Genomic DNA, 56,138 nt, shown 5'->3' with positions numbered 1-56,138 from the left:
CGAGGCCGGCGGGGGTCGGTGCAGGCGAGGCAGCAAGACGGCCGCAACGCGATCCTGATCATGGTGTTCCAGCTGATCCAGGGTCAGCCCCGGTAAGCACCGTTCGATCAGGATCGCCCCGCTGACTTGATCATGGTCCAGCAGCCGTACGGCGCCGTGGCCCGCCCAGAGCCGCAGGGCGTCGGCCTCGCCGGCCCGGGCACTCGCCGGAAGCGTGCCGAGGTCGATCGAGGCCGGCATCGGCACCTTCAGCACGACCTCCGCCGACCCGCGCGTCGCCGCGACCACGAGGGCGACATGGCCGTTCTGGAACGGTTCTCCGAGCCGCAGGTCCCACTCGGAACCGAGCCGGCGACACAGGTCGGGCAGCGACGCGAGCCAGGCCCGACGCTCGGCGCTCTGGGACGCCTTCACCCTGAGTCGCTCCGGAACGTCCACCATGGTGATCAGCGGTCCTGGGACCAGACCCGCCACAGCTCGGCGTACCGGCCGCCGGCGGCCAGAAGTTGATCATGGCTGCCCTGCTCGGCGATCCGGCCGTGGTCCAGCACGATCACCCGGTCCGCCGCGGCGGCCTGGCTGAGCCGGTGGGCGACGATGAGGGCGGCGCGGCCGGCGATGGCACGGTCGGTCGCGCGATCCAACAGGCCGGCGCTGGTGCTGCCGGCCTCGGCGGTCGCCTCGTCCAGGATCGCGACCGGCGGGTCGAGCAGGACCAGCCGGGCCAGGCCCAGGTGCTGCACCTCGGCCGCGGTCAACGGATGTCCGTGGGCGCCGACCTCGGTGTCCAGGCCGTCCGACAGCCGGTCGACGAGGTCCTCGGCGCCGACCGTGTGCAATGCCCGGCGGAGCCGGTCGTCGTCAGCTCCGGCGTCGGCCAGGGTGAGATTGTCCCGGACCGTACCGGCGAAGACGTGCACCTCCTGGGTGATCAACACGACCGGGCCGGTACGTCGTTCGATCGTCCCGGCCGCCGGTCGATGGACGCCGGCGATCAAGGCGGCGAGGGTGGACTTGCCGGCGCCCGAGTTGCCCACCAGGGCCACCCGTTCGGTGCGACCAAGATCGAGATCGATGCCGGCGAGGACCGGATGATCATCGTGGTACGCGAAGCCGAGATCCCGGATCCGGACCGCCGGGCCCTCCGGCACCACCCGCGGCTCGGGGAGGTCCGGCGCATCGGAGGCCGACTCGTATCTGATCACGCCGACGATCCGGCCGAGCGAGGCCAGCGCCGACTGCAGGTCGTCCACCACGATCAGCAGCTGGTTGATCGGATCGAAGAGGCGGAGGAAGAACAGCATCGCCGTCGTGGCGGCGCCGATCGTGCCGAGGTCGCTGCGGACCAGGAGGAAGCCGACCACCAGGATCGCCGTCATGCCGAGGAATTCGGCGAAGTTGAGCCGGCCGAAGAACCGGTTCTGCAACACCCGGGCCCGCAGCGCCCAGCCGACCACCTCCCAGGACGCGGCGGCGATCCGGCGGCTGTGCCGCCCGCTCAGCCGGTACGCCAGCACGGTGTCCAGCCCGCGCAGCCCGGCCAGCACGTGGTTCGCCCGCTCGGCCATCGCGGCCCGTTCCGCGGCGTAGACCGGCGGGGCGACGCGGAGGTACCAGCGCACCGCAAGCACGTGCACCGGGATGATCACGAGCAGGGCGAGCGCGTACCGAAGATCGAGGACGGCCATGCCGGCGAAGGTGAGCACGATGGTGAACAGCGATCCGGTCAGGGCCGGCGTCACCCGCGGCACCGCCTCCGCGACCCGGGCCACATCGTCGCTGGCGCGGCTGATCAGGTCGCCGGTGCCGGCCCGTTCGACGACCGGCTGCGGCAGCAGCAGGGCCCGGGTCACCATCCGCTCCCGCAGCGTGGCCAGCACCGACTCGAACAGCCGGGCCGACCACACCACCCCGACCCCGGTCAGGGCAGCACCGACGATCCCGCTGCCGGCCATGATCACGCCGAGCTGCCAGATCCGCTCCGCGCCGCCGCCGGTGTTGATCGTGTCGACGATCGCACCGAGCGCGGCCGGCATCGCCAGTCCCGCCGCGTTCGCCGCGACCAAGATCAGCACCAGCAGGGCCAGCTGGAGCCGCCGGCCGCGCAACGCCAGCCGTACCTCGGCCAGCACCTCCCGCCGGCCGGCGATCGGCAGCCGCTCCGGCCGGTCGGTGGCGGTCCGGCTGACGGTCGCGGTCATGGCTTCGCTCCCAGGTCGATCACGCGGTCGACGACCGAGAGCCAGGCCGGCGCGGTGGTGATCACGATCGTGGTCCGGCCCGGCCGGGCGGCCCGGACCCGCCGGGCGATCTCGGCCTCGGTGACCGAATCGACCGCGGTCGTCGGATCGTGCAGCACCAGTACCGGTGCGTCCCGGGCCAGCGCGCGGGCCAGGGCCACCCGCTGCCGCTGACCGCCGGAGAGCCGGGTGCCGGCCTCGCCGACCGCGGTCCGGACCCCGTCCGGCAGGACGTCGACCAGGTCGGCCGCACCCGCCTGGTCGAGCACCCGGCCGGCCCGTACCTCATGATCATCGTTCGGGCCGGACAGGCCAAGATTGTCCAGAACCGTTCCCTCGAAGAGATCCGCGGCGTGCGGGGCGAGCAGGATCTCGGCCCGGATCGCCTCCGGCGGATAGTCCGTGACGCTGACGTCCTGATAGGTCAGCCGGCCGGCCTCCGGTGCCCGGCGCGCCCCGAGCAGCTCGACTAGCTCGGCCGCCTCGGCGCCGCCGCACCGGATCGCGACGAACTCGCCCGCCTCGATCCGGAGGTCGAGCGGGCCGAGCGTCTCGACGACCGCGCCGGTGAAGCCCACCGAGCCGGGCGTCCCCGCCGCCGCAACGGTACGGGAGCCGTGCGGCACCGGCGGGGCGGTCAGGACGGCCAGCACCCGGGCCGCGGAGGCCTGCGCCGACGCCCAGATCGGCCCGACGTTGGCGGCGAACATCCGCAGCGGCCCGATGATGAACTGGGTCAGCCCGACCACGGTGATCAGGCCGCCGACGCTGAGCCGGCCGCTCAGCGCGAAGAGGCCCGCGGCTACCGCGATCGCGGCGACGAAGATCGTGCTGACACCGGACATGGCCCCCAGGTAGCCGCCGAACGCCCGCCGGGCATGCAGCGTGCCGGCGAGCGCCTCCCGGCTCACCTGCCGGTAGCGTTCCGCGGCGGTCCGCTCGGCCCGCAGCCCGCGCAGCACGCGGTAGCCGGTGACCAGGTCGGCGGCCCGGCCGGAGGCGGCGGCGGCCAGGGCCTGTTCGCTCTCGCTGCGCCGGCGCAGCGGCCCGCCGGCGCGGTCGAGCAGCAGCAGCATCAGCGGGGCGCCGATCAGGACGGCCAGGCCGAGCGGCCAGCAGAGCACCAGCAGCACGATGCCGGCGAAGATCACGGCCGCGAGCTCGCCCACCGGATAGATGGCGAGGAGCACCGCGAGGGACAGCCGGTTGACGTCGGCGGTAGCGACGGACAGTGCCTCGCCGGGGAGGCGGCCGCGAGCGCTTGCGTCGCCGGCAGGGTCGAGCAGCCGGTCGGTGACCCGCCCGCGCAACTGGTGCTGGACCACCTGCAGGCCGAACTCGCCGATCCGGGACCCGAACCGGTAGGAGAACGACAGGACGGCGAAATCGACCGCCAGCAAGGCGATCCAGAACAGCAGCTGACCAAGATCACTGGTCGCCAGCGCACGATCGATGGCCAGCCCCATGATCACCGGCACCAGGCCTTCGCCGAGCTGGTGCAGGACGGCGAGGACGGCCGCGCCGAGGGCGTACCCACGGCCGGCCAGGATCGTCCGCAGCACCAGCCGGCGTGGAGTGGTCGTGGAGTCGACGACGATCGGCCGGCCGGTCCGTTGGCCGCTCCCGACAGTCACCTGATCAAGTTAGCGTACCCTAACTTCGAATGTCGAGGTGATCGTCGACACAAGGGGCCTAGCCGACCAGGCGGATCGCGGCGGCGGGCAGGGTGCGCAGCATCGGGTGGTCCTGGGGCTTGCCGGCCGGGTCCTCGGCCCAGGTGGTGTCGGAGGCCGGGGTCACCATCGAGATCATCAACACCCGGTTGCCGGCGCGGAGCAGCCCGATGCTCTCGGTGGTCGGCTTCGCCTTCCGGAACTGGTACTCCAGGCGCAGGTGCTCGGCCACGATGCCCTCGGGCAGCGGCACCGGCCGGACCGCGACCGGGCTCGGCTGGACGTACCCCTGCTGGCGCAGCAGGGCCGGGCACTCCCGGACGCTGCGGCCCAGTTCGGCGTACGCGGTCTCGGCCTCCGCCTCGGTGGGGTAGTCGACCGCGACCGCGGTGCTGCGGCCGACGCCGGTCAGCGTGTAGTCGCGGCGGAGCAGGGTGGTCGGGTTGGCCAGGACGGTCATCGACGGCAGACAGACCGACGGCGGCCGGTCCCCGGTGGCGTCGCTGGCGGGTTCCTCCTGCCACTCACCCGAGGTGCGCCAGAAGAGGTCTGCCGAGGTGGGCAGGTTCGTCTCTCGGAGCGGCGGCACCTGCTGCTCGGGACGCGGCGGGGTGCTCTGCGACGGCGGCCGCGACTGGGTCGAGACCTGGGGCGTCGGCGAGGGGGAGGGCGCCCGCGACGGCGTCTCCTTCTGCTTCGGCTCGTCGTCGGGCCCGTCGTCGGAGGAGTGCGAGTGCTCGTTCACCATCGGGGTCTGCGCCTTGCTGGCCGGCAGTTCGGCCAGCGAGGTCGCCGGCGGGGCGCTGGCAGGCTGGGCTGCCGTGGTCGCCGGGCTGGGCCGGTTCACCACGACGAAGATCACGCCCAACACGGCCATCGCGATCATCGCGATGCCGACGACGCCGAGAATGCGCCCAGTGCTGGGCGAATTCGGCGTCGATGACCGGCGCTTCCGCACCCGTTCCTCCTACTCGATGCCCCCGAGTACGACTTCGTGTCCGATCCCGGGTTCGGGGCCGTTCCCGATCCGGTCGCAGACTCCGCACAATACCGTCAGCCGAAGCCATTCGCCGCGGTGGGATCGGGTGCCGACGTCGACCGCATCCAGGCGTCGAAGAACGGCCCGAGATCGGTCGACGTCTTGGCCTGCGCGGCCACCATCCACTGCTCGACGCTGCGCGGGCCGGGATTCGCCGCCCACTCCCTGGCCAGAGCGAAGAACGCCTCGTCGCCGAGCAGGGTGCGCAGGGCCTGCAGAGTCATCGGGCCGCGGGCGTACACGGTGCTGAACAGGTGCTCCCGACCCGGGTCGACCATGGAGATCCGCCAGAAATCGGGACGGTCCTTGACCCTGCCGTACATCCCGGCGAACGACTCCGCCGCGGTCGGCCCGCCGGATCGTTCCCGGTACAGCCACTGGGCCCAGGACGCGTACGCCTCGTTGATGAAGATGTCGTCCCACTGGGCCAGGGTGACGTGGTCCCCGTACCACATGTGGGCCAGCTCGTGCATGATCAACTCCGGCGCATAGTCGTCGTCCAGGATCGACTGCCGCTGGTAGATCGGCCGGGTCTGGGTCTCCAGCCCGCCGAACCAGAAGTTGTGCACCGGGACGACGCCGCCGAACTCGCTGAACGGGTACGGCCCGAACGTCTCCTCCATGATCGTGATCATGGACTCCGACTTCGCCAGCTGGGCGAACGCGATCTTGCGTTCCGGCTCCGGGAGTTGCTCCGAAACGGCGTAGAGGTACGGTCGCCCGGCCGCGACGCCTTCCTTGATCTCGTACTGCCCGATCGTGATGAAGTTGAGATAGGTGGCCATCGGCTGCCGGGCGATCCAGCGCCAGGTGTCGTGGTCCGCCTCGTCGGCGGTGTCCCGCGACTCCAGCCGTCCGACCCCGATCACCTCGAAGCCGGCCGGCACCCGGACGCTGGTGTCCATCAGCGCGACATCGGACGGATGATCATTGGACGGGTACCACCAGGCCGCGCTCTCCGGCTCGCCGGCCGCGGTCCACTCCTGGCCGGTCACGTACCAGGGCCTGGTCTCGCCTCGCTGCAGGGCTCCGGGGTCGCCGGCGTAGTGGATCTCGACCGTGAACTCGCTGCCGGCCTGGACCGGTTGCCGTGGCGTGATCTTGACGTCCTGGAAGCCGGACTTGGCGTGCCGGGCCGGCTCGCCGTTCACCAGCACCTCGGCGACCGGCAGGGCAAGATCAACATAGAACGACGGCAGCGTCTGGCCGGCCCGCGCGTTGATCATGGTCTGTCCGGTCAGCCGCTTCGCGGCCGGATCCCAGTCGACCGAGATCGTGTACTTGATCGCGTCGTAGCCGCTGCTGCCGTACTCCGGGAAGTACGGGTCGCCGACGCCCGGCCGCCCGCCCGCCGGATCGGGTGCCACCACCGGCGGCTGCTCGGTCCACCGGGAGACCAGGAACGGGATCCCGATCGGCACGGCGACGGCCAGCAACCCGGCCACGGCCGTGATCACGGCGATCACGTACGCGACGCGGTGCGGACGATGGCGGACCGGAGTCTCGCCGAAGCGGCCCGACGGATCGGGCGGCCCCCAGCCGGGGTCAACGCTCGACATGCGCCAGTGAGCGAAGGTTGCGATCCAGGTGCCAGGCGACGTAGCCGCCGGTGATCGAACTGGCCTCGGCGACGACCGCCTCGGGCTGGTTCCGGGTCGCCTCCCAGCGGCCTTCCAACAGGGCGCTGAGCAGCGTCAGGGTCTCCGGCGACGGCCGGCTCGACCCGGCCGGCCGGCAGGGCTCGCAGACCACACCGCCGGAGGTGGGGGAGAAGGCGCCGTGCGGACCGGCCAGCCCGCACCGGGCGCAGTCCACGAACGACGGCGCATAGCCGGCGATCGCGACCGCGCGGAGCAGGTAGGAATCCAAGATCATCGACGGCGTCCGCGGTCCGTCCCGGGTGCCGGACTGGAGCACCCGCAGCGCGCCGGCCAGCAGCAAGTAGTGCTGCACCGCCGGCTCGCGTTCCTCGGCGACCAGCCGGTCGGCGGTCTCCACCATCGCGTGGCCGGCCGTGTATTTGCGGTAGTCCTGGCCGAGTTCGTCGCTGTTCGGCTCCAGGGTGACCGCCTGGGTGATCACATCCAGCGACCGGCCCACCGCGAACTGCAGATCGACCCGGGAGAACGGCTCCAGCCGGGCCCCGAACTTGGAGGAGGTGCGCCGGATCCCCTTCGCGACCGCGCGCAGCTTGCCGTGCCGACGGCTGAGGACGGTGATGATGCGGTCGGCCTCACCCAGCTTGTGGGTCCGGAGGACGACGGCCTCATCGGAGTAGGTCGGCACCGGGCTATTGTCCCCCACGTGGCAAGGAGAACCCGGAAGAGCGCGCCGCCCAATCCGCACCCCAGTGGCGCCCGGCCGCCCCGGATCCCGGCGGGCCGACTGCCGCGCCACGTCGCGGTGGTGATGGACGGCAACGGTCGCTGGGCGAAGGCGCGCGGGCTGCCTCGTACCGACGGTCATTCGGCGGGGGAGTCGTCCCTGTTCGACGTGATCGAGGGCGCCATCGAGGTCGGCGTGAAGTATCTGTCGGCGTATGCGTTCTCCACCGAGAACTGGCGCCGGTCGCCGGACGAGGTGCGCTGGCTGATGGGCTTCAACCGCGACGTGATCCGGCGCCGCCGCGACGAACTCGACGCGATGGGGGTACGGATCCGCTGGGCCGGCCGGCGGCCCCGGCTCTGGCGCAGCGTGATCTCGGAGCTCGAGGCGGCCGAGGCCCGCACCGTCGACAACGACGTGATCACCCTGCAGTTCTGCGTTAACTACGGCGGCCGGGCCGAGATCGTCGACGCCGCCCGGCGGATCGCCGAGGAGGCCGCGTCCGGCCGCCTCGACCCGTCCCGGCTCACCGAGGACCGGTTCCGCCGCTTCCTGGACGAACCGGACATCCCCGACGTCGACCTCTTCGTCCGCTCCTCCGGCGAGCAGCGCACCTCGAACTTCCTGGTCTGGCAGTCCGCCTACGCCGAAATGGTCTTCCTGGACCGCCTCTGGCCCGACTTCGACCGCCGCGACCTCTGGCGCGCCATCGAGCTGTACGCCGACCGCGAGCGCCGCTACGGCAAAGCCTGACCCCCTCTCCCAACCCGCTGACCGGGCACAAAAGCAGGCGTTCTGACGGCGTGTCGCTGCGCAAGTGCCCTGTCGGTGCGAGTGGAGCGGGAGGAGCGGGGATGGTGGAGCGATTCGGGGCCCGGTCGGGTTGGGCGGCGATTCGGTTCGTCGGACGGGCGGCGAAGCTGGAGCGATTCGGTCGGGTGGTGCAGTGATCCGGCCCGTCGGATCGGACTGTCCGCGAGCGGTCGGCGTATCCGTGGCGACCCGCGGGATCGGGCAGTCGAGCGGGAGGCTTGTCGCAGAAGCTCTTGAACTCGGAGGGTTCGGGCCTCTGAAGCGCTTTATCGGTTGAGTTGAAGAGGTTCTGCGACATGCAGGAGGTGCCGATGGACGAGCGCGACCTGCTGCGGGCGGTCTCGATTCTTGACGGATTTCCGGGATCCTGGTGGGTCACCGGCGGGTGGGCGATCGACCTCGCCTGCCCCGCGCCGGTCCGGGACCACAGCGATGTCGATCTCCTGGTCCGCGACGACGAAGCGGACCTGCTCTGGGACCATCTGCGTGGCCGCGACCCGGTGATCGAGCATCCGCACAGTCGGGTCAGGCGCGATTGGCGGCGCGGTGACGTGCTCACCGCCGGGCCGGACACGATCGTCCTGGACGGGTTTCCCGGACTGCAGATCCTGGTCGGCCGGTTCGAGGGCGACGTCTGGATCTTTCCGCGCGGGTCGGGCCGGATCCGGCGCCCGGTCGGGCTGATGACCCGGTACGGCCGCCACGGGCTCCCGATCCAGGCGCCGGAGGTCGTTCTGCTGTTCAAGGCGAGGGATCGGCTGGCGAAGAACGACCTCGACTTCTCGGCCGTGGCGGATCTGCTCGACGACGAGCAGCGGGCCTGGCTCCGGCCGGTGATCGCCCGCCGGACTCCCGATCACCCCTGGTTGTCCCGGCTCTGAGGTCGCCAGTACTCCACAGGTTCAGACGGTCAGGTCGACCTTCGCGAGTTTCCGGTCCACCAGCGTCCAGGCGGTCATCGAGGAGCCGATGAAGCCGAGTTGCGGGTAGGTGTACCAGGACCGGCCGAGGTCCTGGTTGCGCAACGTGGCGGTGGTGAGCCCGGGGCCCAGCCGGTAGAGGTGCACGTCGGCCGCGGACTCCGCGATCACGGCAGCGAAGACGTGGCCGCCGTGGCGGACCACCTCGCCGTAGCCGGGCAGCATCCGGACCCAGTTCCCGTCGGCGTCCTTGGAGGAGCCGGCCACCCGTTTGCCCTGGGCGAGATCCCAGGCGAACCAGTAGCCGGACGGCACCTTGTAGACGCCGTAGACGAGCCCGTCCAGGTGGGCGATGCTCATCAGGGCGGTGCCCTCGCCCAGCGGGGTGAAGGTCTGCTCGACGGCCAGCGTGGCCAGGTCCAGGACCGTGATCTGCGCGCCGGCGGCGCCCGGCGGCACCGCCTCGTCACCGGCCGAGCGGTCGCCGGCGAGGAAGATCTTGCCGGCGTCTAGGTCGACCGAGACCACAGCCTGCCCGGGCAGCACGCCCCGCAGCACCTGAAGGCTGTTCGCGACCGCCGGCCTGATCACCGCCAGCGCCCCGTCGGCGACGCCCTTGTTGGGTTTCGTCGCGATGAAGACGCGCCCGGTGGCGTCGTCGACCTCGAGATCCATCGGGCGGTACTGGTCGTTCTGGATCCGGGCCAGGGTCCGCTGGGCCCCGGTCGTGCGGTCGATCGCGTGCAGCTCGGTCGAGGGGTAGACGGCGGCGACGAGGTCGTTACCGCAGACGCCGACCGCCTTGGCCTCACCGCGGACCGGATACCGCACGGAGGCTCCGGTGGCGACGTTGTGCATCGTGACCGCGTTGCGCCCGCCGACCCAGGCCACGCTCGCACTCGTCGAGGCGCAGAGCGAGTGGACGAGTTCGCCGCCCGCCGCCTGCGGTGCGATCTCGGTCAGGTTGCGTTCCTGGTAGGCGCCGGTGGCCAGCACGAGGTCCCAGACGATCCCGTCCTCGGTGCACCCGACGAGCAGTCCCGGGTCGGCCAGGCCGATGCCGGCATGGCGCAGCGTGGACGTGGACTGGGCCAGCTTCACGAAGGAGGTCGAGCCGTCGGACAGGCGGTGGATCGCGCGGTCGACGTCGGCGACATAGAGCGCTCCGGTGACCGGGTCGTGGACGAGCCGGTCCAGCGACGCCGGGGCGGTGAGGGTCTCCAGGCCGGTGCCGTCGAGGTTCATCCGGAGTACGGTGCGGCCGGTCAGGGCGAACACCTTCGCGGCGCTCAGCGCGACGCCGTTGTAGCCGGTGACGGTCACTCCGTCCGGCTTCGGGAGCCGGTGCAGTTCGGTCCAGGCGCCGCCGCTGCGGGGCCGGCGGACCAGGACGCCGTCCCTGGTCGTGGCGACGTAGACGTGGCTGGCGTCGACCGCGAGCCAGCGGGCGTAGAGCGAGGTGCCGGCCGGTACGGCCTGCCCGAGCGAGGTCACGGCGCCGGTGCCGGGGTCGTACTCGCGGACCAGGGCACCGAGGCTCGGATCGTAGATCCCGACGTAGACCTTGCCGTCCGGCGCCACGTCCATCGCGTACGGGAGGTTGCCGAGATTCGTGGCCACCCGGGTGAACGCCTGCGTGCTGGTGCTCCAGCGGTACAGGTCGCTGCCGGACCAGGGCGCCGAATACACGACCGAGCCGTCCGGGGAGGGGTGCAGGCAGTAGGCCCCGTCGTTCTGCTTTCCGTTGGCGCCGGTCACCGGCAGGTGGGAGAGGTTCGTGACCTGTCGGGTGGCGAAGTCGTACTGGAGGTGGCGCACCGGCGAGAGACCGCGGCTGGTCAGATAGCCCGTACTGCCGTGGACGCCGAAGCCGGAGAGTTCACAGGACAGCGAGGCCTCGTCGTACACGGTCGGCGTGGCTGCCTGGGCGCTCCAGGGCGTCGAACTTCCGACCGCCGTCGCCGCGAGGGATACGGCGCCGAGTTGCAGGACCCGACGGCGTCGCAGTGGAGAGGAGAAAGACATGGCGGGACCTCCCGAAGCATGAGCCGGCCGCACCGTCTGTTCGACCCGCGAGAGCACCGTTGCCCGCAGTTCGGTACGTTACGGACGACCTTGACGCACAATAGGGCACGTCCGCAAGAGGTGTCTCAGTGCTCAGTGCTCGGCGCAGGTGCCGAAGATCTCCAGGTCGTGGCTGACCTCGCGGAAGCCGTTCTCCTCGGCGACCCGGGTGGCCCATCGCTCGACGGCCGGGCCGGTCACCTCGACGGTACGGCCGCAGACCCGGCAGACCAGGTGATGGTGGTGCCCGGTCGAGCAGCGTCGGTACGCCATCTCGCCGTCACCGGTCCGCAGCGCGTCGACCTCGCCGGCGTCGGCCATCGACTGCAGGGTGCGGTAGACCGTGGTCAGCCCGATCCGGTCGCCGTTGCCGCGCAGCACGTCGTGGATCTGTTGTGCCGTACGGAATTCGTCCAGGTCGGACATGATCGCGTGCACGGCCGCCCGCTGCCGGGTTCGGCGCTGCGGCGATGCGGTCGCGTTGGTCTCGGGCATGGTGGACAGCTCAGTGCTCGTCGTAGTGACCCGCGTGCGGGGCGTGTCGGTGGCCGTCGTGGACGTAGTCGATGTGATCTCCGTGGCGCACCGGTTGGTGGCCGCAGGCGACGCTGTGCTCGTGCGGATGGTCCGGCGCCGGTTCGTGCGGCGTCGGCTGGTCGAGGTCCTCGCTCAGTTCCGGTAGCACGGGGAGCACTTTACGACGACGGGTCGCAAAGATCGAGAAAGGCCAACTGAGCGCGAACACAGCGATCGCCAGGACGACGATCATCGCGCCGGGCGGGGAATCGGCGTAGAAGGAGGCGGTCGCGCCGCCGACCGCGACGACGACGCCGATCGCGATCGCGCCGATCAGACCGGCGCCGAAGCCGCGGGTCAGGTTCTGGGCGGCGGCCACCGGGATCACCATCAGGGCGCTCACCAGCAGCAGCCCGACGGTCCGCATCGCCAGCGCCACGGTGATCGCGGCGACGACGACGATGATCAGGTTGTAGAGCCTGACCTTGAGTCCCTGCACCCGGGCGAAGTCCTCGTCGGAGGTGATGGCGAACAGTTGCGGGGCCAGCCCGATCGTCGGCACCAGCACCACCACCGTGAGTACCCCGACCATGATCAGATCGCCGTCCGTCACGCTGGTCAGCGAGCCGAACAGATACTGCGACAGGGCCCCGGCCCCGGCTCCGGCGATGCCCGACATCAGCACGCCGGCGGCCAGCCCGCCGTAGAACAGGATCGCCAGGCCGACGTCCCCGGTGGCCTTGCCCTGTTGCCGGAGCAGTTCCACGATCACCGCGCCGGCGACACAGACCACGACGGCGACCGGGATCGGCTGCTGCCCGGTGAGCAGGGCCAGGCCGACGCCGGCGATCGCCACGTGGCCGAGGCCGTCGCCGAGCAGGCTGAGTCGCCGCTGCACCACGTAGCTCCCGATCGCGGGCGCCATCAGCCCGGTCAGCAGGGCGGCGATCAAAGCCCTTTGCATGAAGGGATATTGCAGGATCTCGATCATGGTCGGCCGCTCCCCTGACTGCCGTCCGGCCGGACCAGGTCGGTCTGCTGCAGCATCGCGCCGCCGATCGGATCCGGTTCGGTGGGTTCCTCACACTCGTGCCCGCCGCTGTGCAGCCCGGGAATCCCGGCCAGGCTGCCCTGGTACGCGACGCGTCCCTCCCGCAGCACCACGGCCCGGTCGATCTGTTCGGCGAGCGGACCGATCTCGTGCAGGACGACCAGCATCGCGGTGCCGTTGTCGGTGAGCCGGTCCAGGACACCGGCCAGCACCTGCTGGTGTTCCAGGTCCACCCCGGCGGTCGGCTCGTCCAAGATCAACAACTGCGGCTTCCCGACCAGCGCGCGGGCGATCAGCACCCGCTGCTGCTGGCCGCCGGAGAGCCAGGAGATCCGGTCGCCGGCGCGGGCGCTCATCCCGACCACCTCCAGTGCCTCGGCGACGGCGCGCCGATGGGCCTTCCCGGGCGGCAGGAACGGGGGGCGCTGGGCCAGCAGGCCGGCGCCGACCACCTCGCGGACCGTGGCCGCGCTGGTGCCGATCGTGGTGCGCTGCGGCACGTACCCGATCCGGCGCCAGGCCCGGAACAGTCGCTGCGGGCGGCCGAACAGGGCGATCGTGCCGTGCTGGTACGGCAGCAGTCCGACCACCGTACGGACCAGGGTGGACTTGCCGGAGCCGTTGCCGCCGAGCAGGGCGACCGTCTCGCCGACCCCGACGGTCAGGCTGATCCCGCGCAGAATCGGCAGACCACCGAGCTCGACCGAGAGGTCGGTGGTCTCCAGGACGGTCTCGGCCGAGGTCAGGTGCATGAGTTGGCGGACTTCAGCGCGGTGAGGTTGGCACGCATGATCTCAAGGTAGTCCGTGCCGCGCGATTCCTGGGTGATGCCCTCGATCGGGTCGAGCACATCGGTCTTCAGCTTGAGGTCGGCCGCGATCGACTCGGCGACGGCGGGCGAGACCAGGGTCTCGTAGAAGATCGTGGTGATCTTGTGCTCGGTCGCCTCCTCGTGGATCTCGGCGATCCGGGCCGGCGACGGCTCGGCGTCCGGGCTGATCCCGCTGATCCCCAGCTGGGTCAGGCCGTAGCGCTTCGCCAGGTAGCCGAACGCGGCGTGGCTGGTGATGAACTCCGTACGCTCGCACTGCTTCAGGCCGGTGGCGTACTCCTGGTCGAGGCCGGTCAGCTCCTTGGCGAGCGCGTCGGCGTTGGCCGTGTAGTCGGCGGCGTGGTCGGGATCGATCGCGGCGAGCCGCTCGGCGAGCGCCTTCGCGATGGTGACCATGTTGTTCGGGTCGAGCCAGACGTGCGGGTCGAGGCCCTCGTGATCATGCTCGTCCTCGCCCTCCTCGGTGCTCTCGCCCTCATGATCATGTTCCTCGGCGGCCATCGGCTGCAGCGGGACGACGGTCGTCGTCTCCAGGACGTTGTCGCCGGCGTTCTGCTTCACCCCGGCGTCGACCGCGGGCTGCAGGGACTTCTCGTACACGACGAGATCGGCCTTGGCCAGGCTCGCCACCTGCTGCGGGGTCAGTTCGAGGTCATGCGGCTCGGCTCCGGGCTGGGTCAGGTTCTCGACCTTGGCATGAGGCCCCGCGACGCGCTCGGCGACGAACTGGAACGGATAGATCGAGGTGATCACGGACAGCTGACCAGGCTGCGCCGCGGTCCCTCCGGTTCCGGTTGGCGACCCGCACGCCGCAGCAAGGAGGAGGAGTGACGACGTGACGAGTCCGATGAGCGCGCGCGGGGGCCTATGCATGAAAACCATTTTCAATAAGATACTCGGCTCAGTCAAATCCGGCGGGCTCCGGTGTCAAGGCAGGCAGGGAAAAGGGGACGATCCGGTCGCGGTACGCGGACCTGATCGTCCCCTGGCGGGCGGGTTCAGAAGCGGGTGATCACCAGGACGGCGATCAGCGCGAGCATGACGGCGCGGATCGCCTTGCCGCTGGTCGGGATCGCGGGCCAGGACAGGTACGAGATCCAGGCGATGAAGAGGAAGACCAGCGCGAACGCGACCACGGCGACCGGGAGCGGGGCGAAAGCGCCGACGGCGACCAGGGCGAGGGTGGCGATCGGAATGACCAGGCGCGGCAGGGCCGTCAGGCGGACCAGGGCCGGCCGGCTCACCCGCTCCATCGACTGGCGGAACGTGGGCTGCGTCGACTCGGACATTCGCCAAGTCTGACACGGCCGGCCGGCTGCTACCCGCGAGAGTCCCGGCGGTGACTGATCAGCAGGCCGGTCCCGATGGCGCCGAAGACGACGCCGAGCCCGGTCGTGATCAGGGCGCCGAGCCACAGTTCGAGGAACCCGTCGATCGTCGCGTCGCGCGGTCGGTCCGGCGGGTAGCGCACCGGAACCCGGTCCCCGACCCGGTACATCGGCGGCGACGTGCCCGTCGTGGACGTGAACCTGATCTCCTCGCCCTCGGCCGTCGTGAAGACCACGACGGCGTGGTCCTGGGTGGAGCAGGTCTCGGTCCGGTCGCGTGACGATTGGGAACAACTGGTCCGCTCCTTGTTGTCCACGACCGTCCCCGTCGTGACCGTGCTGTTGCCGAGGAAGGAGATCGTGTTGCCGCCCAGGGCAGCGCCGATGACGAGCAGGATCAGGCCGGCCGACCCGAAGATCAGGCCGATCCAGGGAATCGGTCGCCGCGCGCCGCTGTCGGTGGGCATGGCGGTGAGAATAGTGAGGCCGTGGCCCAGGCGGAGGGCGATGCCGGGCAGGTCGTGCCGCACTAGGCTGTCGTGGTGATCGCGATCAGCCGCTTCCGGGTCCCGGTGGCCGAGGCCGCCTCGTTCGCCGACCGGGCGGCCGCGGCGGTGCGGGTGCTGGAGGCAGCGAAGGGTTTCCGCAGCGTCGATTTCGGGCGCAACCTGGACGATCCGGAGCTGTGGACGATCACCACCCGGTGGGCCGACGTCGGCTCCTACCGGCGGGCGTTGCAGGGGTTCGAGGCCAAGTCCGTCGTGGTGCCGCTGCTCTCGGTGGCGATCGACGAGCCGAGCGCGTACGACGACGCGGAGCTGGTCGGCGAAAACCAGGCCCGGGGTTCCGGGGTCGGGCCGTTATCCTGAGGCGTCGGTACGGATCCCGTACCTATAAATCCATCATCACCGTATTGGAGCAAGCACGTGGCCGCCGCAAGTCGTCTGGACAATGTCACCAGCCTCTGCAAGAGGCGCGGATTCGTCTTTCCGGCCGGTGAGATCTACGGCGGTACGCGCTCCGCGTGGGACTACGGCCCGCTCGGTGTTGAGCTCAAGGAGAACATCAAGCGGCAGTGGTGGCGGTCCGTGGTCACCTCCCGTGACGACGTGGTCGGGCTGGACTCCTCGGTGATCCTGCCGACGCCGGTCTGGCAGGCCTCCGGACACCTCGACGTGTTCACTGATCCGCTGGTCGAGTGCCTCAGTTGTCACCGCCGGTTCCGTGCCGATCATCTGCAGGAGGAGTACGCGGAGCGGAAGGGGATCGACAACCCGGACGATGTGCCGCTGACCGACGTCCCCTGCCCGCACTGTGGCACCCGCGGCCAGTACACCGAGCCGCGCAACTTCAACGGGATGCTCAAGACCTATCTCGGCGTGGTCGAGGACGAGTCCGGCCTGCACTACCTGCGGCCGGAGACCGCGCAGGGCATCTTCGTCAACTTCGCCAACGTGGTGCAGACCACCCGGAAGAAGCCGCCGTTCGGCATCGGGCAGGTCGGCAAGTCGTTCCGGAACGAGATCACGCCGGGGAACTTCATCTTCCGTACCCGCGAATTCGAGCAGATGGAGATGGAGTTCTTCGTCGCGCCCGGGACCGACGAGGAATGGCATCAGTACTGGATCGATGCCCGCACCGACTGGTACGTCGATCTCGGCATCGACCGGGACAACCTGCGGCACTTCGAGCATCCCAAGGAGAAACTGTCGCACTACTCGACCCGGACCGTCGACATCGAATACCGGTTCGGCTTCCAGGGCAGCGAATGGGGCGAGCTGGAGGGCATCGCCAACCGGACCGATTTTGATCTTGGTACGCACAGCAAGCACTCCGGCCAGGACCTGTCGTACTTCGACCAGGCCAACAACGAGCGCTACACGCCGTACGTGATCGAGCCGGCCGCCGGCCTGACCCGTTCCCTGATGGCGTTCCTGGTCGACGCGTACGTCGAGGACGAGGCGCCGAACACCAAGGGCGGCGTGGACAAGCGGACCGTGCTGCGGCTTGATCATCGGCTGGCGCCGGTGAAGGCCGCGGTGCTGCCGCTGTCGCGGAACGAGGCCCTGTCGCCGAAGGCCCGGGATCTCGCCGCCGAGCTGCGCAAGAACTGGAACGTCGACTTCGACGACGCGCAGGCGATCGGCCGCCGCTACCGGCGGCAGGACGAGATCGGCACGCCGTACTGCATCACGGTCGACTTCGACACCCTTGATGATCATGCCGTGACCGTTCGCGAGCGCGACTCGATGACGCAGGAACGGGTGTCGCTGGACAAGATCACCGACTACCTGGCCACCAGGCTGATCGGCTGTTGATCATGGGATCCCGGTAGCCCGGTGCGCCTGCAGTTCGGGACGCGCGCATCCGACTCGCCGTGGATCGCTTCCGTGTGGACCTGCCGGAGCGACCAGGTCTCGGAGATGACGTCGGTCGCCTCCGAGACCTGGGGCCTGGTGTTCTGGGAGCAGCAGGGCCGGCCCCAGGCCGCCGTCGCCGGGCCGGAGAGCCGGACCGGGACCGCGCCGGTGCCCGAGGGTGCCACCTTCGTCGGGATCCAGTTCGCCGTCGGTACCTCGCTCCGCGCGGTGCCCGGGACGGACCTGCTCGACGGCGGCTTGGTGCTGCCCGACCCGAACCGCCGGACGTTCCGGCTGGACGGGGCCCGGTGGCCGACGCCGGGTGCCGACGACGCCGAGGCGCTGGTCGACCGGCTGGTCCGGCGGGGTGTCCTCGAGCGTGACCCGCTGGTCGCGGAGGTGCTGCGGGGCGGCCGGCCGCCGGTCACCGAACGCACCATGGAGCGGCGGTTCCGGGCCTCGACCGGGCTTCGGCAGGGCGCCGTCCGGCAGATCGAACGGGCCCGCGCCGCGGCCGTACTGCTCGGTGAGCGGGTGACCGCCGCCGAGGTCGTCGACAAGCTGGGCTACTACGACGAGCCCCACCTGGCCCGGGCGCTGCGCCGCTACGTGGGCCGGACGGCCGGGCAGCTCCGCGACGGTGCCGGCGGTGCGATCGCGCTCGACGTGGGTCAGCGCACGACGTCGTAGACGAGTTTGGCCACGCCGTTGGCGTAGCTGTCCGCCTCGCGCAGCCGGAGCTTCTGCCGGTCCCGGTCCGTCCGCGGGAACACGCTCTTGCCGGCGCCGAGCAGGACCGGGAAGACGAGCAGGTTGTACCGGTCGATCAGGCCGGCCTCGCCCAGCCGCAGGGCCAGCTCGGGGCTGCCGTGGATGAAGATCGCGCCACCCTCGGACTCCTTCAGCGCCGCGACCTCCTCGGTCGACCGCAGGATCGTGATAGGGCCCCAGCCGTCGACCAGGGCGTCGTCGCCGAGGCTGGACGAGACGACGTACTTCGGCAGCTCCTTGTATGCGGCGTGATCCTCGGAGCCGGGCCAGATCGGGGCGAACGCCTCGTAGCTGCGCCGCCCGAACATCAGCGCGGTCGTGTCCTCGAGCTCCTCACCCTTCAGCGAGTACGCCTCCTCCGAGAACTCGACGTCGAAGACCCACCCGCCGCCGCGATGCCCCTCGGCCGCGTCACCCGGCGAATCCATCACGCCGTCGAGCGACATGAACCCCGTATAGACCAACTCTCGTGCCACCGAATCCTCCTCGAACTCTGGACAGGCCTCGACCCTAGTGTCGAACGCGCTCCCGGGTCTTGGACGAAACCGACGAGGATTCCCGACCCCGGCCCGGGCGATCACCGATTCCCGAGAGAGCCGCCGGGCCCGACGCGTGAATTCAGGGGGAACGGCTGAATCTGGGAGAATCCAGGCATGACCACAGTGACCGACGCGCGATCCGGGCTGCGGCTCGGCCCGCACCTGGTCGAGACGCCGGTCGTGCTCGCGCCGATGGCCGGCATCACCAACGCCGCGTTCCGGCAGCTCTGCCGGGAGCAGGGTGCCGGGCTGTACGTCTGCGAGATGATCACCTCGCGCGGCATCGTCGAGCGGGACCGCAAGACGGTGCAGATGCTGCAGTTCGATCCGGGCGAGCGGATCCGCTCGGTCCAGCTGTACGGGGTCGATCCGACGACGATGGCGCAGGCGGCGGAGATCCTCTGCAACGAGTACGGGGTCGGCCACCTGGACCTGAACTTCGGCTGCCCGGTGCCCAAGGTGACCCGCAAGGGCGGGGGAGCGGCGCTGCCGTACAAGCGGGACCGGCTGGCCGCCATCCTGCGGGCCACGGTCGCGGCCGGTGAGCGCTACGGCGTGCCGGTGACCATGAAGACCCGGATGGGCATCGACGAAGATCATCTCACCTACCTGGACGCCGGCCGGATCGCCGAGGATTCGGGCTGTGCCGCGATCGCGCTGCACGGCCGGACCGCCCGGCAGGCCTACTCCGGCGTCGCCGACTGGGACGCGATCGGCAAGCTCAAGGCAGCGGTGAGCATCCCGGTGCTCGGCAACGGTGACATCTGGGAGGCGGCCGACGCGCTGCGGATGGTCGAGCAGACCGGCGTCGACGGCGTCGTGATCGGCCGCGGCTGCCTGGGCCGGCCCTGGCTGTTCCGTGATCTTGCCGACGCGTTCGCCGGCCGGCCGACCCGGACCCTGCCGCGGCTGGGCGAGGTCGCGATCATGGTCCGGCGGCACGCCGAGCTGCTGGCCGGGCTGAGTGACGAGCGGCACGGGCTGACCGACCTGCGCAAGCACATGGCCTGGTATTTCAAGGGTTTCCCGGTCGGTAGCGAGGTGCGCCGGCAGCTCGGCCTGATCACCAGCTTCGATGATCTTGACCGGGCGCTCGAGCAACTGGATCCGGACCAGGAGTTCCCGGTCGCCGAGCTCGGGCTGCCGCGCGGGCGCCAGGGCTCGCCGCGGGACCGAGTGGCGTTGCCGGAGGGATGGCTGGACGACGCCTCGGGTCGCGATCTCGATCTTGCCGCGGCCGAGATCGGCGTCTCGGGTGGCTGACGGGACGGCCCGTCTCGTCCGCCGGATCCTGATCATCGTCGGCGTCGGCCTCGGCGGTGCGCTGGTCTGGGCGATCATCTTCGGGATGTCGCTCCTCGTCGACGCCGAGGAACCCGAGGACTTCGTCGAACAGGCGACGTTCCGGACCGAGAAGGTCGTCGCGGTCGCCGGGACGGCCACGGACGACGGCTACTGCTCCGAGAGCAAGGATGCCAACGGGGTGACCCAGCGGCACGGCACCTCCTACCGGGTGGACGTCACCTGGACCGGCCGGGACCAGCAGTCGCACAGCGGCGAGATGATCACTTGCGAACCGCCGGCCGCCGGCGCGCCGGTGACGATCTGGGTCACCTCGCGGGACACGGTCTACAACCGTTCACCGCTGGCGATGTACGGGTCGGTCCCGATCGCCGCCGCGATCTGCGCGGCCGGCGCCTGGGCCTGGACCCGGCCGTCGAAGAAGGACCGGCAAGCGGGCCGCACCTCGAAGGGACCGAGCCCGCGGCTGCGCCGGCTGCGGCGGGCCCTGGCTAAGCGTCGCTGACCGCTCCGCGCAGCCGATTCCTGGCCCGGCTGGCGAAGCGGCAGGCCGCGGCGGTGCCGGCCACGACGGCGATCATGAACGCCAGCCAGCCGGTGTTGATCACCGGCAGCACCGCCGGCAGCCCGGCGAGCGCCGGGTACGGGGTCGCACTCAGCCCGTTCAGCGCGAACAGCCACTCGCCGACGACCACGCCGAGCCCGGCCAGCACCAGGCAGAGCCGGCCGGCCGGATCCTCGTCGGCGGGCGCCGGATCGACCGGTCGGGCCGGGTCCACCGGTGCGTCGAGCGACCGGCCGAGCCTGATCAGTCCGGTGATCGCCCGGATCAGCCGCGCCAGCAGGGTGGCCACGGCGGCCACGATGATCATGGTGCCGCCGATGATCACCAGCCAGTCGATCACCGACGCCAGCCAGGTGCCCGGCGCGGCCCGGCGCCGGCCCGAGCCCGGATCCCGGAGCGCCCCGGCGATCAACAGGGCGACGGTGCCGAGAACGTACAGCCAGGGAACGGGATGGAAGCTGGCCCGATCCGGTTGGTTCAGCGTGCTGCGCGGGCTCGACGAGGCCGGCGCCTCGGGGGTCAGGTGTCCGTCCAGCCGCGGTCGTGACCCGGCCTGCCAGCGGCGGCCGGCGAGCACCAGGCAGGGGATGGCGATCACCGCGGCGCCCAGCAGGACGGCAGCGGTGATCACGACCGGGCGGGCACCGTCGAGCTGGTCGAAGGCGACCGCCAGCGTGGTCGGCGCGGCGATGAGCAGAGCGACGGCGGTGATCACCGAGACCTGGTACGGAGCCCGGCTGACCGGTGCCCGCGGGTCCGGCACCACGAGCGCGGCCCCGGGCCGGTCGCCGGCTCTGATCAACAGGCCGGCCAGGGCCAGTTGCTGGGCCGTCCGGGCCGGGCCAAGCACGAGCAGGCCGAGGCCCAGTCCGGCGAGCGTCGGCACCAGCGCCTCGGCGACCAGCCGGGTGGCAGGCCAGCCCGGCGGCAGCACCGCCGGACCCTCCTCGACCAACAGGCCGAACGCCAGCACCAGCAGGAAGCTGATCATGCTCGCCACCGTCGTGGCCTGGGCGAGCCGGAACACGGTGTGGGCGATCATGAACGCGGGGCCGGGCTCGGGTTCGGCCCCCGGCGAAGAGGTCACCGGCTGACTTTAGTGCCGAGAGCCGGTCACGGCACCAGGCTGGCTCAGGCCGGCGACTCCGGGCCGGGGAACAGCGGCGGGGCGAGCCGGGCGAAGCCGGCCTGCCGGTGATAGGGGAAGTGGGGATAGGGCGGCAGCCGATAGCTGACCGCGTCCAGCCGGGCGACGTGTTCCGGGTCCAGGCTCCAGCCGGTGGCGCCGAGATTGTGCCGGAGCTGGTCGGCGTCCCGGGCGCCGATGATCACCGAAGCGACGGTCGGCCGGTTGATCAGCCAGTTCAAGGCGAGCTGGGGGACCGAACGCCCGGTCTCGGCGGCGATCTCGAGCAGGACGTCCACGACGGCATACAGCAGGGCGTCCTCCACCGGCGGGCCGTAGTCGGCGGTGGTGTGCAGCCGGCTCCGCTCCGGCAACGGTTGATCACGGCGGATCCGCCCGGTCAGCCGGCCCCAGGCGAGCGGGCTCCAGACCAGCGCGCCGACCTCTTGATCAAGACCGAGCGGCATCAGCTCGGCCTCGTAGTCGCGGCCGACCAGCGAGTAGTAGACCTGGTGCGCGACGTAGCGGGGCCAACCGTGATCATCGCTGGCGTGCAGCGACTTCACCAGCTGCCAGCCGGCGAAGTTGGAGGCCCCGACGTAGCGGACCTTGCCCTCCTGGACGAGCTGCTGCAGCGTGCTCATCACCTCCTCCACCGGGGTGCCGGCGTCGAACCCGTGCACCTGGAACAGGTCGAGGTGATCGGTGCCCAACCGGCGCAGCGCGGCCTCCACCGCACCGACCAGGCGGGGCCGCGACGTCCCCGCCTCGCCCTCGCCCGGGCCGGTCGGCAGGCCGGCCTTGGTCGAGATCAGCACCTGGTCCCGGCGGCCCCGGATCGCCGCACCGACGATCTCCTCGGACGCGCCGTCGGAGTACACGTCGGCGGTGTCGATCATGATCGCGCCGGCGTCGATTGCGATGCTGATCAGCTCCCTGGCCTCCGCGACCTGGGTGCTGCCCCAGCCGCTGAACAGCGGTCCGCGCCCGCCGAACGTCCCCGCGCCGAAGCTCAGCACCGGGACCCTGAGGCCGGACCGGCCGAGTTGACGGAACTCCATGATCATCCTCCTATTGATACGCTGATCTCATTAGCAGGATGCGTCGGAAGGTCCGGCGGCGACAAACCGGAGTCTCATTAGTCATGGCGAACGCGATGGAACGGCCGGGCGGGCGAACCGCCCGGGTCCGGCGTGCGGTGATGGTGGCGACCGAGGACGTGATCGTCGAACACGGTCCGGCCGGGATCGAGCTCGGCGACATCGCGCGGCGCGCCGGCGTCGGCCGGGCCACGGTCTACCGGCGCTGGCGTACGGCCTCGGGGTTGATCACCGACCTGCTCGCCGACATGGCCGAGCGGTCCGAACCCCGGGCTACGACCGGGCGGCTCGAGATGGACCTGCTGGCCAACGCCCGCCTGGTCCAGCGCACCCTGAACAGCCGGCGGCAGGGCCCGATCTTCCGGGCCGTGATCGCGGCCGCAGCCACCGATCAGGAGTGCGCGACCGCGCTGCGGGACTTCTACCGGTCCCGGCTGCGGACCTGGGCACCCTGCGTCGTGGAGGCGGTGGAACGCGGCGAGGCGCCGGCCGGCACCGATCCGGTCGCGGTGATCACCGCTGTCTCGGCGCCGCTGTACTACCGGCTGCTGCTCTCCGATCAGAGACTCGACCGCGCGGCCGTCGAGCAGGCGGTGGCCGTCACCCTGGCCGGCGTCCGGTCCGGAGCCTTCCGCTCCGAGCGCTGAGCCGGCCGGCGTCAGGACACGGTGATCAACAGCGGATGCTCCAGCAGCCGGGTCAGGGTGCCCAGGAAGCGTGCCGCGTCGGCACCGTCGATGATGCGGTGATCAGCGGTCAGCGTGACGTGCAGCCGGCGTCGGACCACGACGGCGCCGTCCACCACAGCGGGTTCGGGCCGGGCCGATCCCACCGCGAGGATCGCGCCCTCCGGCGGGTTGATGATCGCGGTGAACCGCTCCACGCCGAACATCCCGAGATTGCTCACGGTGAAGGTCCCGTCCGCCAGGTCGGCCGGGGTCAGCGAACGGTCGCCCGCTGCGGCGACCAGTCGCCGGGCCTGGCCGGAGACGGCCGCCAGCGACAGCCGGTCGGCGTCGCGGATCACCGGCACCACGAGCCCGTTCGGGGACGCCACCGCCAGGCCGATGTTGATCTTGTCGTGGAACAGGGTCTGGCCCCGGCCGTCCGCCGCGTACGAGGCGTTGAGCTCCGGATGGGTCCGCAGCGCGACGCCGCAGGCGCGCACGATCAGGTCGGTCACGGTGACGCCGGGCCGGTCGGTGGCCGCGAACTCGGCGTTGATCGTCGCCCGCAGCCCGAGCAGCTCCTCCACGTCGGCCGTGCCGTCCACGGTGAACTGCGGGATCGTCGTCGCCGCCTCGGTCAGCCGGGTCGCGATCGCCTGCCGGACCGGGGACATCGGGACGGCCCGGGTGATCCGCCCGTCGCCGGCCGGACGCGGCGCGGGCTCCGGATCGGCCCGGACGGCCGTAGCCGCTTGTGCCTCCAGGTCGGACCGGACGGTCGCAGCCGCCGGGGCCTCCAGGTCGGCCCGGACGATCCGTCCGTTCGGCCCCGAGCCCGTGATCGCCGACAGGTCGATGCCGCGCTCGCGGGCGAGCCGGCGCACCAGCGGGGTGGCCGGACGTCGTCCCGCTGCTTCCTGGGTGGCGGGTTCCAGGATGGCGGGCCCGTGATCAGTGTTCTCTCCGGTGGCCGGCGGGCTGCCGTCACCGACGTCGAGCCGGGCGATCGGGGAGCCGATCGGTGCGGTGGAACCCTCGCCGACCAAGATCGTCGCGAGGGTGCCGTCCTGGTACGCCTCGTGCTCCATCACGGCCTTGTCGGTCTCGATCTCGACCAGCACGTCCCCGCGGGCGACCGGATCGCCGGGCTGCTTGCGCCACGTCGCGATCAGGCCCTCCTCCATGGTGTCGGACAGCCGGGGCATCGGAATGTCGATCATGATGGGTCCTCTCTCAGCGGCCGCGCGCGGCCAGGGTCTGCCGGATCGCGGTGATTACGTCGGCCGCGGACGGTAGCGCGGCGGTCTCCAGCGGCTTCGCGTACGGCAACGGCACCTCGGACATGGCGACCCGGCGGACCGGCGCGTCGAGCCAGTCGAAGGCACCCTCCGCCACGGTGGCCGCGATCTCGGCGCCGATCCCGTAGCTGAGCCAGTCGTCCTCCACCACCACGGCGCAGTTGGTCCGGCGGACCGAGTTGATGATCGTTTCCCGGTCCAGCGGCCGCAGGCTGCGCAGGTCGATCACCTCGGCGTCGATGCCGTCGGTCTCGGCCAGCTGTTCGGCCACCTGGAGCGCGACCGCGGCCATCCGGGAGTAGCCGATCACCGTGATGTCGGTGCCCGGCCGGGTCACCGCGGCCCGCCCGATCTCAGCCGGTACGTCCTCGTCGGGCACCTCGCCCTTCGTGTTGTAGAGCGCGAGATTCTCCAGGAACAGCACCGGATCGTCGTCGCGGACCGCCGCCAGCAGCAGGGCCTTGGCGTCGGCCGGGGTGCTCGGCGCCACCACCTTCATCCCCGGTACGAACGCGTAGTACAACTCGATGTTCTGCGAGTGCGTCGCCCCCAGCTGCTGGCCGCCGCCGCCCGGGGTTCGGATCACCAGCGGGACCCTGGCCTGGCCGCCGAACATCCCGTAGATCTTGGCGGCGTGGTTGACGATCTGGTCCAGGGCGAGCAGGGAGAAGTTGATCGTCATGATCTCGACGACCGGACGGAGTCCCAGCATGGCGGCGCCGATCGCGGCACCGGTGAATCCCTCCTCGGCGATCGGGGTGTCCCGGACCCGTTTCGGCCCGAACTCGGACAGCAGCCCGGCCGTGATCTTGTACGACCCCTCGAAGTGACCGATCTCCTCGCCGATCAGGAAGACCTGGTCGTCGCGCAGCAGTTCCGAACGCAGGGCGTCGTGCAGGGCCTGCCGGTAGCTGATCATGCTCATCGGACGGCTCCCCACAGCGGCTCGGCGGGCAGCCGGCGCAACTCGTTCGGCACCGGGGTCGCGTAGGTGTGGTCGAACAACGTGTCGACCGCCGGGGCCGGGCTGGCCTCGGCGAAGGCGACCGCCTCGGCGACGATCGCGTCCTGTTCGGCCTGGATCGCCTGGTCCGTCTCGTCGTCGAGCAGTCCTTGATCACGGAGCCGGGCGGCGAAGGCGGCGACCGGGTCGCCGGCCCGCACCGCGTCGGCCTCGGCCGTGCTCCGGTAGCGCGCGGGATCGACCACCGAGTGGCCCTTCAGCCGCCCGGACACGGTCTCCAACAGATAGGGCTGCCCGGAGCGGGCGCTGTCCAGGGCGACCCGCATCGCCTCGCAGACGGCCACCGGGTCGTTGCCGTCGACCCGCGCGGACGGCATCCGGTACCCGGCGGCGCGGCGGTACAGCTCGGGCTCGGCCGAGGCCTGCTCCACCGTGGTGCCCATGCCGAGCCCGTTGTTGATCACCAGGTAGACGACCGGAAGGCGCCACAGGGCCGCCAGATTGAGCGATTCGTGGAAGGCGCCGATGTTGGTCGTGCCGTCGCCCAGCTGGCAGAGCACCGCCTCGGGCCCGCCCCGGTAGTCGATCGCGAGCGCGGCGCCGGTCGCCAGCGGCAGCTGCCCGCCGACGATCCCGTACCCGCCCATGAAGCGGGCCTCGGCGTCGAACAGGTGCATCGAGCCGCCCCAGCCGCCGGACACCCCGTCGACGCGGCCGTACAGCTCGGCCATGATCCGGCCCGGCGCGATGCCGCGAGCCAGCGCATAGCCGTGTTCGCGGTAGTTGGTGAACACATAGTCACCGGGCTCCAGCGCGGCCAGTGCGCCCACGATCGTCGCCTCCTCGCCGAGATTGAGGTGGCAGTAGCCGCCGATCTCGGCCTCCGTGTACGACCGCGCCGCCCGCTCCTCGAAGCGGCGGATCAGCACCATCTGTCGATACCAGGTCACCAGGTGTCGATCATCGGTCCCCGTCTGCGGGGCGGCCTGGGTCAACTCGGACATGATCACCATCCCTTAATGATACGTACTGCGTTTCATTATAGGATGGGGCTCCGACGGGAGGAGAATGCACCGATGGGTACGGATCGGACCGCCGCCCGCAAACGCGGTCGGCCGACAGGTGTCGAGCGGGAGCGCCGGCGTGACGAGATCATCGACGCGGCCGTCGCCCTGTTCGTCGAGCACGGGTATCAGGGGGTGTCGCTGGACGACATCGCGGCCTCCGCCCAGGTGACGAAACGCACGATCTACGCCTACATCGGCGACCGCTCCGAGATCTTCGTCGCCGCGGTCGAGCGGCTGCGCCTGCGCACCCTGCAGCGCGCGGCCGGGCCGGACGACACCCTCGAGTCGCTCGCCGTCGAGATCGTCGGCGCGCTGCACTCCGACGAGGGCGTCGGCCTGCACCGGCTGATGATCACGGAGGCGAGCCGCTTCGATGATCTTGCCGCGCGGTTCTATGCCGACGGCCCGGAGGCCTACATCGCCGCGCTCCGGTCCCGGCTGCCCCAGCCGAGCCGGGAGCGGGCCGCCGCCCTGTTCACCCTGCTGCTCGGCGAACGGCACCGGCAGCGGCTGCTCGGGCTGCGTCCCGCGCCGACGGCGCGACAGGCCCGCGAGCAGGCCCGGACCGCCCTCCGGCTCCTCGGCCTCGGCGCCTGACGGGCTCGGCGACCGGGTCGCCGGGCCGACTCGTTACGCTCGGCGGGTGAGCGATCCCGAGATCACCGCGCGCGCCCGGGCCTGGGCCGAAACCATGGCCGGTCATGATCAGAACGGCGTCGTACGGGCCCATCAAGACTCCGCAGTGGAACTGCGGCCGGCACCGCTGGTCAACCGGGAACTGCGGGAGGAACGGGAGCGGCTGCTGCTGCGGCCCGGCGCGACCGTCGCCGAGGGCGCCGGGCACCGGGCCCGGCCGGAGCAGCCGGATCCGGAACGGACCTGTTTCGAACGGGACCGGGACCGGATCGTCCACTCGGCCGCGTTCCGCCGGCTGGCCGGCAAGACCCAGGTCGTGGTCCACCCGACCGACCACCAGCGGACCCGGCTCACCCACGCCATCGAGGTGGCCCAGGTGGCGACCTCGATCGCCCGGTCGGCCGGGGTCAACGTGACGCTGGCCGACGCGATCGCGCTCGGGCACGACTGTGGGCACGGCCCGGGCGGGCACGCCAGCGAGGATGCCTTCGACGCCTTCATCCCGGAGGGTTACGACCACGGGCCGTGGGGTGCGGACGTCGTGCTGTCCGGGCTCAACCTGTGCCAGGAGACGCTGGACGGGATCCGCAACCATTCCTGGTCCCGGCCGGCGCCGGGCACCGTCGAGGGCGAGATCGTCAGCTGGGCGGACCGGATCGCCTACTGCGCCCACGACCTCGAGGACGCGATCCACGCCGGCATCGTCACCCTGGACGACGTACCGGCTCAGGTCGCCGAGGTCGCCGGCCGGACCCGGCGCGAGCAGTTGGGGACATTCATCCGGGCGGTCGCCGACACGATCGACCGGTACGGGACGGTGGGCATGGAGCCCGCCGAGGCGGCCGCGCTCGCCGAGTTGCGCAACTTCAACTACGAGCGGATCTACGTCCGGCCGGCGTCCCGGGAGCAGTCCCGGGCGGTGATCGAGGTGCTGCACGCGCTGGTCGAGCACTACACGGCGCACCCGGAGTCGATGCCGGAGCCGCCGGACGACGATGCCGGCACCGAGACCGCGGTCCGGGCCGCCGTGACGTACGTGGCCGGCATGACGGACCGGTACGCCTTCTCGTCCGCGGTCACCGAACTGGGCTGGGATCCGGACCGGCTGCCGCAGGGGATCGACCACGGCGAGTGATCACCGGAGCGTGATCATCCGTTCGGTGGGTGGAAGATCGGGCGCCCCGGAGCAGCGCCGCCGAGCCGTGCTCCTACGATGATGATCATGTTCTCGAACCTGAGCGCGGGCGCTCTCGGACTGTCCCTCGACCATCCCACCGCCATCGACCTCGCCGGGAAACACGGCTTCGGCGGCGTCGATCCCGATCTCGGGTTCCTGCGAAGTCTCGACGGTACGGCAGCGATCGCCGAACACGCGGCGGCCGTCCGGGAGCGTGGCCTGAGCTGGGGGATCAGCGGGCTGCCGGTGCCGCTGACCGCGCCGGCCGAGGAGTTCCGGGCCGCCCTGGCCGACCTGCCGGCGACCCTCGCCCTGCTCAGCGCGGCCGGCGTGACGTCGGTCGGCACCTGGCTGCGGCCGATGCACGACGACCTCAACTACCGGCGCAACTGGGTGCTGCACGTGAGCCGGCTCAACCTGGTCGGCGAACTGCTCGCCGACGCCGGCCTCCGGCTCGGCCTGGAGTACATCGGGCCGAAGACGTTCTGGTCAACCGAACGCTTCCCGTTCCTGCACTCGCTCGGCGAGGCGCGGGAACTGATCGCCGAGGTGGGCCGGCCCAACATCGGCCTGATCCTGGACACCTACCACTGGTACACCGCCGGTGAGTCCGCGGCCGACCTGGCCGGGCTGACCGACGCCGACATCGTCTCGGTCGACATCAACGACGCCCGGGACGACCGGGAGCGCGACGAGCAGCAGGACCTGGATCGCCGGCTGCCCGGCAGCACCGGCGTGATCGACCTGGCCGGCTTCATGACGGCGGTACGGGCCGCCGGCTACACCGGTCCGGTCAAGGTCGAGCCGTTCATGAAGTCGCTGGCCGAACAGCCGGTCGACGACGTGCTGGCCGACGTGTCCCAGCGGCTCCGGGACGCGATCAACACCTGACCCAGCAACCCCACTTCACCAACTTTCCTGGCTCTTCCCGCGCGATACTTCTCGCGGGAAGAGCCAGTTTTTCACGTAACGTGAAAAACTGATTCAGGAGGGAGAATAACTTTCACAATGAAAGTAAAGAGGCGTTAGGGTTTGGGCAGGGCGGAACGTTCCGCCGCGAGGTCGAGCCGAGGAGAGCCGTGCCGGAACACGTCGATTGCCTGATCCACCTGCGCACCGAGGCGGTCTCGGTGATCATCGACGGCTCGGCGGGCCGGCTGCCGGGGATCGCCTACTGGGGCGCCGATCTCGGTGAGCTGACTCCCGCCGACGTGACCGCCGTGATCGCCGGCGGGGCGAGGGCCGGTGCGCTCGCGGACCAGGGAGTTCCGACCGGCGCGGCGCTGCTGCCGGAGCTGTGGACCACCTGGACCGGCCGGCCCGGGCTGAGCGGTTCGCGGAACGGCCGGGACTGGTCGCCGAAGTTCACCACCACCGGGATCACCGTCGACGGCGACGTCACCGAGCACGGCTCCGTGATCATCGGCGGAGCTGCGAGCGTCCAGTTCCGGGCCGCCGATCCCGCCGCGGGGCTGGAGCTGGTGATCACCGTCGAGCTGATCACGGGCGGGTTGCTGCGCAGCCGGGCCGAGGTGATCAACACCGGCGCGGAGCCGTACCAGCTGGACGATCTCGTGCTGGCGTACCCGGTGCCGGAACGGGCCCGGGAGATCCTCGACTTCGCCGGCCGCTGGGCCAAGGAACGCACCCCGCAGCGACGCGAGCTCACTGTGGGCACCCATCTGCGCGAGGGCCGCCGTGGCCGGACCGGGGCCGACGCGGCCACGGTGCTGCAGGTCGGGACGCCGGGCTTCGGGTTCGCCGACGGCGAGATCTGGGGCGTCCACGTGGCCTGGAGCGGCAACCACACCCATTACGCGGAACGGATCGCCACCGGCGAGCAGGTGGTCGGCGGCGGCGAGTTGCTGCTGCCCGGTGAGCTCCGGCTCTCGGGCAGCGAGTCCTACGCCAGCCCTTGGCTGTACGGCAGCTACGGCGTCGGCCTGGATCAGGTCGCGCGCCGGTTCCACCGCTACCTGCGCAGCCGTGATCAGCATCCCGATCGCGACCGGCCGGTGACGCTGAACGTCTGGGAGGCGGTCTATTTCGATCATGACACCGACCGGCTGATCGACCTGGCCGAGCGGGCCGCGGCCCTGGGTGTCGAGCGGTACGTGCTCGACGACGGCTGGTTCGGCGCGCGCCGCAACGATCATGCCGGCCTCGGCGACTGGACCGTGTCGCCGGACGTCTGGCCGGAGGGGCTGCATCCGCTGGTGAACCGGGTCCGCGAACTCGGCATGGAGTTCGGCCTCTGGTTCGAACCGGAGATGATCAACCTCGACTCCGACGTCGCCCGGGCCCATCCGGAATGGGTGATGGCGACCGGGGATCGGCTGCCGGTGGAGCACCGGCAGCAGCAGGTGATCAATCTCGGCATCCCCGAGTGCTACGCCTACCTGCGGGACGCGATCGGCGCGCTGCTCGACGAGTACCCGATCGGCTACATCAAGTGGGATCACAACCGGGACCTGATCGATTCCGGTACGGCCCCGGACGGCCGGCCCGGCGTGCACGCGCAGACCGCGGCCGTGTATCGACTGATCGACGAACTCAAGGCCGCCCATCCGGGCCTGGAGATCGAGTCCTGCTCGTCCGGCGGTGCCCGGGTCGATCTCGGCATCCTGGAGCGGACCGACCGGGTCTGGGTCTCGGACTGCATCGACCCGCTGGAACGGCAGCAGATGAACCGGTGGACCACCCAGCTGATCCCGCCGGAGCTGATGGGTTCGCACGTCGCCTCGGGCCGCTCGCACACCACCAGCCGCCGGCACGACCTCTCGTTCCGGGCCGGCACCGCGGTCTTCGGCCACTTCGGCATCGAGTGGGACCTGGCCGAGGCGACCGAGGCCGAACTGGCCGAGCTCGGCGGCTGGATCGACTTCTTCAAGGCCGAACGCGGACTGCTGCTCGGCGGCGACCTGGTCCGGATCGACTACCCGGACGAGAGCATCCACGCGCACGGTGTGGTGGCCCCGGACCGCCGCACGGCGATCTTCGCGGTCGCGGCGGTCGGTCGCTCGGAGGTGGAGTCGGTCGGCCGGATCCCGTTGCGTGGTTTGGATCCCGACCTTCGCTACCGGGTCGAGCCGGTGATGGTCGATCCGGCAGCCGTCGGCCGCGCTCGCGACCCCTGGTTCACGCCGACGCCGGCACCGCTGCCCGGCTCGGTCCTGATCGGCGGCGGCCTGCGGGTCTCCGACCTGCGCCCGGAGCACGTCGTCCTGGTCCGCGTCGAAGCGGTCGAGGCGAGTTGACGGGCCGATGACTGCTGCGCCGCGGCTGGACAAGACCGCGCAGAGCGTTGCTCTGGCGGTGCTCCGGCACGGGCCGATCGCCCGCGCCGAACTGGCCCGGCGGCTCGGCCTGTCCAGCCCCTCGCTGACCCGGCTGACCAAAGAGTTGATCAAGGCCCGGCTGATCCGGGAACGGCCGGCCGAGCAGCGTGCCGCGACCGGCCGTCCCTCGCTGCCGCTGGAGATCAACGGCGAAGCCGCCCAGTTCATCGGGATCAAGATCGTCGCCGGCACCGCGTACGGCGTCGTCACCGATCTCCGCGGTACCGTGCTGGACCGGCGCCGGATCGGCAGCCGGGCCAGGGTTCCGAGCAGTTTCCTCGGCCGGGTCGTGGAGTTGATCACCGACTTGCGGGCCGAGTATCCGCGGGTCAGCGGGGTGGGTGTCGGGATCGGCGGTCCGGTGCTGGACGGCAGCGTCGTCCAATATGCGCACTTCCTCGGCTGGGGCGAGGTCGACGTCGGCGCGATCCTGTCCGCTGCGGTCGGGCTGCCCGTCACGGTGCACAACGACGTCAAGGCGCTGACCCTGGCCCAGCACTGGTTCGGGGCCGGGCGCGGCTGCCGGTCCCTGGTCGTGATCACCGTCGGGGTCGGCTTCGGCTGCGGTCTGGTGATCAACGACGCCCTGGTCGACGGCGACCGCGGGATCTCCGGCGAGATCGGGCACTGGCAGTTGCTCGCCGACGGGCCGGAATGCGGCCTGGGCCACCGCGGCTGCGCGTCGGTCCTGCTGACCTCCTCCGCGCTGGCCCAGCTGGCCGGCCAGGCCGCCGGGACCACCTTCACCTTCGCCGAATTCCTCCGGCTGGCCAGGGAGGGCGATCCGACGGTCGGCATGGTGCTCGACACCTCCGCGTACCAGCTGGGGCTGTTGGTCGCCCGGATCGCCGACCTTGTCGCCCCGGAACGGATCGTCCTCTGCGGCGACGGTGTCGAGTTCGCCATGATCGGCGCGGAGGCCGTCTGGAACGGTTTGCGTGATCATCGCAGCATGGTCGCCGAGGAGGACGATCTGATCATGGAGGAGCTCGACTTCTACGACTGGGCCCGCGGCGGCGCCGCGCTCGCCATCTGTCGCTATCTGGTCGGCTGACCCCTTACGGTACGAGAGCGGCGCGCAGTTCCTTCGGCAGTAGCAGTCCGGCCCGGATCAGCCGGTCGCCGACGACTACGCAGATCGTCTGCGCGGTGAGCAGTCCGATCAGCACGATGAGTTGTGCGGCGCCGGCCTGGAGCGGGGTACCGCCGCCGAGCAGCACGCCGACGAACGCGCCCGGCAGTGTCACCAGCCCGACCGTGCGGGTCTGGTCCAGTCCCGGCACCAGGGCCTCGATCCGGTGCCGCTCGGTGACCTCGGCGATCGCCGCCGGCCGGGGCAGCCCGATCGACAGCGCCGCCTCGTACAGTCCATGATCATCCCGCAGCGCCCCGAACAGCCGCCGCCCGAGCAGGCTGTTCGCGGTCATCGTGCCGCCGATGATGATCCCGGCCATCGGCACCAGCGACGGCCCGTTCCACGGCACCGTGCCGGACAGGAAGATCACCGCCAGCACCGGGACCACTCCGCACCCGATCGCCACCGCCGCCCACGGCCAGGCCCGCGGCGCCCCGATCCGGCGGGCCGAGGTGCCGACCGCAACGCCGAACATCACCAGCGCGAAGATCAGCGACCAGGCCAGGTGGCTCAGCACCGCCGTGATGATCAAGGAGACCAGCGCGAGCTGGACCACCGCCCGGCCCGCCGCAATCGCCAACTGCCCCCGAGCCGCCAGCCGCCCGAAGGTTGCCACGGCCAGGGCCAGCCCGACCAAGATCACCACGGCGATCGCCAGCCGCAGCAGGTCGGGTGAAGTCGTCACAGCCCGACGATAGGGCAGCCGGTGACGTGCGAGACGAACCAGGAGGTGAGGGGCCGCAACCGCTGCACCGCGGCGGCGACGTGATCAAGGGCCTCGGCCGTGTGCAGCCAGTCCTCGGAGCCCAGCGGGAACTCCGTGGTCAGGGAGCGGAGCCGGAGCAGATCCGCCCGCGGGTGATCGGCGGGAATGCCCCGAGGCAACCGCGTCATCGGACCGCCGATCAGCGAGCGGAAGGGTTCCGGGAGCTCCGCCAGAAGCTCGGCGAGTTCCGCTCCGCGGGAATCGTCCGCGACCGCCGCCCGGAAGCGCTGCAGCTGGGCCGGTTCGGCGGGCCACCAGTTGGCGCTCAGGCACAGCCCGTCCAGGTCGAACGTCAGCCCGACGGTGACGTTCCGGGCCAGGCGGATCGCCGCGAGCTGGTGCTGCCACCGCCCGAAGTGCGGGGACACGAACCCCTCGACCGTGAAGTCGTCGCAGGTCTCGTCCAGATCGGCGAGATCCTGCAGCAGTGCGATCATCGGCCGGCGGACCAGCCGCTCGCGATCCCTCCGGCAGCGCTGACGTACCGCCGCGGGAGGGTCGCCGTCGAGTTCCAGCAAGACGTCGTACGCCGTCGTCGGCCAGCCCGTGAACCGCCGCTCCATTCCCGCAATCCTGCCCGACCTCCGATCAGCCGATCAGATAGGCCAGACCCGCGCCCGCCTCCACCATGCGTGCCGTGAACTTCCGGGCGTCGTCCAGATAGTGCGTGACGTAGCCGTAGTCGTCCGGCCGTGCTCCCGGTAGCCGCCGCAGCATCATGCGGACGTCGCCGCGGTCGATCAGGGCAAGATCGCGAGCGACCTCGCCGACCTCCGCCGGGTCGAGCACGCGCGTCCACGGGATCCAGGCGATCCGGTCGTCGTACACGGGCGTCACGTTCCCCTCGAACAGCCGGTAGGCGGGTCGCGACGGCCCGCCGAAGTCGGGCCGGGTCAGCGACTGGAGATAGCTCCAGCATTTGTCCAGATACAGCATCGTCGGCCTCTCCTCGGCCGGTCCCGCAGCCGATCAAGAAAATCTGTGGACAACGAAATTCGGGGCCCGCCGGCTGTGGACAAGGGCGCGGTACGGGATGCTGATCGGATGAGCGACGCCACCGAACTGGACCGGGCGATCGAGGTCTTCGTCCGCGGCTTCGCCTGCACGCGCAGCCGGACCTACCCCTATCTCGCCGAACGGGTCGGCGGCGGCTGGGTGCTGCGGGACGCGCTGCGCCGCGACCCGATCAAGTACCGCCGCGAGGAGTGGGTCGGTCGCGGACTGGCCCCGGCGGACCTGGTCCGGCTGGCCGAGCAGCACGCCCGCGGCCGGTACGCGCTCTGTGTGGTCCGCGCCGACGGCGAGGATCCGGCGCCGATCCGGGACGCCTACCGCGAACTGGGGTTCCGGCTCGGCGGCGCCGAACCGTTCCTGCAGCACCGGCTGGCCGACCTGCCGGACCCGGACCGGTCGATCGAGGTCGAGCGGGTCGACACGCCCGACCAGGCCGAACGGCTGCTGGCGGCCGGCGGTCCCCGGCTGCCCAAGCAGGCCTTCGCGGAGGACGGGCAGTTCCGGCAGTACCAGGCGGTCCTGGACGGCGAGCCGGTCGGCTGGGTCGCCAGCGTCGAGGTGCCGGCGCCCGACCGGCCGTCGTCCTGGTGCTCGCAGATGTTCGTCGTGCCGACCCACCGCCGGCGCGGCATCGGCCGCGCCCTGCTGGCCCGGATGCTCCGGGACGATCGCGACCGCGGACTGCGCCGCTCGGTGCTGAGCGCCAGCCAGGCCGGCGCCTACCTCTACCCGACGGTCGGCTACGAACGGCTGGGCGAGCTGCTCAACTACACCGCGATCCGCCGAGCCCATCCCCGGGTCGACGGTCTGCAGCGCAGCTGACATGGACTTCAGCCGCAAGGGTTGAGTAACGGCGAACGACGCTGGTCCATCCGACTTGACCAGCGTCGAGCGTTGTCATGGTGTGGCCCGACGGCGCGGGATTCCTCCGGACGATCTGCGGTACGTACCGGGCGATCACGCCCGCTCCCGATAGACTCACGGAAGTCATCGCGGCTCGACGAGCTTCCGTCTCGGACATGCTCCCCGTCGCACGAAATTTCGTGCTGCCCAAGGGGATCGTCCGTTGTACGCCTATCGCCAATCCGTTCGTGGACTGTCGATCGCCGAGTCAGTAGTCAGTGAGTACATCGCTCAGGGGGTACAGCGAAACGCAGGTCATCGCCCGACTTCGGGAGAAATCCGCTCATGGACGATGAGCTTGCCAGCGCTGCGCGCTGACCTTGTGTCAGCCGGTCTCGATGACGTCGAGATGCTGTTCGAATACCAGCTTCCGCTCAGCAGTAAACGGGCCGACGTTGTGCTCGTCGGCGAGCACCCGCGCGGTGGTCCGTCGTACCTAGTTGTCGAGCTTAAGCAGTGGAGTAGTGCGACTCTGTATGAGGACAGCGACTCTCTTGTCTGCATACCCCAATACGGCACCCGCCCGCTCGTCCACCCATCCGTACAAGTGCGAGGCTACTGCGACTACCTTGCCGACTTCGTGGCCGTACTGCAAGAGAACCCGGATTCGCTCGCTGGCGCTGCCTACCTGCACAATGCGACAGAACTAGATGTGGCCCAACTCCGCAGGTCGCCCGCTGACACTCGAAGTCGCCTATTCACGGGTCAAGGAAGGGGTGAATTCGTCGAATTCCTTCGAAGTAGATTCACCTCAACGGGTAACGGTGGACAGTATGCTGACCAGCTGCTCGAGAGTCGAGTCGGTCCCTCCAAGCAGCTCCTTGCTATCGCAGCCGAGGAAGTGCAGCGTCGGGAAATGTTCACGCTGCTCGACGAGCAACGGACAGCCTACGAGTACGTATTGCACGACGTGAGTAGGGCGCGGCGCGCAAACAAGAAGACAGCAGTTGTGGTTACCGGCGGCCCGGGCAGCGGCAAGAGCGTGATCGCGCTGTCGCTTCTCGGTGACTTGTCCCGGCAGGGCCGGAGCGTTGTGCACGCAACTGGTTCGCAGTCGTTCACCAAGACCCTGCGTAGGGTTGCCGGTGCCAGGTCAACCAGAACACAGCGACTATTCATGTACTTCAACTCATTCATGAATGCCGAGCCGAATGAGCTCGACTGCTTGATTCTTGACGAGGCTCATCGGATCCGTTCGACTTCCGCGAATCGATACACCAGCAGGTCGCAACGCGACATCGCGCGGCCGCAGGTTCAGGAGTTACTCTCGGCGTCCCGAGTTCCAGTGTTCCTCTTGGATCAGTACCAGGTTGTGCGCCCAGGGGAGGTGGGAACTGTCGATATCATTATCGCCGCGGCGAAGGATGAAGGTATCGACGTCGAAGTGATCAAGCTCGATGATCAGTTCCGGTGTGGTGGGTCGAAGATCTACATATCCTGGGTGCTGGGCCTTCTCGGGCTTGATCATGGCGAGGCGGCACCTTGGCGTGGCGACAATCGGTTCGAATTGGACGTCGCGGATTCACCGGACGAAATGGAGTCGCGGCTTCAGGCATGGCGCAGTCAGGGCTACGGCGCGCGGATGGCGGCGGGCTATTGCTGGCCTTGGAGTGATCCTCGTGGGGATGGAACGCTCGTGAATGACGTGGTCATCGGATCCTGGACGAGACCGTGGAATCTCAAGGGTGATCGATCCATAGGAGGAGCCCCGGCTTCGCCTTACTGGGCCACTGATCCTGCTGGCTTTGGCCAGGTGGGTTGTGTATACACCGCCCAGGGCTTCGAGTACGACTACGCAGGGGTCATCCTGGGACCCGACCTTGTTTGGCGAGCCGACCGATGGGTTACCAACCGGGATGCGAGCAAGGATCCGGCATTCCGCAGTCGCAAGACGGTCAGTGATTCGGAGTTCGATCGGCTCGTTCGGCATGTCTACAAGGTTCTGCTCACGCGTGGGCTTCGGGGCGCGCTGCTGTACTCCACGGACCCGGAAACCCAGTCCTTTCTGACCGGCCTGACCCGATCGACCCGGCGGTTGGCGTCGACCTAGGGGCCGGCGGACAGCTCGGCCCGGGCGGTGGCCCGGTAGCGGGACGGCGGGGTGCCTTCGGCGGCGGTGAAGACGCGGGAGAAGTAGAAGGCGTCGCCGAAGCCGGCCCGGCGGGCGACGACGGAGACCGGGAGGTCGGTCTCCTGGAGCAGGCGGCGGGCGACGCCGATCCGGAACCGCTGGACGAAGCGGGACGGGGACTGGCCGGTGGCACGCCGGAACAGCCGGCGCAGCAATTCCGGGCTGACGTGGGCCGCCGCGGCCAGGTCCCGGGTGGAGAGGTCCCGGTCGTAGTGGCGGCGCAGGTGGTCGATCGCCGCGGTCACCTCGGGCGGATGGGCTTCCCCGGACGGGTCGGTGATCACCGCGTCCGCCTCGAGCCGGGCCAGCCGGCCGACGGCGTCGGTCAGCGCGGCGTTGGCGATCATGGCGCTGCCGGGCCTGGGCCGGGCCAGCTCGGCCGCCGCGTCGCGTACGCCGGCGACGATCCGGTCCCAGCCCCGGCCGCGTACGTTGATCATGAGCGTCGGTGGCCAGAGGTCGAGCCGGTGCTCGCCGCGGTCGTACGCCATGAAGTGGGCCACGTGGGTGCGCAGCGGCGGCTCGCCGTACCAGGCCTGCTGGGAGATCTGCGGCGGGATCATGATCACCGAGCGGGGCCCGGCCCGGACCGGGTCGAGCCCGCCCAGCCGGAACTCGCACACCCCGCCGGTGATCACCCAGAGCTGATAGTGCGGCAGGGATCGTGGGGCCAGCCGCCAGTTCGGCGAGCAGTCGAAGAACGCCGCGGCATGGGCGATCAGCGAGATGCCGCTGCCGTCGTCCGCCGACCCCACGACGCCCCGGGTCAGCCGGCCACGACCGGGTAGTCGGGCCGCGGCCCGTCGCCGGTGTAGCCGTGTTCGGCGCCGAAGTAGCTCATGGTGATCGCCCGCCGGGGCCGCCCCGACGTGTTGGCGGCGGTGCCGTGCACGACCAGGCTGTGGAAGAACAGCCCGGAACCGCGCCGCATCGGCACCGGGACCACCGCGTCCAGGTCGTAGTGCGTCGACGGGATCACGAAGTCGTCCTGGGTGTGCTCGTGCGGCAGGCCGCCGCCGCTGTGACTGCCTGGTACGACGAGCATGCAGCCGTTGTCCAGGGTCGCGTCGTCGAGCGGCAGCCAGCAGGACCACAGCGACATCGGCTGGATCGGCCAGTACGGCGAGTCCTGGTGGAATCCCTTCTCCGAGCCCACCTTGCCCGGCTTCATCAGCGCGTCCGCCCGGAACAGCCTGAGCTGATCACCGAGCACGGCCTGGACTCGTTCCACGATCGCGGGCCGGGTGATCATCTTCTCCCGGACCAGGTCGTCGGCCCAGAGCCCGCTGATCTTGCGGATGTCCTGCCCGGGCTCGACCTGCTGGCCGGTCCGGGCCAGCGCGGGCTCCTGCTGCAGCGACAGGCCGTCCGGCACGGCACGGTCCTGGCGGGCGTAGTCGAGCAGGCGCTCGCCGATCTCGTCGCACTCGGCGGGGGAGAGCAGGTCCTCGACCAGCAGGTAGCCCTGCTCCCGTACCCGCGGGTCGTGGACGTCTGTGACGGTCATCGTCGATCAACTCCTTGTCCGTAAGGCTTTCACGATCGAGCCTGACAGCCGGCCGGCGTCCGCGACATGGACAGCACAGCACAAATCCTGGACTTTCCCGCTGCCGGCATCGCTCAGCCGCGAATGATCAATTCGGGCGCGACGCGGATCCGGAGCCGCCCGCCGCCGTCGCCGGCCAGCCGGGCGAACAGGGTCTCCGCGGCGGCCCGGCCCATCCCGTCCACGTCCTGGCCGACCACGGTCAGGCCGCCGTGCACGAGGTCAGCGAGCGGGAAGTCGTCGAAGCCGACCACCGCCAGCGGCTCGGCCGCACGCAGGGCCCGGGCGACGGCCATCGCCGACAGCGAGCTGGCGGCCAGCAGCGCAGTGGGCGGCGCCGGCGAGGCCCGCCAGTGATCAAGCTGCCGGCGCAGCGGGCCGGCCTGCTGGACCCGCTGGAAGATGATCTTGGGGTCCGCCTCGATCCCGGCCGCCGCCAGCCCGTCCCGGTAGCCGGCCAGCCGCTCGCGCTGGGTGAACAGCTCCGGCGGGTCGCCGACGAAGGCGATCCGGCGGTGGCCGCGGTCGGCCAGCAGCCGTACGGCCTGCTCGGCGCCGCGGTGGTTGTCGCAGAGCACGGTGTCGGTCTCGACGCCCTCGATCGGGCGGTCCACACAGACCACGGGGAGCGAGTCGGCGAGCCGGAGCAGGAACCGGCTGCCGGTGCCGGTCGGCCAGAGCACCAGCCCGTCCACCTGGCGGGCCAGCAGGGATTCGATCACCGCCCGCTCCCGGTCCGGGTCGTTCCCGGTCAACGACACGGTCAGCGCCGAGTCGTGATCATGGGCGACGGTCGCGATCGCCCGGGCGAGGCGGGCCTGGACCGGTTCGGCGATGTCGACGCAGACGTACCCGATCGATCGGCTCACCTTGCGCCGCAGCACCCGCGCGGCGGCGTTCGGCCGGTAGTCGAGGGTACGGATCGCGGCCCGGACCCGGGCCCGCATGGCGTCGCTCACCGCGCGTTCGCCGTTGATCACCCGGGACACGGTCTTGACCGCGACGCCGGCCTCGCGGGCCACGTCGTGGATCGTCGGCCGATGCACCATCCGCACTCCCTCCCGTACCGATCACATCATGACATCGTTGTCAGCCCTGAGAGATCTGGGCGGACCGCCATTCGGCAGCCCATTTCATGATCAACAACGGCGGCGCGAACCGCGTCGCTGTCCTACGGTGGACAGCATGCATCGCCTCTACTATCAGCATCCCGGGACCTGGTTCGGCGACTGCATGCCGATCTTCGCCGACGGGGCGTTCCAGCTGTTCCACCAGCGCGACACCCGGCGGCCCGGGCCGTTCGGGGAACCGTTCGGCTGGGCGCTGTCCCGGACCACCGACTTCGTCCGGTACGAAGATCGCGGCGAATCGCTGCACCGCGGCGGCGACACCGACCAGGACCAGTTCATCTTCGCCGGCAGCGTCTTCGAGACGCCCGGGACGATCCGGGCCGGTGGCCGCTTCCACGCCTTCTACACCGGCTACAACCGGGACTATCCGGCGGCCGGGAAGCCGGCCCAGGTGCTGCTGCGCGCGGTCAGTGATGATCTTGAACACTGGACGAGGGTCGAGGGCGAACTGGTCCCGCCGGAACCGGGGCACGACCCGGACAACTGGCGGGACCCGTACGTGCTCCGCGACGATGATCATGATCGTTGGGTGATGATCTTGGGCGCCCGGCAGGACGGCGACCGGCAGCGGACCACCGGCCGGACGGTCTGGTACACCTCGGATGATCTTGAGCAGTGGACCTTCCAGGGCGACTTCTGGGCGCCCGACCGCTACACGATGCATGAGATGCCGGACCTGTTCCGGCTCGGTGATCACTGGTACCTGCTGACCACCGAGTACAGCGACCGCAGCACCACCGTGTACCGGATGAGCGAGAGCCTCGACGGGCCCTGGACCGCGCCGGCCGACGACGCGTTCGACGGCCGTGCCTACTACGCCGCCCGGTCCGCCGCGGACGGCGAGCACCGCTATCTGTTCGGCTGGGTGGCGACGAAGGAGGGCGAACGGGACCTCGGCGCCTGGCAGTGGGGCGGCACCCTCGTCGTCCACGAGGTGTACCAGCGGCCGGACCGCTCGCTCGGCGTCCGCCTCCCGGATCCGGTACGGGCAGCGTTCCCGGCCCCGACCTCCCTGATCGACGGCCCGATCCCGGTGGCGGCGGACGGGCGGCGCCGGATCGGGCTGGGCCTGCTGCCCGAGGACCGGCCGGTGCTGATCACCCTCCGGCTGACCCCGGCCCAGCTGCGGGCATTCGCGATCGTGCTGTTCGAGGACGAGGCGTCCGGCGACGGCTACGCGTACACCTTCCGGGCCGGCGAGGGCCGGATCGACGTGGACCGGGTGCCGAACTATCCCTGGTACCGCTACGACAACCGGGGCCTGCAGCGCCCGTTCCGGACCCGGCCCGGCGAGACCCTCACCGTCGACCTGGTCGTCGACGACACGATCGCGACCCTCTACGTCGACGGGGTCGCCCTGAACGCGCGGCTGTACGAGCGGCCGGGACGACGGCTGGCGATCGAGGTCGTCGACGGCGAACTGGCTCTCGAACGGGCCGAGCTCTCCGTACTCGAGGACGCGGCGCCCTGAGCTTGTCGGAAGGGCCAGGCCAGGTGTGGCTCGCCCTTCGACAGGCTCAGGGAGCGTTGTGGTGGTTCGGTACGACGCCGGCCGGCGGCATGGCGCAGGCAGGCGAGCCGCCCGGAAGCCGGTGCCGGTTGGCCGCGATCCGGCGGTAGACGATGTCGGCGAGCTGCGCGACCCCGGGCAACCGGAGCAGGGTGCCGAGGATCCGGTACGGGCCGCCGGCGTAACGCAGCCAGGCCGCGACCGCGGCGGCACCGCCGGCCACCTCGCCGCGCAGATCCAGCCAGAGCACCTCTTGCCGGGCCCGCACGGCCGTGGTGCCCGCCGCGTCGAGATCGGTGAACTGCCACGGGATGTACTTCGGGTCCAGCCGTCCCGGCCGGTGGAGCCGTTCGGCGATCCAGGTCACGGCCGTGGTGCAGAAGGCGCAGTCGCCGTCGAAGATCAGCCAGGGCACCCGGCGTTCCGGTTCCGGCGCGATCCTGTTCATAGCTCAACTCTAGGAGCAGCCGCGCGAGGTCTACACTCGCCCTGTGGCGGGCCGGATTAACGAAGAGGACATTGCGGCGGTCCGCGAGCGCGCCCGGATCGACGAGATCGTCGGCTCGTACGTGACCCTCCGCCGATCGGGCAGTGCGATGGTCGGCTTGTGCCCGTTCCACGAGGAGAAGACGCCGAGCTTCCAGGTCACTCCGTCCCGCGGCCTCTGGTACTGCTTCGGCGCCTGTTCCGAGGGCGGCGACGTGATCAGCTTCGTCCAGAAGATCGACAACCTGACGTTCGTCGAGGCGATCGAACGGCTGGCCGACCGGGTCGGCATCCAGCTCCGGTACTCAGACGACGGCGGGCCGCGGACGCCGCCCGGGCTGCGGATGCGGCTGATGGAGATGAACCAGGCCGCGGCCGAATACTTCACCGACCAGCTGACCAAGCCGGACGCCCTGGCCGCCCGCCAGTTCCTGGCCGAGCGGGGCTTCGACCGGGAGTCGGCGACCGACTTCGGCGTCGGCTTCGCCCCCCGGGACGGCAAGTCGCTGCTCCGGCACCTGCGCGGGCGCGGCTTCGCCGACGCCGACCTGGTCGCCGGCGGGCTGGCCCGCGAGTCCGGCTACGACTTCTTCCAGGGCCGGCTGCTGTGGCCGATCCGGGACTCCGGCCGGCAGGTGCTCGGCTTCGGCGGCCGCCGGATCTTCGACGACGACCGGATCTCGGCGAAGTACATCAACACCCCGGAAACCCCGCTGTACAAGAAATCCCACGTGCTGTACGGCCTCGACCGGGCCCGCCAGGCGATCGCCAAGAAGAGCCAGGCCGTGGTCGTCGAGGGCTACACCGACGTGATGGCGGCGCACCTGTCCGGGGTGGACACCGCGATCGCGTCCTGCGGCACCGCGTTCGGTGATGATCATGCTCGGCTGCTGCGCCGGCTGATGGGTGATCATGATGCGTTCGGCGGCGAGGTGATCTTCACCTTCGACGGTGACGAGGCGGGCCAGAGCGCCGCCCTGAAGGTCTTCTCCGGTGATCAGAACTTCCTGGCGCAGACGTACGTCGCGGTCGAGCCGAGCGGGCTCGACCCGTGCGACCTGCGGCTGCAGCAGGGCGAGGCGGCCGTACGCGAACTGGTCGCCCGGCGGGTGCCGCTGTACCGGTTCGTGATGAGCAACATCGTCGGCCGGTACGACCTGGACCGGGCCGACGGCCGGCTGAACGCGCTCCGCTCCGCCGCCCCGCTGGTCGGCAGCATCCGCGACCGCGGCCTGGTCAGCGGGTACGTCCGCGAACTGACCGGCCTGCTCGGGATGGAGCCGGAAGAGGTGCAGCGCGAAGTAGCCCGGGCCGCCCGGGCGCCGCGGCCGCAGTCCGGGCCGGGCCACCGGGGCGACCGCTCCCGGTCCCAGAGCCACGACGAGCCGCCGGAGGCACCGGAGGAACCGCCGCGCCGCAAGGGTCTCGAACTGCCGGATCCGAACGACCGGCTGCTGGCCACCGAGCGGCAGACCCTGAAGTTGATCATCCAGGCGCCACAGCGGTTCGGGGCCGGCTGGGACGGCATCACCGCGGTCGACTTCACCAACCCCGCGTACGCGGCCGTGTTCACCTGCGTCGAGAAGGCCGCCGCGGACGGCGTCGAAACCGACTGGGCGAACCGGGTCAGCCAGGCCGCCGAGGACGACCGGCTCCGGTCGCTCGCGGTCTCGCTGGCCGTCGAGCCGCTGCCGATCACGGGCGAGCCGACCGAACGCCTGGTGGCGGCGTACAGCTCCGGGCTGCAGCTGCTCACCGTGATGCGGCAGATCGCCGAGCTGAAGTCGAAGCTGCAGCGGACCAACCCGGTCGACCAGGCCGTGAAGTACAACCAGATGTTCTCTGAGCTGGTCGTCCTCGAGGCACGCCGGCACGCGCTGCACCAGCGCAGCATCGGTGCCCAGGAATAGCCCGCCGAATTGCCCTGTGGATAACTGACCCGAAGAGTGGCGGACTGTAGGTGCCGACGGCGAGAGTGCCGCCATGGGGGAATCGACGGAGCCGGACGAGGCGCTGCTGACGCCGGCCGAGGAGTGCGAACTGGCCGCCCGGATCGAGGCGGGCGCCCTGGCCTGGGCGGAGCGGCAGCGACCGGTCCGGCGCAGCGGAGCGACGACGGCGGAACTGCTGGCGCTGGAACGCGTCGGCGAACGGGCGCGGCAGCGGTTCGTCCGGGCCAACCTCGGCCTGGTCGCGGGGCTGGTGCCCGGCTACGCGAGCCGGGCCGGGCTGCCGCGCGACGAACTGTTCCAGGAAGGCTGTCTGGGCCTGCTGATCGCGGTGGCCAGGTTCGACCACCGCCGCGGGATGCGCTTCTCGACCTACGCGCTGCACTGGATCCGGGCCCGGCTCGGTGACGCGGTGCTCCGGCGCTGCGGCGGCCTGCCGCTGCCGGCGCTCCGGGCCGAGCAGTTGCGTGCCGCGCGGGTCGCCGAGGACGAGCTGGTGCAGACCCTCGGCCGAGACGTCACCGCCGCCGAGATCGCCACCCGGGCCGGCCTGGACCCGCGCCGGTACGAGCGGCTGCTGGCCTGGCAGCACGTCACCTCGCTCGATCTGCCGGCCGGAGATCCGGGCGGCCCGGCGGACCTCGGCCCGCCACCGGACGCGATCACCGAGCGACCGGAGCGGTCCGTGGACGAACTGCTCTGGCGACTGCCGCAACTGGAGCAGACCGTGCTGCGCCTGCGGTACGGGCTGGACGGCGAACCGGGCCTGTCCTACGCGGCGATCGCGACCCGGATCGGCCAGTCCGAGTCGGGGGTGCGCCGGATCGAGCACCGGGCGCTGGACCGGCTGCGGTCCGACGGTTCGGGGAGGGCTGGAACAATGACCGGATGAGCCTCAAGACCCGCTGGTGGAGCAAGTCCCGCGGCCTGCCCGCCGGGGCGTACGCCTCGCTGGTCGCCTCGCTCCGCGCCGACGGTCAGCCGGTCGAGCGGATCCTGTCCTGGGCCACGACCGGCGACGGCTTCTGCATCGGCTTCCCCGCCCTGCTCTCGTACGGCAACGAGGACGGCTGGACCCACGTCGGCTGGCACGAGATCGAGTCCGGCGGCTGGAACTCCGAGACCCGCCGGATCAGCTTCCGGGCCTACGACGGACGTCGCGGGCTGATCGATCTGGCCGAGCCCGCACGGCTGCCGGAGCTGTTCCGGGAACGGGTCGCGGCCAGCCTCGTGGTCGAGAAGTTCATCCCGGTCGACGGCAACCGCGGGGTCACGATCAGCGGCCGGCGGGACCTCGCCGACGCGGCCGCGCCGATCGCCTGGCACAGCACGCTGACCCGCGGAGTCACCTGGCAGACCGAGGGGATTCGCGACCTCGCGGACCGTGCGCTGGAGCAGGTGCGAACCGAGTACGACATTCGGTGATCAGCCTGCTATCGTACGTACCCGCGCCCCTCGCTGGGGAGCGGTGCGATCCCCTGTAGCTCAATTGGCAGAGCATGCGACTGTTAATCGCAGGGTTGTTGGTTCGAGTCCAACCGGGGGAGCTTCGTCTCCATCAAGGCCTATAGCCAGTCTGGCTGTACGGCCCCTTGCCAAAAGCGAGCACCTTGGCCGGTGCCACCGCGAACACCCAGGCCTCGCCACCTTCGCCGCCGAAGCCGGCGTCGGTGACCCGGTACTGCCAGTCGCCGTTCCACTTCGTCGCCCAGGCCGCGGCGAGCCGCTCCAGCAGGGCCCGATCGGTCACCCGGCGCGCCGTACCCTCGACCACCACGTCGAGCCCGTCGGACCACGAACTGGCCCCGATCGCCAGCGCGACCTCCGGGTGAGCCTGTAGGTTGCGCGCCTTCTGTTCGCCCGGCCCGGTGCAGAAGTGCAGGGCGTCGTCCAGCCAGACGGCGACCAGCGGTGTCACGTGCGGCCGGCCGTCGGCGCGCACCGTGGTGAGCCAGCCGAGCTGGGCCGACTCGAGCACCTGGCGCGTCTCCGCCCAGGGCGTCGCGGTCGTACCGGGTTCGCTGAAGCTGCCGTCGAAACGCGCCACCGGATCGTTCATGATCACTCCTTCGTCATCGGTCACCATCCAGCATTGATTGCAAAGTGCAATCAGTCAAGACCGACAATGATCCCCGTACCTGAAAAGGGGTGGAGAACGCAGGAGCCCGCAGCAGAAGATTTGGGCCGGGGCCAGGAGGCGCCTGGGGGGGCGGGGCTCCGGAGCGGTAGGGAGCTACGGAGCCGGGCTCATGGCCCCAGCCACCTCAAAAGTAGGCGTGCCGGACAACCTTCTCAACAAGATTGGATCGGGTTGAGCCTAATTGTGATGATCAGACCAAGGATTGGATCAAGGCCGGATCAAGACCCGCGGCCGGTCAGATCCTCGAGGAACAGCGACGCCCAGCGGTCGATGTCGTTCTCGAACACCTGCTTGCGCAGGTAGCGCATCCGCCGGGCGTGCACCCGCGGCGAGTCGTTCATCGCCTCCACCAGGCGCTCCTTGAGCCCGTTGATGTCGTACGGATTCACCAGGTAGGCCTGCCGCAGTTCCTTGGCTGCCCCGGCGAACTCGCTCAGCACCAGCGCGCCGTTGTCGTCCTGCCGGCAGGCGATGAATTCCTTGGCGACCAGGTTCATCCCGTCACGCAGCGGGGTGACCACCATGATGTCGGCCGCCCGGTAGAGCGCCGCCATCTCCTCGCGCGGATAGGACGCGTGCAGGTACGTGATCGGTGGCCGGCCGATCCGGCCGGTCTCGCCGTTGATCCGCCCGACCAGCATGTCGATGTCGTCGCGCAGCTGCCGGTACTGGTCGACCCGGTCCCGGGACGGCGCAGCCACCTGCACCAGCACCGCCTCGTCCGGATCGAGCCGGCCGTCCCGTACCAGCTCGCCGAACGCCCGGATCCGCTGCCGCAGACCCTTCGTGTAGTCGAGCCGGTCGACGCCGAGGAAGATCGTCCGCGGGTCGCCCAGGTCGTGCCGGATCTGCTTGGCCCGCTGTTCGACGGAGGGGCTGGCGGCCATCTCGTTGAAGCCGGAGGCGTCGATCGAGATCGGGTACGCCCGCGCCAGCACGGTCCGGCCGTCGGCGGTGCGGACCCGGTCCCGGTGCGTCTGCAGGTGCAGCCGCTGCCGTACCAGCCGAACGAAGTTCTGCGCGCCGCCCGGCAGCTGGAATCCGACCAGGTCCGCGCCGAGCATCCCCTCCAGGATCTGGTTCCGCCAGGGGAGCTGCTGGAACAGCTCCAGCGGCGGGAACGGGATGTGCAGGAAGAAGCCGATCCGCAGGTCCGGCCGGCGCCGCCGCAGCATCGCCGGCACCAGCTGTAACTGGTAGTCCTGTACCCAGACCACGGCGCCCTCTTCGGCAACCTCGGCGGTCCGGTCGGCGAACCGTTCGTTCACCGAGACGTAGGAGTCCCACCACTCCCGGTGGAACTGCGGGTTCTCGATCGCGTCGTGGTAGAGCGGCCACAGGGTGCCGTTGGACAGCCCCTCGTAGTACTGGGCGACCTCGGTCTCGCTGAGCTCGACCGGGATGAGTTGCATGCCGTTCGTCGAGAACGGTTCCAGCTTCTCGGGTGCCCCGTGCCACCCGATCCAGGCGCCGTCATTGGCGCGCATCACCGGCTCGAGGGCGGTGACCAGACCTCCGGGCGAGGTACGCCAGCCCGTCGTGCCGTCGGCGTTCTCGATCCGGTCGACGGCAAGTCGGTTGGCGACCACCACGAAGGACGCGGTCGGAGTGGATGACGTCTTTCCTTTGTCGCTGCTCATACAGTGCCAAGCCTCCCAAGGCGTCTGTTCGACCATATCCGAAGATCGGTAACAGGTTCGATCCGGTGGGTATCCGCGCCCGCAAGACGCACATTGTGTGGAGTTGCCCCGGTCTGACAGAGTCGATGGCGTGAGTGCCGCCGGAGCCGTACCCGATCCCGGGATCGACGCGATGCGGGCCATCATGCAGTGGCCCGACAAGACCATGATCGCCGTCGACTTCGACGGCACGTTGGCGCCGATCGTCGACGACCCCGACCGCGCCTTCGGCAACCCGCGGGCCATCGCCGCGCTGGGCCGCCTCGGCGGCCTCGGGCTGACGATCGCCGTGATCACCGGCCGCCCCGCTCGGACCGTGGTCCGCCTGGGCCGGTTCACCTCCGTGCCCGGCCTGCGGAACATGATCGTTCTCGGCCAGTACGGCGTCGAACGCTGGGACGCGGCGACGGGGGAGTTCAGCATCCCGCCGGAGCCCGACGGCATCGCCGCCCTCACCGACGAGGTGGACCAGCTGCTGGCCAGCCTCGACCTGAGCGAGGCCCGGCTGGAACACAAGGGCCGGGCCATCGGCGTGCACACCCGCGAACTGCCGGACCCTCGCGCCGCCTTCGAGACCCTGCTGCCCCGCCTGAACGACCTGGCCGAACGGCACCGCTGGGCCATCGAGCCGGGCAAGAACGTGATCGAGATCCGCGCCCCCGGAATGGACAAGGGCGTCGCCCTGCGCTCCCTGATCGAGGAGACCGGCGTCCGCCAGGTGATCTTCGCCGGAGACGATCTCGGCGACCTACCCGCCTTCCGGATGGTGGAGCACCTGCGCGCCGAAGGCTTCCCCGGCCTCCTGGTCTGCTCCGCCTCCCACGAAGAAGATGCCCTGACCGAGATCTCCGACCTGATCGTCAGCGGCCCCGACGGCGTCGCGGAGTGGCTCGGCCGCCTCGCCGACAGCCTGGCCGCCCGCCGCTCCTGACCTGCTCCGCCGACTTCCCCGCCGCTATAGTCGTCCCGCCGGGGCGGTAGCTCAGCCGGTTAGAGCAGGGGACTCATAATCCCTGGGTCGTGGGTTCAAGCCCCACCCGCCCCACAGAAGGGAACCCTTGTATGTAAGGGATCCTGGCTGATTCTGATGCCTGGGGCGCGCTCGCTTTGGCGACTCGTGGAGTCATTCGTGGTGCGAGTTGCTAGGATCGCTGTCATGGCGGGAGCAACGCGGCAGGGGTCTAGCCGGCCGAAGGGAAGCATCGAAAGGCTTCCGAGCGGAGCGATTCGTGTGTCTGTCTATGCCGGAATCGATCCGGTGACGAAGCGGCGCCACTACCTGAAGGAGACCATCCCGGCGGGAACGCCGAAGCTGGAGAAAGAAGCCGAGAAGGTCAAACGGCGCCTCCAGGTCCAGGTCGACGAGCAGCGACAGCCTCGAACCAGCTCGTCAGTCTCGCACCTGGTCGAGCGGCACCTGGAGATGGCACAACTCGACAGGACAACGCTTAGCCGCTACCAGTCGTGCTTCACCAAACACATCGCTCCCCTGATCGGAAACGTCAAGGTCGGCGCGGTCGATGCCGACCTGCTCGACTCGTTCTACGCGGAACTCGGTCGTTGCCGCCTGCACTGCAACAGACGAGCCTTCACCGAGCATCGGACCCAGCTGCCTCACGAGTGCGATGTCAGGTGCAAGGCCCACGTGTGCAGGCCGTTGGCCCCGTCATCGATTCGGCAGATCCACTTCATTCTCAGCGGCGCCTTCAAGCGGGCCGTCAGGTGGAAATGGGTTGCGACGAACCCGATAGCAAGCGGCGAACCGCCGGCAGCAACCCCGCCGAAGCCAGATCCTCCAAGCGCCGCCGAGGCCGCGCGGATCCTCGAAGATGCGTTCCAGGATCCTGCATGGGGAGCACTTGTCTGGTTGGCGATGATCACTGGCGCCCGGCGCGGAGAACTGTGCGCGTTGCGCTGGTCGAAGGTTGACCTCGCGATTGGCACTGTCACCTTCGATGCGAGTGTGGGGCAGGCGAACGGTGAGACCTGGCTCAAGGACACCAAGACGCATCAGCACCGCAGGGTCGCGCTCGATCAGGTCACTCTGGAGATCCTCCGCGAGTTGCGCATTGAGTCGGAAGCCCGCGCGATGGCGGTCGGCGCGGAGTTATCCGATTCGGCGTTCGTGTTCTCACTGGTCCCTGACAGCATGTCGTACCGCCTGCCCGACAGCGTCGGCCAGAGATATGAACGGGCGGTGTCCCGGCTCGGAATCGACTCGACGCTGCACAAGCTGCGCCACTACTCCGCAACGGAGTTGATCGCCGCGGGTGTTGATGTCCGTACCGTGGCCGGCCGGTTGGGCCACGGCGGCGGCGGCACGACGACATTGCGCGTATACACGGCATTTGTCTCCGAAGCTGATCAGCGAGCGTCCGAGGCGTTGCAGGCTCGCGTTCCACAGCGACCGAAACCGCGTGTGGCTTCTGCGACCGACCAGGAGCGTGCTGACGCCGAGCGGGCTCGGCTCTCGCCGCGCGCTCCCTTCGAGCACATCGCCCACCGGATCGTCGAAGCGATCCGTGCAGGTGAGTTGCCACGAGGTGTGCCGCTGCCAGGCACGCACGAACTCGTGCGCCGGTTCGGCTCGTCTGCGAACACTCTCCGACGGGCCGTCAGACTGGTCGTGGCCTGGAAGTACTTGAACGAGCAGCGAGTCGTTCAAACGAAGAGCGTAGAGCCGTGACCCGTCCCTCCCTGCAGCGAATCGAAAGAGGAACTGAGGGGTTCTCCGTAATGCCTTCTGCGAACATCTGGGGCGCTCGCGCTCAGCGTCTCGTCATCGCGCCTGCAGGCCGGAACTCATGAGCTCTGACGAGTACTCACACAACTCATTCCCCTGTACCCGCGACACTCCGCAAAACAGCAATCATCTTTGGGGAACCTGATACGTAGTCCTCCCCGTCCCAGGTGCCCCACCAATTGAGAATCCTCAAACCTGATAGCTCGCACATAAGTTTGAATTCATTCGGCCAGATGTAACGGGAGACCGTAGTGACACGCCGAGGCGGCTCACCGGGGCTCTCGTAGGCATAGCTAATGCGCGCCATTTGATCATGGAAATCGAGGGAGACAGACATCGAGAGAAACATATCGTGGCGAATCACAACTGGCATCGTCTTCGGGAACGGTGCCCAGTTGAAGACAATAGTCGAGGGTGCCGCGCATTCAATCACAACGATACCCCCAGGCGAAAGGATATTCGAGATCGACCTCAGGAGCGTAAGCTGTTCGCCGGGAGATGTGAGATAGGTGATTCCGTTGTTTATACAGATTACGGCGCTGAACTTGTCGGTCGCCTCAAGGACATATTCCTCCATTGGCCGACACACCGTCTCCACACTTCCTTGAACGTCCTTTTGTTCTAACCGTTTCAGCATCTCCGCGGAGAAATCAACGGCAACGACGCGGCGTCCCGAACGCGCTAGGCGTAGCGCTGCACGGCCCGTCCCAGAAGCCAGTTCACAGACAGTCTGCCGGCCGGCTAGCAGGTCTTCCAGCCGATCCAAGTCTGCTGGGAACAATGAGTTGTTCATTGTGTCGTACTGTTCAGCTATCTCTGACCAGGGCGCAATCCGGTCATCGAGGGGCTGTGACATCTTTAGATCTCCATTCGACGTAGGCGTGGCCACCGAGCCACAATAATGGAATCGCGGTAAGCGCCGATGCAACGATTAGCATGACGGATACCGAGAAATATTCAATCAGCACGCCCGTAAGAGATGCCGCGAACGGGTACAAGCTCCCACCGATGACCAACAGCGATGACTGCACTCGCCCGACGAGATCGGGCTGAACCAATTGCATGACATGGCTGTTGAGGGAAACATTCAGTGCACCAGAGACAACGGAACTGATCGCGAAGAGGGTGAGAAGAACGGGCCAAGCTGGAAGAACCGCACCGCCAATCATGCAGGCTCCGTAGACGAAAGACACAAGGGCAGCTTGCAGATAGTGTCGCTTGTCTGGAACCTTTACACCTAGGAGGCTGCCTGCAACTCCAGCAAATGCGATTGCCGCCATTCCCGCACCATAGACAGATTCAGACTGCTGCGCGAGAACTACTGTAAGACCGAAGAGCATCATGGCGGAGGTGAAGTTTACGACGGCAACAGAGAAGATGTAATTTCGCAGAAAGGTCTGCGAGACTACGTGTCGCATGCCACTTGCGATACTCCTTAGTAGTGGGGTCCTCTCTGTAGCCTCCACTGGAGGATTCGCCCTAGACTTCAAAGAAATTGCGAGCTGTGCCAGCACAGCGACCGACAGAAGATAGGTTGCAGCGTCCAGTAGGTAGGCGATCCCGGCCCCAGCGTAGTGATACACGACTGCTGCAACGGGCGGTCCAATGACTGCTGTGCTTGCGAACAGGAAGGACCAGATGCTAAATGCCGACTTGAGCGAAGCCTCTGGCAGCCACGCACGGAACATTGAAACTGTTGCCGGAGCCAAAATTGCGCCAACAATTGACTCGATCGCGAGGAGGACGGTGATCAGCGCCAGAGATCCGGCGGACATGACTGTCGCCGCCGCCGCTAGGACGCAGATGGATTTTACGGCATCCCCAATAACGCGAACACGTAGTCCAGAGAACTTGTCTACCAATCCTCCGGCGACCAACTGGGCTGGTACTAGGCCGATGAGTCGGATGGTCGCAATCACGCCGGTAAGGGCAGCGGACCCGGTGATGGCCAGTATATATAGAGGTAGTACGGCCGCGCTGACAGCGCTCCCCGTTAGAGAAACGGCAGTTGCTAGAATAAGCCGACGAAACCGGCGGTCCTGAAGCGCGGGATAGGAACTGAGAAGCGGCATTCCTAAGCCCCAATCTGCCTGGCAATGACAGCAGCAGCACTTACCGGGTCCATCAGCGAGAGATCGTTTCGCATTGCACCTTCGGCGTGAATCCAGGCTGGCCCCATGACAGGATCGACCACAATGTGGCCTAGCATCCTCAGGGTCTGCACTTGGGACTTGGTCGACTTCAAGCCCCATATACCTTCGTTCATCGAGGGAAAGAACGTCACGCCATCCTCTCGGTAGGCCACGATGCTCTGTGCAGGCGTCATCGCCAGCCCTGCTGCTGCGGCAGAGAGAAGATTCTTGGTACATGGCAGAACAACGACTCGATCGTATTGCTGTGCAATCTCCCAAGGACTAGGAAGTTCAGGCCCCACCAGCAATTCGTCAACTAGGGAATGAAGAAGTCGCGGTGCAAGAAATCTTGCGGCTGTTTCTGTTAGAAGACATCCGACGCGAGCGTTAGCGACCCTCTCCCGTATGCGGGCCAGGTATTGATTGAGATTTACAACGGCAGCGGCGCCGGTCGCAACTACGAGTACGGACATCACGAGGAGCATCCCGTGAAGAGTGGATGCGCTCCGATCCCCGACGCTAGGCCGAATATGGTTCCGATCACGCCAGCCGACCCAGTGGCGAAGTCATGAGAAAACCGCATGAGATTGAAACCGGGAACTGCTAGTCCTTCCGGTTGCACCGACAAGGCCGCCGCCATGGACGAAATTGTGTTGTTGGCGACAGCGGATTCTCCACGCACAATCCGCATAGCGTCAATTATTCCAGCTGACCCACGCCAATATCCTGGGCTAACGCTCATTCCCCCGTGCAAACTGGCAACGATGTCATCTGTACGCGAGACGAGTGATTCCGATAGCTCGGGAGCCCTTACCTGAAACTCATTCATCACTATGGCCATTCCGGCTGACCCGCCGGCGAGATACGGCGACATAGTGACCGCGTTAACGTGCCCGGGGTATCCGACGACTCCCATCGCCTCTCTGGAGTAGCTGATGTCATGTTCCAGCGCCCGGCGGGCGAACTGCATGAACTCCGGCGAGCCGGTTCGGTCGCCAAACCTGAGAAGAAAGAGAGCGATTCCGGCGGAGCCGTAACCCAAGCCAAGATTGCCTTCGCATGCATCCCATAGATATCCGCGTCCGTCGTCAGAGGCGGAATTGACTAGGGCATTGGCGATCTGTTGAAGATGTCTATTATAGTCGTGACCCAGGGCTTGAAGTTCGAGCATACTTAGTCCTACGCTCGCCAGACCATCCGTAGCGTCAACTGCGTTCATGTACTCGACGCTGAAGTTTCGGAGGTGATTATCAAATCGCTTCTTGATCTCATCCTCTGCGGCGCCGATTTCCAGAGCAAGGCAAATCCCCGCCACGCCTGATCCGAATCCGTAGGACAGCTTGCTGAGATCCTGACGGTCGATTGTATCCCACCATTCGGCAGGCACCTTACGTCCAACTCTGCTCCACACAGACAAGGCTCCAGATGCCCCGTACAAGAATCCCGCGGCGTTCGTTTCGTATCCTGAGGGTTCGAGCCTTAGCTGACCCGGTGACGACTCTTCAACGAAGCGTGCCGAATCCTCGAGGGTTGTTGGATCGAGCCGTATCTCGTGGTCAGTTGGAGACAAACCAATCATTTCGAGTATTCGGCCAGCATCCCATCCGAGCAATTTGCAGCCGAACTCTACTGATCTTGCGAAGGCGTCTGGAGCGACCGCCCGTAACGGATTCCTCGGATAGGCTGCGTATGCCAGCGCACTCCCGATTCCGAAAGAGTGGAGGTCTTCGACCGGCATGCCGACGGCATCAGTCCCTCCGATTGAGAACCCTTCAGTAAAGGCGATTGGACGAGTTATGCGATCGTCTGCATCTGGAACCGCGCCTTCGAAGTCGACAAGTGATACGTCGCCATCGTCGGTGACGAAGATGTTGGTAGGCGAGAAGTCCACGTAAGTGCATCCGAGTTTACGGAGATCAGCTAGCAGTGTACGGAGATTTTGCTCAAAGCGGTCAATTAGGCGCTTGTACTTAGCGATGGAGTCGGGTGTCAGTGAATTCTGGATGATCGGGCTGTTGCGGGCAACGAACTCGAATAGAGCGTGACCGCTCATGCGTGTCAATACTATGTACTTGCTCTCACTAAACGACCCACAGTCGACAGCCATGGGCCACCTAGGGTCAGTTCCTAGAGAACTTAGAAGCTTGAACTCATCCTCAAGCCGTTGTGCTGCGTCGCGGCCGTCTGGCGAGTAGCCTGTGTGAGTACGGTGATACTTGAATACCAGGTTTTCGGTAGAGTCTTTCCTTGTTGCGCCGAGCACACCGCCCGTGCTGCCAAAGTGGATTACTTCGTTCAGGTAAAATTCACCAACAGAGATCGATGATGCAGGCTCGGTCTTGTCGGACAGCTTCCGGGAGTCTGTTCGTACCTCGCCGTTTTGTGTTATGAGCCCTTGCTTGTACCCGGAATCGGTCAGAGAGGTGGTTTGATATGCGCCATACCGAATGTACACCTGTGCGGCGGGGTCGGGCCGGACTTCCGCGAGAATTCCCGGTCCAGGTTTTCCTTGCAGCTCAGAAGCAAGCCTGGAGGTGACTTGGTCACGTAGCGAATCACTACTCCCGGGATACATGGTAAAGATCTTGCCGATCTGTGTTGCTGGCCATGCACGTGACAATGCGAGTTCGAGGAGCGATGAGTCAATGAACGTCTTGAAATCGACACGGTACTCGCTCGCGCATTTCGAGACTACATCGATTGTTTGGTCGAAATTCTCAGGTGTGCACGAAACATGAATCTTCCAGCCCTCGGCTTCTGGCTCGCCTTTGAACCGTACTAGGGCCCAGATGCCGTGGCGAACAATGTCTGCACCGGGAAGTGCTGCCGCAATCTTAGGGATCGTGTCTGCCGCCGCAATTGATTCTTCGAGTGGGGCGAAGAAGCGCTTGTCCGCTCGTTGGTAAGTGTAATACTCGTCGTTCTTTGCCACCGCATACCTCAACATTGTGTAGGAACTAGAGATGGAGGGGCGAGAACTGACCCCCGCCCCTCCATCCGTTTCACTCAGCAGCTATTGCTGTTGTAGCTGGTGATCCCACAGGGATCGAAGGGACGGCCGAACAGGCCGGCGTCCGACTGCTCGAACATTGCCGCGAGCTGAGTTTCGATGGTCATTGATCTTCACCCCCTCGTTGTTTATGTGGTAGCAGAAGCTGGCAC

Annotated in this window: 53 protein-coding genes and 2 tRNA genes (1 of these 55 running past the window's edge); 23 read left to right on the top strand and 32 right to left on the bottom strand. The window is 68.9% G+C overall.

Translation table 11 applies throughout. From position 1 onward, the window contains the following. The 6 genes from ACFQU4_RS33550 to recO all read right to left on the bottom strand — a co-directional run. A protein-coding gene (locus tag ACFQU4_RS33550) for an aminoglycoside phosphotransferase family protein (RefSeq protein WP_377500634.1) crosses the window boundary here: on the bottom strand, positions 1-441 show its start. 501 nt of this gene lie to the left of the window's left edge; 441 of the gene's 942 nt are visible here — the first part of the coding sequence; the start codon lies at positions 439-441; its stop codon lies off the left edge, out of view. Between the two features lie 5 nt (positions 442-446). Next, complete coding sequence (locus tag ACFQU4_RS33545; protein WP_377500632.1) at positions 447-2,201, bottom strand: ABC transporter ATP-binding protein; 1,755 nt, start codon at positions 2,199-2,201, stop codon at positions 447-449. Continuing rightward, the gene (locus tag ACFQU4_RS33540; protein WP_377500630.1) at positions 2,198-3,874 is read right to left on the bottom strand and encodes an ABC transporter transmembrane domain-containing protein; all 1,677 of its coding nucleotides are present in this window, start codon (positions 3,872-3,874) and stop codon (positions 2,198-2,200) included. Before ACFQU4_RS33540 ends, ACFQU4_RS33545 begins: the two co-directional genes overlap by 4 nt. 58 nt (positions 3,875-3,932) lie before the next feature. Further along, positions 3,933-4,871, bottom strand: a complete 939-nt coding sequence (locus tag ACFQU4_RS33535) for a hypothetical protein (RefSeq protein WP_377500628.1) — start codon at positions 4,869-4,871, stop codon at positions 3,933-3,935. A gap of 95 nt (positions 4,872-4,966) precedes the next feature. Further along, entirely contained in the window at positions 4,967-6,511 is a 1,545-nt protein-coding gene (locus tag ACFQU4_RS33530) for a M1 family metallopeptidase (RefSeq protein WP_377500626.1), read from the bottom strand. Continuing rightward, the gene (recO, locus tag ACFQU4_RS33525) at positions 6,498-7,238 is read right to left on the bottom strand and encodes a DNA repair protein RecO (RefSeq protein ID WP_377500624.1); all 741 of its coding nucleotides are present in this window, start codon (positions 7,236-7,238) and stop codon (positions 6,498-6,500) included. Before recO ends, ACFQU4_RS33530 begins: the two co-directional genes overlap by 14 nt. Positions 7,239-7,256: 18 nt before the next feature. On the opposite strand from recO, the gene ACFQU4_RS33520 reads away from it, so the two are divergent. After that, a complete protein-coding gene (locus ACFQU4_RS33520; protein ID WP_377500622.1) occupies positions 7,257-8,030 on the top strand; it encodes an isoprenyl transferase in 774 nt (257 codons plus the stop codon). Between the two features lie 356 nt (positions 8,031-8,386). Next, positions 8,387-8,971 carry a nucleotidyltransferase domain-containing protein gene (locus ACFQU4_RS33515; protein WP_377500620.1) on the top strand — a complete coding sequence of 195 codons (585 nt, stop codon included), beginning with the start codon at positions 8,387-8,389 and terminating at the stop codon, positions 8,969-8,971. Positions 8,972-8,992: 21 nt separating this feature from the next. On the opposite strand, the gene ACFQU4_RS33510 is transcribed toward ACFQU4_RS33515, so the two are convergent. From ACFQU4_RS33510 to ACFQU4_RS33480, 7 genes are all read right to left on the bottom strand, one after another. Further along, the gene (locus tag ACFQU4_RS33510) at positions 8,993-11,035 is read right to left on the bottom strand and encodes a hypothetical protein (protein WP_377500618.1); all 2,043 of its coding nucleotides are present in this window, start codon (positions 11,033-11,035) and stop codon (positions 8,993-8,995) included. Positions 11,036-11,167: 132 nt separating this feature from the next. Continuing rightward, positions 11,168-11,569: a Fur family transcriptional regulator gene (locus tag ACFQU4_RS33505; protein ID WP_377500616.1), complete on the bottom strand. Its 402-nt coding sequence runs from the start codon at positions 11,567-11,569 to the stop codon at positions 11,168-11,170. Positions 11,570-11,579: 10 nt separating this feature from the next. Beyond that, positions 11,580-12,581 carry a metal ABC transporter permease gene (locus ACFQU4_RS33500; RefSeq protein ID WP_377500614.1) on the bottom strand — a complete coding sequence of 334 codons (1,002 nt, stop codon included), beginning with the start codon at positions 12,579-12,581 and terminating at the stop codon, positions 11,580-11,582. Further along, positions 12,578-13,393, bottom strand: a complete 816-nt coding sequence (locus ACFQU4_RS33495) for a metal ABC transporter ATP-binding protein (protein WP_377500612.1) — start codon at positions 13,391-13,393, stop codon at positions 12,578-12,580. Before ACFQU4_RS33495 ends, ACFQU4_RS33500 begins: the two co-directional genes overlap by 4 nt. Beyond that, on the bottom strand, positions 13,384-14,226 hold the full coding sequence (locus tag ACFQU4_RS33490) for a metal ABC transporter substrate-binding protein (protein ID WP_377500610.1): 843 nt from the start codon (positions 14,224-14,226) through the stop codon (positions 13,384-13,386). Before ACFQU4_RS33490 ends, ACFQU4_RS33495 begins: the two co-directional genes overlap by 10 nt. Positions 14,227-14,471: 245 nt before the next feature. Then, positions 14,472-14,762, bottom strand: coding sequence for a DUF6703 family protein (locus ACFQU4_RS33485; RefSeq protein ID WP_377500608.1), 291 nt, complete (start codon positions 14,760-14,762; stop codon positions 14,472-14,474). Between the two features lie 29 nt (positions 14,763-14,791). Then, positions 14,792-15,268 (bottom strand): DUF3592 domain-containing protein, encoded by a 477-nt coding sequence (locus ACFQU4_RS33480; protein ID WP_377500606.1) that lies wholly within the window; start codon positions 15,266-15,268, stop codon positions 14,792-14,794. A 75-nt stretch (positions 15,269-15,343) separates the two neighbouring features. Between ACFQU4_RS33480 and ACFQU4_RS33475 the strand changes: the two genes are divergently transcribed. From ACFQU4_RS33475 to ACFQU4_RS33465, 3 genes are all read left to right on the top strand, one after another. Continuing rightward, a complete protein-coding gene (locus tag ACFQU4_RS33475; protein ID WP_377500604.1) occupies positions 15,344-15,670 on the top strand; it encodes an antibiotic biosynthesis monooxygenase family protein in 327 nt (108 codons plus the stop codon). Positions 15,671-15,727: 57 nt separating this feature from the next. Continuing rightward, positions 15,728-17,119 carry a glycine--tRNA ligase gene (locus tag ACFQU4_RS33470; RefSeq protein ID WP_377500602.1) on the top strand — a complete coding sequence of 464 codons (1,392 nt, stop codon included), beginning with the start codon at positions 15,728-15,730 and terminating at the stop codon, positions 17,117-17,119. Positions 17,120-17,224: 105 nt separating this feature from the next. Beyond that, positions 17,225-17,851, top strand: a complete 627-nt coding sequence (locus ACFQU4_RS33465) for a helix-turn-helix domain-containing protein (RefSeq protein ID WP_377500600.1) — start codon at positions 17,225-17,227, stop codon at positions 17,849-17,851. Here the strand turns inward: ACFQU4_RS33465 and ACFQU4_RS33460 are convergent. Then, positions 17,833-18,408: a dihydrofolate reductase family protein gene (locus ACFQU4_RS33460; protein WP_377500598.1), complete on the bottom strand. Its 576-nt coding sequence runs from the start codon at positions 18,406-18,408 to the stop codon at positions 17,833-17,835. The genes ACFQU4_RS33465 and ACFQU4_RS33460 overlap by 19 nt on opposite strands. Positions 18,409-18,585: 177 nt before the next feature. Between ACFQU4_RS33460 and dusB the strand changes: the two genes are divergently transcribed. Next, the gene (gene dusB, locus ACFQU4_RS33455; RefSeq protein ID WP_377500596.1) at positions 18,586-19,734 is read left to right on the top strand and encodes a tRNA dihydrouridine synthase DusB; all 1,149 of its coding nucleotides are present in this window, start codon (positions 18,586-18,588) and stop codon (positions 19,732-19,734) included. After that, positions 19,727-20,278 (top strand): hypothetical protein, encoded by a 552-nt coding sequence (locus ACFQU4_RS33450; protein WP_377500594.1) that lies wholly within the window; start codon positions 19,727-19,729, stop codon positions 20,276-20,278. Before dusB ends, ACFQU4_RS33450 begins: the two co-directional genes overlap by 8 nt. Here ACFQU4_RS33450 and ACFQU4_RS33445 read toward each other — a convergent pair. Together ACFQU4_RS33445 and ACFQU4_RS33440 are read right to left on the bottom strand one after the other, a co-directional pair. Then, positions 20,265-21,425, bottom strand: coding sequence for a hypothetical protein (locus ACFQU4_RS33445; protein ID WP_377500592.1), 1,161 nt, complete (start codon positions 21,423-21,425; stop codon positions 20,265-20,267). The genes ACFQU4_RS33450 and ACFQU4_RS33445 overlap by 14 nt on opposite strands. A 44-nt stretch (positions 21,426-21,469) precedes the next feature. After that, the gene (locus tag ACFQU4_RS33440) at positions 21,470-22,531 is read right to left on the bottom strand and encodes an aldo/keto reductase (protein WP_377500590.1); all 1,062 of its coding nucleotides are present in this window, start codon (positions 22,529-22,531) and stop codon (positions 21,470-21,472) included. Between the two features lie 77 nt (positions 22,532-22,608). Here ACFQU4_RS33440 and ACFQU4_RS33435 point away from each other — a divergent pair, with 77 nt between their 5' ends. Further along, positions 22,609-23,211: a TetR/AcrR family transcriptional regulator gene (locus tag ACFQU4_RS33435; RefSeq protein ID WP_377500588.1), complete on the top strand. Its 603-nt coding sequence runs from the start codon at positions 22,609-22,611 to the stop codon at positions 23,209-23,211. A gap of 11 nt (positions 23,212-23,222) precedes the next feature. Here ACFQU4_RS33435 and ACFQU4_RS33430 read toward each other — a convergent pair whose 3' ends face one another. Genes ACFQU4_RS33430 through pdhA form a run of 3 tightly spaced genes read right to left on the bottom strand, consistent with a single transcriptional unit; the run spans position 23,223 to position 26,507 of the window. Then, positions 23,223-24,452 (bottom strand): dihydrolipoamide acetyltransferase family protein, encoded by a 1,230-nt coding sequence (locus tag ACFQU4_RS33430; protein ID WP_377500586.1) that lies wholly within the window; start codon positions 24,450-24,452, stop codon positions 23,223-23,225. A gap of 13 nt (positions 24,453-24,465) precedes the next feature. Then, on the bottom strand, positions 24,466-25,455 hold the full coding sequence (locus ACFQU4_RS33425; protein ID WP_377500583.1) for an alpha-ketoacid dehydrogenase subunit beta: 990 nt from the start codon (positions 25,453-25,455) through the stop codon (positions 24,466-24,468). After that, on the bottom strand, positions 25,452-26,507 hold the full coding sequence (gene pdhA, locus ACFQU4_RS33420) for a pyruvate dehydrogenase (acetyl-transferring) E1 component subunit alpha (RefSeq protein WP_377500581.1): 1,056 nt from the start codon (positions 26,505-26,507) through the stop codon (positions 25,452-25,454). Before pdhA ends, ACFQU4_RS33425 begins: the two co-directional genes overlap by 4 nt. A 63-nt stretch (positions 26,508-26,570) precedes the next feature. On the opposite strand from pdhA, the gene ACFQU4_RS33415 reads away from it, so the two are divergent. The 5 genes from ACFQU4_RS33415 to ACFQU4_RS33395 all read left to right on the top strand — a co-directional run bounded on the left by ACFQU4_RS33415 (position 26,571) and on the right by ACFQU4_RS33395 (position 32,766). Continuing rightward, on the top strand, positions 26,571-27,158 hold the full coding sequence (locus ACFQU4_RS33415) for a TetR/AcrR family transcriptional regulator (RefSeq protein WP_377500579.1): 588 nt from the start codon (positions 26,571-26,573) through the stop codon (positions 27,156-27,158). Positions 27,159-27,252: 94 nt separating this feature from the next. Next, positions 27,253-28,332, top strand: coding sequence for an HD domain-containing protein (locus ACFQU4_RS33410; RefSeq protein WP_377500670.1), 1,080 nt, complete (start codon positions 27,253-27,255; stop codon positions 28,330-28,332). A gap of 87 nt (positions 28,333-28,419) precedes the next feature. Beyond that, positions 28,420-29,265, top strand: a complete 846-nt coding sequence (locus tag ACFQU4_RS33405; protein WP_377500577.1) for a sugar phosphate isomerase/epimerase family protein — start codon at positions 28,420-28,422, stop codon at positions 29,263-29,265. A 188-nt stretch (positions 29,266-29,453) separates the two neighbouring features. After that, positions 29,454-31,631 (top strand): alpha-galactosidase, encoded by a 2,178-nt coding sequence (locus tag ACFQU4_RS33400; RefSeq protein WP_377500575.1) that lies wholly within the window; start codon positions 29,454-29,456, stop codon positions 31,629-31,631. Positions 31,632-31,638: 7 nt separating this feature from the next. Continuing rightward, the gene (locus tag ACFQU4_RS33395) at positions 31,639-32,766 is read left to right on the top strand and encodes an ROK family protein (RefSeq protein ID WP_377500573.1); all 1,128 of its coding nucleotides are present in this window, start codon (positions 31,639-31,641) and stop codon (positions 32,764-32,766) included. Positions 32,767-32,770: 4 nt separating this feature from the next. On the opposite strand, the gene ACFQU4_RS33390 is transcribed toward ACFQU4_RS33395, so the two are convergent. Genes ACFQU4_RS33390 through ACFQU4_RS33380 form a run of 3 tightly spaced genes read right to left on the bottom strand, consistent with a single transcriptional unit; the run spans position 32,771 to position 34,549 of the window. Continuing rightward, positions 32,771-33,493, bottom strand: a complete 723-nt coding sequence (locus ACFQU4_RS33390) for an ABC transporter permease (RefSeq protein WP_377500668.1) — start codon at positions 33,491-33,493, stop codon at positions 32,771-32,773. 35 nt (positions 33,494-33,528) lie between these two features. Then, positions 33,529-34,176 (bottom strand): DUF2461 family protein, encoded by a 648-nt coding sequence (locus ACFQU4_RS33385; protein WP_377500571.1) that lies wholly within the window; start codon positions 34,174-34,176, stop codon positions 33,529-33,531. Positions 34,177-34,201: 25 nt separating this feature from the next. After that, positions 34,202-34,549: a hypothetical protein gene (locus ACFQU4_RS33380; protein ID WP_377500569.1), complete on the bottom strand. Its 348-nt coding sequence runs from the start codon at positions 34,547-34,549 to the stop codon at positions 34,202-34,204. A 108-nt stretch (positions 34,550-34,657) separates the two neighbouring features. Between ACFQU4_RS33380 and ACFQU4_RS33375 the strand changes: the two genes are divergently transcribed. Together ACFQU4_RS33375 and ACFQU4_RS33370 are read left to right on the top strand one after the other, a co-directional pair. Continuing rightward, positions 34,658-35,449, top strand: coding sequence for a GNAT family N-acetyltransferase (locus ACFQU4_RS33375; RefSeq protein ID WP_377500567.1), 792 nt, complete (start codon positions 34,658-34,660; stop codon positions 35,447-35,449). A gap of 937 nt (positions 35,450-36,386) precedes the next feature. Beyond that, entirely contained in the window at positions 36,387-37,580 is a 1,194-nt protein-coding gene (locus tag ACFQU4_RS33370) for a DNA/RNA helicase domain-containing protein (protein WP_377500565.1), read from the top strand. Here ACFQU4_RS33370 and ACFQU4_RS33365 read toward each other — a convergent pair. The 3 genes from ACFQU4_RS33365 to ACFQU4_RS33355 form a co-directional block, all read right to left on the bottom strand. Then, complete coding sequence (locus tag ACFQU4_RS33365; RefSeq protein WP_377500563.1) at positions 37,577-38,416, bottom strand: helix-turn-helix domain-containing protein; 840 nt, start codon at positions 38,414-38,416, stop codon at positions 37,577-37,579. The two genes, ACFQU4_RS33370 and ACFQU4_RS33365, sit on opposite strands and share 4 nt — an antisense overlap. 11 nt (positions 38,417-38,427) lie before the next feature. After that, a complete protein-coding gene (locus ACFQU4_RS33360) occupies positions 38,428-39,168 on the bottom strand; it encodes a phytanoyl-CoA dioxygenase family protein (RefSeq protein WP_377500561.1) in 741 nt (246 codons plus the stop codon). 113 nt (positions 39,169-39,281) lie between these two features. Continuing rightward, entirely contained in the window at positions 39,282-40,256 is a 975-nt protein-coding gene (locus tag ACFQU4_RS33355; RefSeq protein ID WP_377500559.1) for a LacI family DNA-binding transcriptional regulator, read from the bottom strand. Between the two features lie 136 nt (positions 40,257-40,392). On the opposite strand from ACFQU4_RS33355, the gene ACFQU4_RS33350 reads away from it, so the two are divergent. Then, entirely contained in the window at positions 40,393-41,808 is a 1,416-nt protein-coding gene (locus ACFQU4_RS33350) for a glycosyl hydrolase family 32 (RefSeq protein WP_377500557.1), read from the top strand. Positions 41,809-41,854: 46 nt separating this feature from the next. Here the strand turns inward: ACFQU4_RS33350 and ACFQU4_RS33345 are convergent, their stop codons facing one another. Further along, positions 41,855-42,295, bottom strand: coding sequence for a thiol-disulfide oxidoreductase DCC family protein (locus ACFQU4_RS33345; RefSeq protein WP_377500555.1), 441 nt, complete (start codon positions 42,293-42,295; stop codon positions 41,855-41,857). A gap of 43 nt (positions 42,296-42,338) precedes the next feature. On the opposite strand from ACFQU4_RS33345, the gene dnaG reads away from it, so the two are divergent. The 4 genes from dnaG to ACFQU4_RS33325 all read left to right on the top strand — a co-directional run bounded on the left by dnaG (position 42,339) and on the right by ACFQU4_RS33325 (position 45,829). Beyond that, a complete protein-coding gene (gene dnaG, locus ACFQU4_RS33340; RefSeq protein WP_377500552.1) occupies positions 42,339-44,243 on the top strand; it encodes a DNA primase in 1,905 nt (634 codons plus the stop codon). Between the two features lie 73 nt (positions 44,244-44,316). Next, complete coding sequence (locus ACFQU4_RS33335) at positions 44,317-45,174, top strand: sigma-70 family RNA polymerase sigma factor (protein WP_377500550.1); 858 nt, start codon at positions 44,317-44,319, stop codon at positions 45,172-45,174. Next, a complete protein-coding gene (locus ACFQU4_RS33330; RefSeq protein ID WP_377500547.1) occupies positions 45,171-45,707 on the top strand; it encodes a hypothetical protein in 537 nt (178 codons plus the stop codon). Before ACFQU4_RS33335 ends, ACFQU4_RS33330 begins: the two co-directional genes overlap by 4 nt. Positions 45,708-45,756: 49 nt before the next feature. Then, positions 45,757-45,829: transfer RNA gene (locus ACFQU4_RS33325), tRNA-Asn, on the top strand. Positions 45,830-45,840: 11 nt separating this feature from the next. On the opposite strand, the gene ACFQU4_RS33320 is transcribed toward ACFQU4_RS33325, so the two are convergent. Both ACFQU4_RS33320 and ACFQU4_RS33315 read right to left on the bottom strand, forming a co-directional pair. Continuing rightward, positions 45,841-46,341 carry a pyridoxamine 5'-phosphate oxidase family protein gene (locus ACFQU4_RS33320; RefSeq protein WP_377500545.1) on the bottom strand — a complete coding sequence of 167 codons (501 nt, stop codon included), beginning with the start codon at positions 46,339-46,341 and terminating at the stop codon, positions 45,841-45,843. Positions 46,342-46,640: 299 nt separating this feature from the next. Next, a complete protein-coding gene (locus ACFQU4_RS33315; protein ID WP_377500542.1) occupies positions 46,641-48,062 on the bottom strand; it encodes a trehalose-6-phosphate synthase in 1,422 nt (473 codons plus the stop codon). 130 nt (positions 48,063-48,192) lie between these two features. Between ACFQU4_RS33315 and otsB the strand changes: the two genes are divergently transcribed. The 3 genes from otsB to ACFQU4_RS33300 all read left to right on the top strand — a co-directional run bounded on the left by otsB (position 48,193) and on the right by ACFQU4_RS33300 (position 50,787). Next, positions 48,193-49,032, top strand: a complete 840-nt coding sequence (otsB, locus tag ACFQU4_RS33310) for a trehalose-phosphatase (protein WP_377500540.1) — start codon at positions 48,193-48,195, stop codon at positions 49,030-49,032. Between the two features lie 40 nt (positions 49,033-49,072). Beyond that, positions 49,073-49,146 (top strand) — tRNA-Ile (locus ACFQU4_RS33305). Between the two features lie 111 nt (positions 49,147-49,257). Beyond that, a complete protein-coding gene (locus ACFQU4_RS33300; RefSeq protein WP_377500538.1) occupies positions 49,258-50,787 on the top strand; it encodes a tyrosine-type recombinase/integrase in 1,530 nt (509 codons plus the stop codon). A gap of 145 nt (positions 50,788-50,932) precedes the next feature. Here the strand turns inward: ACFQU4_RS33300 and ACFQU4_RS33295 are convergent, their stop codons facing one another. Genes ACFQU4_RS33295 through ACFQU4_RS33280 form a run of 4 tightly spaced genes read right to left on the bottom strand, consistent with a single transcriptional unit; the run spans position 50,933 to position 55,908 of the window. Beyond that, positions 50,933-51,700 carry a class I SAM-dependent methyltransferase gene (locus ACFQU4_RS33295; protein ID WP_377500536.1) on the bottom strand — a complete coding sequence of 256 codons (768 nt, stop codon included), beginning with the start codon at positions 51,698-51,700 and terminating at the stop codon, positions 50,933-50,935. Continuing rightward, entirely contained in the window at positions 51,681-52,916 is a 1,236-nt protein-coding gene (locus ACFQU4_RS33290; protein WP_377500534.1) for an MFS transporter, read from the bottom strand. The genes ACFQU4_RS33295 and ACFQU4_RS33290 overlap by 20 nt, the downstream gene beginning before the upstream one ends. Before the next feature lie 2 nt (positions 52,917-52,918). Then, positions 52,919-53,449: a flavoprotein gene (locus ACFQU4_RS33285; RefSeq protein WP_377500532.1), complete on the bottom strand. Its 531-nt coding sequence runs from the start codon at positions 53,447-53,449 to the stop codon at positions 52,919-52,921. After that, the gene (locus ACFQU4_RS33280; protein WP_377500530.1) at positions 53,449-55,908 is read right to left on the bottom strand and encodes a lanthionine synthetase LanC family protein; all 2,460 of its coding nucleotides are present in this window, start codon (positions 55,906-55,908) and stop codon (positions 53,449-53,451) included. Before ACFQU4_RS33280 ends, ACFQU4_RS33285 begins: the two co-directional genes overlap by 1 nt. Positions 55,909-56,138: the final 230 nt, after the last annotated feature.

The organism is Microlunatus sp. GCM10028923, from assembly GCF_042666975.1.
Taxonomy (GTDB): Bacteria; Actinomycetota; Actinomycetes; order Propionibacteriales; family Propionibacteriaceae; genus Microlunatus.
This window is presented reverse-complemented; position numbering and strand designations above follow the sequence as displayed.

What these genes read in the sequence shown, in the direction of transcription:
- ACFQU4_RS33485 (WP_377500608.1), bottom strand. Translation starts at nt 14,762, where the DNA reads ATGTCCGAGTCGACGCAGCCCACGTTCCGCCAGTCGATGGAGCGGGTG.
- dusB (WP_377500596.1), top strand. Translation starts at nt 18,586, where the DNA reads ATGACCACAGTGACCGACGCGCGATCCGGGCTGCGGCTCGGCCCGCAC.
- ACFQU4_RS33295 (WP_377500536.1), bottom strand. Translation starts at nt 51,700, where the DNA reads ATGTCACAGCCCCTCGATGACCGGATTGCGCCCTGGTCAGAGATAGCT.
- ACFQU4_RS33495 (WP_377500612.1), bottom strand. Translation starts at nt 13,393, where the DNA reads ATGCACCTGACCTCGGCCGAGACCGTCCTGGAGACCACCGACCTCTCG.
- ACFQU4_RS33410 (WP_377500670.1), top strand. Translation starts at nt 27,253, where the DNA reads ATGGCCGGTCATGATCAGAACGGCGTCGTACGGGCCCATCAAGACTCC.
- ACFQU4_RS33430 (WP_377500586.1), bottom strand. Translation starts at nt 24,452, where the DNA reads ATGATCGACATTCCGATGCCCCGGCTGTCCGACACCATGGAGGAGGGC.
- ACFQU4_RS33350 (WP_377500557.1), top strand. Translation starts at nt 40,393, where the DNA reads ATGCATCGCCTCTACTATCAGCATCCCGGGACCTGGTTCGGCGACTGC.
- ACFQU4_RS33510 (WP_377500618.1), bottom strand. Translation starts at nt 11,035, where the DNA reads ATGTCTTTCTCCTCTCCACTGCGACGCCGTCGGGTCCTGCAACTCGGC.
- ACFQU4_RS33415 (WP_377500579.1), top strand. Translation starts at nt 26,571, where the DNA reads ATGGGTACGGATCGGACCGCCGCCCGCAAACGCGGTCGGCCGACAGGT.
- ACFQU4_RS33360 (WP_377500561.1), bottom strand. Translation starts at nt 39,168, where the DNA reads ATGACCGTCACAGACGTCCACGACCCGCGGGTACGGGAGCAGGGCTAC.
- ACFQU4_RS33515 (WP_377500620.1), top strand. Translation starts at nt 8,387, where the DNA reads ATGCAGGAGGTGCCGATGGACGAGCGCGACCTGCTGCGGGCGGTCTCG.
- ACFQU4_RS33440 (WP_377500590.1), bottom strand. Translation starts at nt 22,531, where the DNA reads ATGATCATGGAGTTCCGTCAACTCGGCCGGTCCGGCCTCAGGGTCCCG.
- ACFQU4_RS33435 (WP_377500588.1), top strand. Translation starts at nt 22,609, where the DNA reads ATGGCGAACGCGATGGAACGGCCGGGCGGGCGAACCGCCCGGGTCCGG.
- ACFQU4_RS33300 (WP_377500538.1), top strand. Translation starts at nt 49,258, where the DNA reads ATGGCGGGAGCAACGCGGCAGGGGTCTAGCCGGCCGAAGGGAAGCATC.
- ACFQU4_RS33480 (WP_377500606.1), bottom strand. Translation starts at nt 15,268, where the DNA reads ATGCCCACCGACAGCGGCGCGCGGCGACCGATTCCCTGGATCGGCCTG.
- ACFQU4_RS33465 (WP_377500600.1), top strand. Translation starts at nt 17,225, where the DNA reads ATGACGTCGGTCGCCTCCGAGACCTGGGGCCTGGTGTTCTGGGAGCAG.
- ACFQU4_RS33385 (WP_377500571.1), bottom strand. Translation starts at nt 34,176, where the DNA reads ATGGAGCGGCGGTTCACGGGCTGGCCGACGACGGCGTACGACGTCTTG.
- ACFQU4_RS33375 (WP_377500567.1), top strand. Translation starts at nt 34,658, where the DNA reads ATGAGCGACGCCACCGAACTGGACCGGGCGATCGAGGTCTTCGTCCGC.
- ACFQU4_RS33335 (WP_377500550.1), top strand. Translation starts at nt 44,317, where the DNA reads ATGGGGGAATCGACGGAGCCGGACGAGGCGCTGCTGACGCCGGCCGAG.
- ACFQU4_RS33330 (WP_377500547.1), top strand. Translation starts at nt 45,171, where the DNA reads ATGAGCCTCAAGACCCGCTGGTGGAGCAAGTCCCGCGGCCTGCCCGCC.
- ACFQU4_RS33285 (WP_377500532.1), bottom strand. Translation starts at nt 53,449, where the DNA reads ATGTCCGTACTCGTAGTTGCGACCGGCGCCGCTGCCGTTGTAAATCTC.
- ACFQU4_RS33505 (WP_377500616.1), bottom strand. Translation starts at nt 11,569, where the DNA reads ATGCCCGAGACCAACGCGACCGCATCGCCGCAGCGCCGAACCCGGCAG.
- ACFQU4_RS33405 (WP_377500577.1), top strand. Translation starts at nt 28,420, where the DNA reads ATGTTCTCGAACCTGAGCGCGGGCGCTCTCGGACTGTCCCTCGACCAT.
- ACFQU4_RS33530 (WP_377500626.1), bottom strand. Translation starts at nt 6,511, where the DNA reads ATGTCGAGCGTTGACCCCGGCTGGGGGCCGCCCGATCCGTCGGGCCGC.
- ACFQU4_RS33370 (WP_377500565.1), top strand. Translation starts at nt 36,387, where the DNA reads ATGTTCACGCTGCTCGACGAGCAACGGACAGCCTACGAGTACGTATTG.
- ACFQU4_RS33395 (WP_377500573.1), top strand. Translation starts at nt 31,639, where the DNA reads ATGACTGCTGCGCCGCGGCTGGACAAGACCGCGCAGAGCGTTGCTCTG.
- ACFQU4_RS33500 (WP_377500614.1), bottom strand. Translation starts at nt 12,581, where the DNA reads ATGATCGAGATCCTGCAATATCCCTTCATGCAAAGGGCTTTGATCGCC.
- ACFQU4_RS33355 (WP_377500559.1), bottom strand. Translation starts at nt 40,256, where the DNA reads ATGGTGCATCGGCCGACGATCCACGACGTGGCCCGCGAGGCCGGCGTC.
- ACFQU4_RS33315 (WP_377500542.1), bottom strand. Translation starts at nt 48,062, where the DNA reads ATGAGCAGCGACAAAGGAAAGACGTCATCCACTCCGACCGCGTCCTTC.
- ACFQU4_RS33290 (WP_377500534.1), bottom strand. Translation starts at nt 52,916, where the DNA reads ATGCCGCTTCTCAGTTCCTATCCCGCGCTTCAGGACCGCCGGTTTCGT.
- pdhA (WP_377500581.1), bottom strand. Translation starts at nt 26,507, where the DNA reads ATGGTGATCATGTCCGAGTTGACCCAGGCCGCCCCGCAGACGGGGACC.
- ACFQU4_RS33425 (WP_377500583.1), bottom strand. Translation starts at nt 25,455, where the DNA reads ATGAGCATGATCAGCTACCGGCAGGCCCTGCACGACGCCCTGCGTTCG.
- ACFQU4_RS33345 (WP_377500555.1), bottom strand. Translation starts at nt 42,295, where the DNA reads ATGAACAGGATCGCGCCGGAACCGGAACGCCGGGTGCCCTGGCTGATC.
- ACFQU4_RS33320 (WP_377500545.1), bottom strand. Translation starts at nt 46,341, where the DNA reads ATGAACGATCCGGTGGCGCGTTTCGACGGCAGCTTCAGCGAACCCGGT.
- ACFQU4_RS33380 (WP_377500569.1), bottom strand. Translation starts at nt 34,549, where the DNA reads ATGCTGTATCTGGACAAATGCTGGAGCTATCTCCAGTCGCTGACCCGG.
- ACFQU4_RS33545 (WP_377500632.1), bottom strand. Translation starts at nt 2,201, where the DNA reads ATGACCGCGACCGTCAGCCGGACCGCCACCGACCGGCCGGAGCGGCTG.